Origin of the sequence: Bacillus haimaensis, from assembly GCF_048270625.1 — a bacterium.
In the GTDB taxonomy this organism is placed as follows: domain Bacteria; phylum Bacillota; class Bacilli; order Bacillales; family Bacillaceae_I; genus Sutcliffiella_A; species Sutcliffiella_A haimaensis.
Window position 1 is genome coordinate 1,784,331 of record NZ_CP158164.1, and the last position, 57,671, is coordinate 1,842,001.

58 protein-coding genes (2 of these 58 cut by a window edge) are annotated in these 57,671 nt (G+C 39.9%); 40 read left to right on the forward strand and 18 right to left on the reverse strand.

From position 1 onward, the window contains the following. Window positions 1-1,179, reverse strand: partial view of an amidase gene (locus ABN702_RS09070; RefSeq protein ID WP_417900372.1) — the 5' portion only. 234 nt of this gene lie to the left of the window's left edge; 1,179 of the gene's 1,413 nt are visible here — the first part of the coding sequence; the start codon lies at window positions 1,177-1,179; its stop codon lies beyond the left edge, outside the window. A 160-nt stretch (window positions 1,180-1,339) separates the two neighbouring features. On the opposite strand from ABN702_RS09070, the gene ABN702_RS09075 reads away from it, so the two are divergent. Then, window positions 1,340-1,609, forward strand: a complete 270-nt coding sequence (locus tag ABN702_RS09075; RefSeq protein ID WP_417900373.1) for a DUF1292 domain-containing protein — start codon at window positions 1,340-1,342, stop codon at window positions 1,607-1,609. A gap of 145 nt (window positions 1,610-1,754) precedes the next feature. Next, on the forward strand, window positions 1,755-3,149 hold the full coding sequence (locus ABN702_RS09080; protein WP_417900374.1) for an L-cystine transporter: 1,395 nt from the start codon (window positions 1,755-1,757) through the stop codon (window positions 3,147-3,149). Between the two features lie 256 nt (window positions 3,150-3,405). Here ABN702_RS09080 and ABN702_RS09085 read toward each other — a convergent pair whose 3' ends face one another. Then, on the reverse strand, window positions 3,406-4,755 hold the full coding sequence (locus tag ABN702_RS09085) for a glucoamylase family protein (RefSeq protein ID WP_417900375.1): 1,350 nt from the start codon (window positions 4,753-4,755) through the stop codon (window positions 3,406-3,408). A 266-nt stretch (window positions 4,756-5,021) separates the two neighbouring features. Between ABN702_RS09085 and ABN702_RS09090 the strand changes: the two genes are divergently transcribed. The 7 genes from ABN702_RS09090 to ABN702_RS09120 all read left to right on the forward strand — a co-directional run bounded on the left by ABN702_RS09090 (window position 5,022) and on the right by ABN702_RS09120 (window position 12,536). Beyond that, window positions 5,022-6,068 carry a hypothetical protein gene (locus ABN702_RS09090; protein WP_417900376.1) on the forward strand — a complete coding sequence of 349 codons (1,047 nt, stop codon included), beginning with the start codon at window positions 5,022-5,024 and terminating at the stop codon, window positions 6,066-6,068. 152 nt (window positions 6,069-6,220) lie between these two features. Further along, window positions 6,221-6,904 (forward strand): response regulator transcription factor, encoded by a 684-nt coding sequence (locus tag ABN702_RS09095; protein ID WP_417900377.1) that lies wholly within the window; start codon window positions 6,221-6,223, stop codon window positions 6,902-6,904. Beyond that, window positions 6,891-8,315, forward strand: coding sequence for an ATP-binding protein (locus ABN702_RS09100; RefSeq protein WP_417900378.1), 1,425 nt, complete (start codon window positions 6,891-6,893; stop codon window positions 8,313-8,315). The genes ABN702_RS09095 and ABN702_RS09100 overlap by 14 nt, the downstream gene beginning before the upstream one ends. A gap of 138 nt (window positions 8,316-8,453) precedes the next feature. Further along, the gene (locus tag ABN702_RS09105) at window positions 8,454-9,899 is read left to right on the forward strand and encodes an ABC transporter permease (RefSeq protein ID WP_417900379.1); all 1,446 of its coding nucleotides are present in this window, start codon (window positions 8,454-8,456) and stop codon (window positions 9,897-9,899) included. A 12-nt stretch (window positions 9,900-9,911) separates the two neighbouring features. After that, on the forward strand, window positions 9,912-10,604 hold the full coding sequence (locus ABN702_RS09110; protein ID WP_417900380.1) for an ABC transporter ATP-binding protein: 693 nt from the start codon (window positions 9,912-9,914) through the stop codon (window positions 10,602-10,604). A 61-nt stretch (window positions 10,605-10,665) separates the two neighbouring features. Then, entirely contained in the window at window positions 10,666-11,412 is a 747-nt protein-coding gene (locus ABN702_RS09115) for an alpha/beta hydrolase (protein ID WP_417900381.1), read from the forward strand. Between the two features lie 161 nt (window positions 11,413-11,573). After that, window positions 11,574-12,536, forward strand: coding sequence for a rhodanese-related sulfurtransferase (locus ABN702_RS09120; RefSeq protein ID WP_417900382.1), 963 nt, complete (start codon window positions 11,574-11,576; stop codon window positions 12,534-12,536). A gap of 38 nt (window positions 12,537-12,574) precedes the next feature. Here the strand turns inward: ABN702_RS09120 and ABN702_RS09125 are convergent, their stop codons facing one another. Further along, a complete protein-coding gene (locus tag ABN702_RS09125; protein WP_417900383.1) occupies window positions 12,575-12,769 on the reverse strand; it encodes a hypothetical protein in 195 nt (64 codons plus the stop codon). A 184-nt stretch (window positions 12,770-12,953) separates the two neighbouring features. Here ABN702_RS09125 and fumC point away from each other — a divergent pair, with 184 nt between their 5' ends. Further along, window positions 12,954-14,354, forward strand: a complete 1,401-nt coding sequence (fumC, locus tag ABN702_RS09130; RefSeq protein WP_417900384.1) for a class II fumarate hydratase — start codon at window positions 12,954-12,956, stop codon at window positions 14,352-14,354. Window positions 14,355-14,417: 63 nt separating this feature from the next. Here fumC and ABN702_RS09135 read toward each other — a convergent pair whose 3' ends face one another. Continuing rightward, window positions 14,418-14,744: a hypothetical protein gene (locus tag ABN702_RS09135; RefSeq protein WP_417900385.1), complete on the reverse strand. Its 327-nt coding sequence runs from the start codon at window positions 14,742-14,744 to the stop codon at window positions 14,418-14,420. Window positions 14,745-14,921: 177 nt separating this feature from the next. Here ABN702_RS09135 and ABN702_RS09140 point away from each other — a divergent pair, with 177 nt between their 5' ends. The 7 genes from ABN702_RS09140 (at window position 14,922) to ABN702_RS09170 (ending at window position 20,966) form a co-directional block, all read left to right on the forward strand. Further along, a complete protein-coding gene (locus tag ABN702_RS09140; RefSeq protein WP_417900386.1) occupies window positions 14,922-15,584 on the forward strand; it encodes a sigma factor-like helix-turn-helix DNA-binding protein in 663 nt (220 codons plus the stop codon). A gap of 20 nt (window positions 15,585-15,604) precedes the next feature. Next, on the forward strand, window positions 15,605-16,183 hold the full coding sequence (gene clpP, locus ABN702_RS09145; RefSeq protein ID WP_417900387.1) for an ATP-dependent Clp endopeptidase proteolytic subunit ClpP: 579 nt from the start codon (window positions 15,605-15,607) through the stop codon (window positions 16,181-16,183). 117 nt (window positions 16,184-16,300) lie between these two features. Next, on the forward strand, window positions 16,301-16,777 hold the full coding sequence (locus ABN702_RS09150) for a GyrI-like domain-containing protein (RefSeq protein WP_417900388.1): 477 nt from the start codon (window positions 16,301-16,303) through the stop codon (window positions 16,775-16,777). Window positions 16,778-16,804: 27 nt separating this feature from the next. After that, entirely contained in the window at window positions 16,805-17,326 is a 522-nt protein-coding gene (locus tag ABN702_RS09155; RefSeq protein ID WP_417900389.1) for a cupin domain-containing protein, read from the forward strand. 155 nt (window positions 17,327-17,481) lie between these two features. Beyond that, window positions 17,482-18,816: a spore germination protein gene (locus tag ABN702_RS09160; RefSeq protein WP_417900390.1), complete on the forward strand. Its 1,335-nt coding sequence runs from the start codon at window positions 17,482-17,484 to the stop codon at window positions 18,814-18,816. Further along, on the forward strand, window positions 18,809-19,903 hold the full coding sequence (locus ABN702_RS09165; protein WP_417900391.1) for a GerAB/ArcD/ProY family transporter: 1,095 nt from the start codon (window positions 18,809-18,811) through the stop codon (window positions 19,901-19,903). The genes ABN702_RS09160 and ABN702_RS09165 overlap by 8 nt, the downstream gene beginning before the upstream one ends. After that, entirely contained in the window at window positions 19,896-20,966 is a 1,071-nt protein-coding gene (locus ABN702_RS09170; protein WP_417900392.1) for a Ger(x)C family spore germination protein, read from the forward strand. The genes ABN702_RS09165 and ABN702_RS09170 overlap by 8 nt, the downstream gene beginning before the upstream one ends. Before the next feature lie 8 nt (window positions 20,967-20,974). On the opposite strand, the gene ABN702_RS09175 is transcribed toward ABN702_RS09170, so the two are convergent. Further along, window positions 20,975-21,598 carry a cupin domain-containing protein gene (locus tag ABN702_RS09175; RefSeq protein ID WP_417900393.1) on the reverse strand — a complete coding sequence of 208 codons (624 nt, stop codon included), beginning with the start codon at window positions 21,596-21,598 and terminating at the stop codon, window positions 20,975-20,977. A 517-nt stretch (window positions 21,599-22,115) separates the two neighbouring features. On the opposite strand from ABN702_RS09175, the gene vanR reads away from it, so the two are divergent. The 3 genes from vanR (at window position 22,116) to vanY (ending at window position 24,898) form a co-directional block, all read left to right on the forward strand. Continuing rightward, a complete protein-coding gene (gene vanR, locus ABN702_RS09180; RefSeq protein ID WP_417900394.1) occupies window positions 22,116-22,811 on the forward strand; it encodes a vancomycin resistance response regulator transcription factor, VanR-F/VanR-M family in 696 nt (231 codons plus the stop codon). Then, window positions 22,804-23,916, forward strand: a complete 1,113-nt coding sequence (locus tag ABN702_RS09185; protein WP_417900395.1) for a sensor histidine kinase — start codon at window positions 22,804-22,806, stop codon at window positions 23,914-23,916. Before vanR ends, ABN702_RS09185 begins: the two co-directional genes overlap by 8 nt. Before the next feature lie 103 nt (window positions 23,917-24,019). Then, on the forward strand, window positions 24,020-24,898 hold the full coding sequence (gene vanY / locus ABN702_RS09190) for a VanY-A/VanY-F/VanY-M family D-Ala-D-Ala carboxypeptidase (RefSeq protein ID WP_417900396.1): 879 nt from the start codon (window positions 24,020-24,022) through the stop codon (window positions 24,896-24,898). A 306-nt stretch (window positions 24,899-25,204) separates the two neighbouring features. On the opposite strand, the gene ABN702_RS09195 is transcribed toward vanY, so the two are convergent. Next, window positions 25,205-25,699, reverse strand: coding sequence for an RrF2 family transcriptional regulator (locus ABN702_RS09195; protein ID WP_417900397.1), 495 nt, complete (start codon window positions 25,697-25,699; stop codon window positions 25,205-25,207). 227 nt (window positions 25,700-25,926) lie between these two features. On the opposite strand from ABN702_RS09195, the gene ABN702_RS09200 reads away from it, so the two are divergent. The 9 genes from ABN702_RS09200 to ABN702_RS09240 all read left to right on the forward strand — a co-directional run bounded on the left by ABN702_RS09200 (window position 25,927) and on the right by ABN702_RS09240 (window position 34,197). Next, window positions 25,927-26,370: a carboxymuconolactone decarboxylase family protein gene (locus ABN702_RS09200; RefSeq protein ID WP_417900398.1), complete on the forward strand. Its 444-nt coding sequence runs from the start codon at window positions 25,927-25,929 to the stop codon at window positions 26,368-26,370. 310 nt (window positions 26,371-26,680) lie between these two features. Then, the gene (locus ABN702_RS09205; RefSeq protein WP_417900399.1) at window positions 26,681-27,256 is read left to right on the forward strand and encodes a TetR/AcrR family transcriptional regulator; all 576 of its coding nucleotides are present in this window, start codon (window positions 26,681-26,683) and stop codon (window positions 27,254-27,256) included. Between the two features lie 284 nt (window positions 27,257-27,540). After that, window positions 27,541-27,969 carry an organic hydroperoxide resistance protein gene (locus tag ABN702_RS09210; protein WP_417900400.1) on the forward strand — a complete coding sequence of 143 codons (429 nt, stop codon included), beginning with the start codon at window positions 27,541-27,543 and terminating at the stop codon, window positions 27,967-27,969. Window positions 27,970-28,164: 195 nt separating this feature from the next. Beyond that, window positions 28,165-28,593: an organic hydroperoxide resistance protein gene (locus ABN702_RS09215; RefSeq protein WP_417900401.1), complete on the forward strand. Its 429-nt coding sequence runs from the start codon at window positions 28,165-28,167 to the stop codon at window positions 28,591-28,593. Between the two features lie 349 nt (window positions 28,594-28,942). Continuing rightward, the gene (locus ABN702_RS09220; protein WP_417900402.1) at window positions 28,943-29,647 is read left to right on the forward strand and encodes a response regulator; all 705 of its coding nucleotides are present in this window, start codon (window positions 28,943-28,945) and stop codon (window positions 29,645-29,647) included. Then, window positions 29,644-30,630, forward strand: coding sequence for a sensor histidine kinase (locus tag ABN702_RS09225; protein ID WP_417900403.1), 987 nt, complete (start codon window positions 29,644-29,646; stop codon window positions 30,628-30,630). Before ABN702_RS09220 ends, ABN702_RS09225 begins: the two co-directional genes overlap by 4 nt. 134 nt (window positions 30,631-30,764) lie before the next feature. Next, window positions 30,765-31,523 carry an ABC transporter ATP-binding protein gene (locus ABN702_RS09230; RefSeq protein WP_417900404.1) on the forward strand — a complete coding sequence of 253 codons (759 nt, stop codon included), beginning with the start codon at window positions 30,765-30,767 and terminating at the stop codon, window positions 31,521-31,523. Beyond that, on the forward strand, window positions 31,510-33,441 hold the full coding sequence (locus ABN702_RS09235; RefSeq protein ID WP_417900405.1) for an FtsX-like permease family protein: 1,932 nt from the start codon (window positions 31,510-31,512) through the stop codon (window positions 33,439-33,441). The genes ABN702_RS09230 and ABN702_RS09235 overlap by 14 nt, the downstream gene beginning before the upstream one ends. A 33-nt stretch (window positions 33,442-33,474) precedes the next feature. Further along, a complete protein-coding gene (locus tag ABN702_RS09240; RefSeq protein ID WP_417900406.1) occupies window positions 33,475-34,197 on the forward strand; it encodes a lipoprotein BA_5634 family protein in 723 nt (240 codons plus the stop codon). An 84-nt stretch (window positions 34,198-34,281) separates the two neighbouring features. Here ABN702_RS09240 and ABN702_RS09245 read toward each other — a convergent pair whose 3' ends face one another. Genes ABN702_RS09245 through ABN702_RS09255 form a run of 3 tightly spaced genes read right to left on the reverse strand, consistent with a single transcriptional unit; the run spans window position 34,282 to window position 37,959 of the window. Continuing rightward, window positions 34,282-35,376, reverse strand: a complete 1,095-nt coding sequence (locus ABN702_RS09245; protein WP_417900407.1) for a GerAB/ArcD/ProY family transporter — start codon at window positions 35,374-35,376, stop codon at window positions 34,282-34,284. Continuing rightward, on the reverse strand, window positions 35,376-36,455 hold the full coding sequence (locus ABN702_RS09250) for a Ger(x)C family spore germination protein (protein WP_417900408.1): 1,080 nt from the start codon (window positions 36,453-36,455) through the stop codon (window positions 35,376-35,378). The genes ABN702_RS09245 and ABN702_RS09250 overlap by 1 nt, the downstream gene beginning before the upstream one ends. Beyond that, window positions 36,445-37,959, reverse strand: a complete 1,515-nt coding sequence (locus tag ABN702_RS09255) for a spore germination protein (RefSeq protein WP_417900409.1) — start codon at window positions 37,957-37,959, stop codon at window positions 36,445-36,447. Before ABN702_RS09255 ends, ABN702_RS09250 begins: the two co-directional genes overlap by 11 nt. A 373-nt stretch (window positions 37,960-38,332) precedes the next feature. Here ABN702_RS09255 and ABN702_RS09260 point away from each other — a divergent pair, with 373 nt between their 5' ends. From ABN702_RS09260 to wrbA, 9 genes are all read left to right on the forward strand, one after another. Beyond that, on the forward strand, window positions 38,333-38,896 hold the full coding sequence (locus tag ABN702_RS09260) for a TetR/AcrR family transcriptional regulator (protein ID WP_417900410.1): 564 nt from the start codon (window positions 38,333-38,335) through the stop codon (window positions 38,894-38,896). A 199-nt stretch (window positions 38,897-39,095) separates the two neighbouring features. Beyond that, window positions 39,096-40,256 (forward strand): MFS transporter, encoded by a 1,161-nt coding sequence (locus ABN702_RS09265; RefSeq protein WP_417900869.1) that lies wholly within the window; start codon window positions 39,096-39,098, stop codon window positions 40,254-40,256. Between the two features lie 300 nt (window positions 40,257-40,556). Continuing rightward, window positions 40,557-41,021, forward strand: a complete 465-nt coding sequence (locus ABN702_RS09270) for a hypothetical protein (protein ID WP_417900411.1) — start codon at window positions 40,557-40,559, stop codon at window positions 41,019-41,021. 139 nt (window positions 41,022-41,160) lie between these two features. After that, window positions 41,161-41,523 carry a DUF3231 family protein gene (locus tag ABN702_RS09275; protein ID WP_417900412.1) on the forward strand — a complete coding sequence of 121 codons (363 nt, stop codon included), beginning with the start codon at window positions 41,161-41,163 and terminating at the stop codon, window positions 41,521-41,523. 116 nt (window positions 41,524-41,639) lie between these two features. Beyond that, entirely contained in the window at window positions 41,640-42,125 is a 486-nt protein-coding gene (locus ABN702_RS09280) for a DUF3231 family protein (RefSeq protein WP_417900413.1), read from the forward strand. A 584-nt stretch (window positions 42,126-42,709) separates the two neighbouring features. Beyond that, a complete protein-coding gene (locus ABN702_RS09285; RefSeq protein ID WP_417900414.1) occupies window positions 42,710-43,108 on the forward strand; it encodes a DoxX family protein in 399 nt (132 codons plus the stop codon). A gap of 125 nt (window positions 43,109-43,233) precedes the next feature. Further along, window positions 43,234-44,172 carry a ring-cleaving dioxygenase gene (locus ABN702_RS09290; RefSeq protein ID WP_417900415.1) on the forward strand — a complete coding sequence of 313 codons (939 nt, stop codon included), beginning with the start codon at window positions 43,234-43,236 and terminating at the stop codon, window positions 44,170-44,172. Window positions 44,173-44,194: 22 nt separating this feature from the next. Then, the gene (locus tag ABN702_RS09295; protein ID WP_417900416.1) at window positions 44,195-44,803 is read left to right on the forward strand and encodes a flavin reductase family protein; all 609 of its coding nucleotides are present in this window, start codon (window positions 44,195-44,197) and stop codon (window positions 44,801-44,803) included. A gap of 274 nt (window positions 44,804-45,077) precedes the next feature. Continuing rightward, window positions 45,078-45,743 carry an NAD(P)H:quinone oxidoreductase gene (wrbA, locus tag ABN702_RS09300; RefSeq protein ID WP_417900417.1) on the forward strand — a complete coding sequence of 222 codons (666 nt, stop codon included), beginning with the start codon at window positions 45,078-45,080 and terminating at the stop codon, window positions 45,741-45,743. Window positions 45,744-45,897: 154 nt separating this feature from the next. On the opposite strand, the gene ABN702_RS09305 is transcribed toward wrbA, so the two are convergent. After that, window positions 45,898-46,368: a nucleoside deaminase gene (locus ABN702_RS09305; RefSeq protein ID WP_417900418.1), complete on the reverse strand. Its 471-nt coding sequence runs from the start codon at window positions 46,366-46,368 to the stop codon at window positions 45,898-45,900. 1,441 nt (window positions 46,369-47,809) lie between these two features. Between ABN702_RS09305 and ABN702_RS09310 the strand changes: the two genes are divergently transcribed. Then, complete coding sequence (locus tag ABN702_RS09310; protein WP_417900419.1) at window positions 47,810-48,010, forward strand: hypothetical protein; 201 nt, start codon at window positions 47,810-47,812, stop codon at window positions 48,008-48,010. Between the two features lie 66 nt (window positions 48,011-48,076). Here the strand turns inward: ABN702_RS09310 and parC are convergent, their stop codons facing one another. The 3 genes from parC to ABN702_RS09325 all read right to left on the reverse strand — a co-directional run bounded on the left by parC (window position 48,077) and on the right by ABN702_RS09325 (window position 53,138). Beyond that, the gene (parC, locus tag ABN702_RS09315) at window positions 48,077-50,509 is read right to left on the reverse strand and encodes a DNA topoisomerase IV subunit A (protein ID WP_417900420.1); all 2,433 of its coding nucleotides are present in this window, start codon (window positions 50,507-50,509) and stop codon (window positions 48,077-48,079) included. A gap of 3 nt (window positions 50,510-50,512) precedes the next feature. Further along, window positions 50,513-52,477, reverse strand: a complete 1,965-nt coding sequence (gene parE / locus ABN702_RS09320) for a DNA topoisomerase IV subunit B (RefSeq protein WP_417900421.1) — start codon at window positions 52,475-52,477, stop codon at window positions 50,513-50,515. Between the two features lie 247 nt (window positions 52,478-52,724). Beyond that, complete coding sequence (locus ABN702_RS09325; protein WP_417900422.1) at window positions 52,725-53,138, reverse strand: CoA-binding protein; 414 nt, start codon at window positions 53,136-53,138, stop codon at window positions 52,725-52,727. Window positions 53,139-53,321: 183 nt separating this feature from the next. Here ABN702_RS09325 and plsY point away from each other — a divergent pair, with 183 nt between their 5' ends. Then, window positions 53,322-53,930 (forward strand): glycerol-3-phosphate 1-O-acyltransferase PlsY, encoded by a 609-nt coding sequence (plsY, locus tag ABN702_RS09330; RefSeq protein WP_417900423.1) that lies wholly within the window; start codon window positions 53,322-53,324, stop codon window positions 53,928-53,930. A 42-nt stretch (window positions 53,931-53,972) separates the two neighbouring features. On the opposite strand, the gene ABN702_RS09335 is transcribed toward plsY, so the two are convergent. The 5 genes from ABN702_RS09335 to ABN702_RS09355 all read right to left on the reverse strand — a co-directional run. Continuing rightward, window positions 53,973-54,449 (reverse strand): NUDIX domain-containing protein, encoded by a 477-nt coding sequence (locus ABN702_RS09335; RefSeq protein ID WP_417900424.1) that lies wholly within the window; start codon window positions 54,447-54,449, stop codon window positions 53,973-53,975. A gap of 24 nt (window positions 54,450-54,473) precedes the next feature. Next, a complete protein-coding gene (locus ABN702_RS09340; protein WP_417900425.1) occupies window positions 54,474-54,884 on the reverse strand; it encodes a VOC family protein in 411 nt (136 codons plus the stop codon). A 3-nt stretch (window positions 54,885-54,887) separates the two neighbouring features. Further along, window positions 54,888-55,460 carry a nucleotidyltransferase family protein gene (locus ABN702_RS09345; protein WP_417900426.1) on the reverse strand — a complete coding sequence of 191 codons (573 nt, stop codon included), beginning with the start codon at window positions 55,458-55,460 and terminating at the stop codon, window positions 54,888-54,890. 122 nt (window positions 55,461-55,582) lie between these two features. Further along, window positions 55,583-56,176 carry a histidine phosphatase family protein gene (locus ABN702_RS09350; protein WP_417900427.1) on the reverse strand — a complete coding sequence of 198 codons (594 nt, stop codon included), beginning with the start codon at window positions 56,174-56,176 and terminating at the stop codon, window positions 55,583-55,585. A 93-nt stretch (window positions 56,177-56,269) separates the two neighbouring features. Beyond that, on the reverse strand, window positions 56,270-57,671 hold the 3' portion of the coding sequence (locus ABN702_RS09355; protein WP_417900428.1) for a prolyl oligopeptidase family serine peptidase. It continues 380 nt past the right edge of the window; the window shows 1,402 of its 1,782 coding nt (coding positions 381-1,782); the start codon falls outside the window, past its right edge; the stop codon is at window positions 56,270-56,272.

Here is a 57,671-nt window from a genome sequence, read left to right on the forward strand (position 1 = left end):
ATCCCCCTTGTATACCAATTCCCCTATTTTTACAGGTGGTTTTGATAGGGTCGGTGTTAAAAGCAAGTCATAGTCGGTGAAGAATCGTGCCATTGTACCTGCCAATTGCTGCATATAGGACATGGCAGTCAGGGTTTCCACCCCGGTATACTTTGCTCCAGCCTGACCTATTTCCCAAGTCAGGCGTTCAAAATGCTCAACGCTTGCCTCTTTTCCGACAAGTGCTGGGAGAGAAGCGATTCCGAGCGTTACCATCTGATACCATAAAACGGTAAAGGCTTTCGTAAATGCCTCCACATTCACTGCCGGACTTGCTTCTTCCACATGGTGACCAAGATCTGTACACAATTTAGCTGCATCCACTACCGCATCCCTGCAATCGGGATCAATTGGCTTGCCATCGAAAGTGGTTGTTAGAAAACCTATGCGAAGCCTACCAGGATTGGTGGTAACTTCTTTGATAAAAGACTGACTAGGTGAGGGTGCTATATATGGATCTCCAAGTCCTGTCCCATGTGTAGCATCTAGTAATGCCGCACTATCACGGACACTCTTCGAGACACAATGACTGACACCCAATCCGAAAGTATCGGGGTTTCTTGGGTTTCGTCCTCTACTGATTTTCATTCCGAAAATTCCACAGCAGGAAGCAGGTATTCGGATAGAACCACCGCCATCAGAGGCATGGGCCATGGGAACAATTCCGGCTGCCACCGCAGCAGCAGATCCACCGCTCGAACCTCCAGCTGTAAGGCTAAGATTCCAGGGATTTCGAGTTGGACCATAAAGCTCCGGTTCGGTAATTGGTTGAATGCCAAGCTCACATGTGTTCGTTTTTCCAATTATAATCAATCCGGACCTGCGTAGCCGTGAAGACAATACGGAATCTGTCGGACATAAGAAATCCTTTAAAAGTCTCGAACCACCTGTATATGGTGCTCCGGCAAAAAACTCCAAGTCTTTCATTAGGAAAGGAACACCTGCAAAGGGTGAAGACAGATCATACGATTCAGCCAAGCTCCTTGCTTCATCAAACATCTCGATTATTACGGCATTGATGAGGGGATTGACCTGCTTACTCCTGTCAATAGCCGATTCCACCAGTTCAATAGGCTTTACTTCTTTCTTTTTTACTAGTTCACTAAGGCCGATTGCATCCATCTCCATATAATCTTTCATATGTACACCTCATTTCTGTAGTATGACTATTAATAGATTAGCACATTATGGTAAGATGGGAAGGTCCATTTTCTACTGTACGAAGGTATATTAATTTTCGTAAAAGGGAAGATAGGATAATAGTGAATATCATTGATAGCAATGGAAGGGAGATATAAGGATGGATAAAGTGGAAGTAGGAGATATTTTCATCGTTCAGGATGAAAATGACCAGGACCAGGAACTTGAAGTATTAGGAACAATGGATGTGGAGGGCACCACATATGTAGCTGTAGCGTTTGTTGAAGAAATCGAGAAACAGACGACTGGTGACGTAGATATCTTTTTCTTGAAAGTAGAAGAGGATGGGGAACTCTCCGAAATAGAGTCAGACGAAGAATTTGATAAAGTTTCCTCTGCATTCGAGGGAGTAGTAGAAGAGCAAGAATAAAAAGCAGGAAAGTAGAACAAGTACCTTACAAGGTGCCTGTCCTACTTTCTTTTTTTATTGTCTAAGGCATGTTCATCAAATAAGACCATATGATGTAGAGAAGCCTCAACGCTTCAGTAATGAAGATAAAGGGAGGAAAGACAGCATGGATAATTTTTTACTCGTCCTTAATATTTTTCTTTTACTCTTACTGTGTTTTGGGCTGTACAAGATGCAAAAGAAGGGAGTCTCCTTTGCCAAACGTGTATTTGCAGCTCTAGGCATCGGGATTGTTTTCGGTCTGGGATTGCAATACGCATATGGAACAGATTCGGAGGTGCTTTCCGGATCCATCGACTGGTTCAATATCGTCGGATCAGGCTACGTGAAGTTTCTTCAGATGATTGTCATGCCGCTTGTCTTTATCAGCATTATCGCCGCTTTTACGCGACTGACGCTAAAAAGCAATATAGGAAAAGTGAGTGCTCTTATCATCGGTATATTGCTCGGCACGACAGCGATTGCCGCTGCAGTCGGTATCGGTACAACTGTCCTGTTTGATCTAGAAGCAATTGAAATAGAGAAGGGTGATGCAGAAACAGCCAGGGGGGAACAATTGGAATCACGTGCTGGTGACCTTGCTTCCAAAACATTCCCACAACAGATGCTGGATTTATTGCCTGCGAATGTATTCCTTGATTTTACTGGAGCTCGCTCCACTTCGACCATCGCTGTCGTCATATTTGCAGCATTTATCGGTATCGCATATCTTGGGGTTCGCAGGAAGAATGCCGAACAGGCTGAATCTTTTGCCAAACTGGTGGATACCTTCTATACGATTATTATGCGTGTGGTAACGTTGATTCTTCGATTGACACCATATGGAATTTTGGCCATCATGACGCGTGTGACCGCCACCAGTGATTACGGCGCCATCGCTAAGCTTGGGGAGTTTGTAGCAGCTTCCTACGTCGCGCTTCTTATTGTCTTTGGCATTCACCTGCTGCTCTTGATGTTTGCCGGATTGAATCCTTTAACCTATGTAAAGAAGGCATTTCCGGTTCTATCCTTCGCTTTTACATCCAGAACAAGCGCCGGGACGTTACCGTTAAATATTAAAGCGCAAACGAAGGAGCTGGGAGTATCAGACGGTGTAGCAAACTTTGCCGGTTCATTCGGGTTATCCATTGGTCAGAATGGTTGTGCCGGCGTTTATCCTGCGATGCTGGCAGTGATGATTGCACCAACTGTCGGAATCAATCCACTTGATCCATCGTTCTTGTTCATGCTGATATTAGTCGTTGCCATCAGTTCCTTCGGTGTTGCGGGAGTAGGAGGAGGGGCAACATTCGCTGCCATTCTTGTACTATCTGCGATGGATCTGCCGATAGCATTGGCAGGCTTGCTGATTTCCGTTGAACCGCTGATTGATATGGGACGTACTGCACTGAATGTAAGTGGAAGTATGACAGCAGGAGTGCTGACCGGAAAAGCAACCGGAAACCTGGATACCACTGTTTACAATCGTCCACCATCCACTGATTTTGAAGCGGATGCTTGATAAAGATTGAAGGGAAGCGGCAGAGAGATCTGCCGCTTTTTTTCTTTAGCAATCTTCACGCTCGAACTTTTGTTCAAAACAAATGAACAGAAGTGCGGTAATAAATGAAAATACGTTCGTGTACAATGAAATTATTTTCTTTACTCCGCCATTATCTTTGCGATTAATTTTTCATTGACGCTGAACAAATTTTCAAAGCAATAAGAAAAAGCCTCGGAAAGGACCAAGGCTCTTAATAATGCTATTTAATATCACATCATTTAATATTAAAGTTTTCTTTCTCCAACAAGTGCTCCGGTTTCTCCCCGATCGGATCCTGATGGAAGTTTTCACGAATGACTCCATCACGTAAATAGTTGGCGATGGAGACTAAAATCATCCCCTGATCCAAGGAAAGATAAGAGTGTGCCACTTCTCCGGTTGTAAGGTTGACTGTATCATAGAATCCATAATCCTCACCGTAAGCATCAAGTTCTCTTAACGCTTGGATATTGGCAAGAGCTTCGTCCGGTGCGTGCTCAAGTGCCAGGAAGGTGGCGTGTGGAGTAACAGTCGCCTTATCATCATAACCTTCCGTACCGAGTACGGGAACACCAAACTCCCCATAATTATTCCGGATGCCCGCAGGTGAGAAGCCCCATGCTCTGTACTCGTTCTTTTCCGCAAAACGAATCTGTCCTTCAACATGATGCTTGTTGTTTAATCCCAGGGCATTCGTACCCAGCTCATTTTCTTTTAACACCAAACTAGGCATAAGCGCTTCAAACATGCTCCCTCCCCAACTTGGAACATATTTCAATCCATCATATTCATAGTAGCCCTGGTATAGTTCGATTCCATCATACGTTTCCATCTGTCCGGTAGGCCGTTGCTTCTGCCAGTCAAATTCCGGAGGGAATGCACGGTACAGCTTCCACCAGTGCTCTTGGGGAACATCACCTTTTCCGATTGCCAAATAACTTGCAACACGCGGTTCCGTATAAAGCAGTCCATAATGGTGGGAGGTCACGCTTTTCTTTTCTACGTCATAGCCTCCATATAGATGTCCCACTTGCGGGTCGTAGAGGTGGGAATAGTCCATAGCTGCAACTAGCGGATCTGTCATCCCTTTCAAGTCTTCAAAATATTGGCCGGTAACGATCAGTCCAGCAGTCAGCCACCCATTATCGACACTTGAGATAAACTGTCCCCAATCCTTTTTCAGCGAGCCATCCTTCGTGTAGTACCAGTTATAATAGAGCCCATTCCACCTTTCCATTTTCTCCAAAGTATGAAGGGTGGTTTCAATTTTCTCCTCGGCATCCTTTTTTGAAATCAAGTCAAGCTCAACTGCTGACACCATTCCCATCAAATACATTGAAATATTGGTTGGTGAGGTATGCTCCGCTTTAACCTCCTTCGTTTCAAAATCAACCCGGTCCATCGTTAGTCCCGTGGATGAATCAGTATAATCCTCAAAAAATTGAAACGTTTTTTCGGCAGTGACCAGTAATTCCTGATCAAGTTCCCCATCCGCTTTTATTCCTGTATCCATGTATTTTAATACAAGGAAAACAATAGCAACAAGGATAGCTACAGTTATTGCCGAAATTACATATTTTTTCATACAACTATCTCCTTTTCTTATAAAACGGTATAAAACACCCTCAAAAGTGAAACGTTTCGATTTTACGGCATGAAAGGGCATTCATTTCTGTAAATATAACCTTTTTAGGAATTCCTAGCAATACTTTAGAACCAATTATTCAGAATTTATCATACAACACTGTACATATTCCTTTAGCGTAATATTTTTTTCTTTCAAAAGTAATTAATTAGTTGCTTTACAACGGAAAATATATTACTGTTAAAAGTAAGAAAGGGGTGTAAAATTTGGATAATATTAGATTAAATGTTTCCTTGCTAAGAAGGCGTGTCCCAAATTTAACGAGTGCTGCCAAATCCGTCGGTTTACGCCCGGCGACAGTATCAAATCTTTGCACAGGCAAAATTCCGGTAGGAAGGGCGGAGGTCCGCACCTTGGTTGCTCTTGCTGATTTGGCAGGCTGCAGTTTGGATGATTTGATTATCAGAGGGGAGAAGGTAGAAATGATCGAAACGAAAATTAAAGTGGTAGATTTATTTGCGCCATTAACAAAAGGCGGCACTAATGGATTGGTGGCTCGTCCCGGGATGGGGCAACTTGTATTGCTTGCTGAATTATTCTATCGTTTAAAGATGGATGGTTTCACAACCATGCTCCTGAATCCGGAAGGAAATCATCCAGAAGTAAACGACATCAGCAACGAGATAGATATTATTACAAACTCCATTGAAGAAAGCTATGAAAAAGCACTGGCACTAGGAAATTCAAAAGAAATTGCTTTTGCAGCAGACAGAAGCCACGTCCTTTCCGGCAAGATTCAGGAACTACAGGAGAAGCTTGACAATGTAGGCATCCATTCTGTTACAACCTTTTTGGTTGACTTAAGTGGAGAAGTGGTGGATGAGGATCTTCCATTCGGTCCACTTGAAACACTCTGGCAGTTTGATGCGGACCTGGCAGCAAGACACAAATTCCCGGCAATAAATCCCGTCTACTCCACATCCTCTGTCCTCGAAGGAGCACATTTAGATCTGCAGCATCTAAGCATCCAACAGCGTGCACAAAAGTTATTACGCCGCTACAGGGAATTACGGTCTTTGGTAAATGTCAGGGGCACAGATCGACTACCAGAATCCGAGCTACTAACTTTCCAAAGGGGAGAAAGACTGGAAGCTTATCTGACGCAGCCCTTTTATGTAGCGGAGCAGTTCTCCGGGAAAAAAGGGGAATCCGTCAGTCTGCAGGATACCCTTAGTGATGTCAGAAAAATTCTGGACGGCTCTTTAGATACAGTGCAGGTTGATTCTCTAATTTATATTGGTTCATTAAGATAATATATAATGCTATGGACTTCGGTATTGGCACCGGGTCTTTTTTTTATTTTGACTTCTTCCCGACATATTCTTGGGCTACTATGGCAGGATGGTACTTGTGATTTTCATGCTTATTCATGTTTAGGTATAATAGGTTCAAAGGAGTGGAACGGATGGAGAAGGTTTTAGTGGTGGAGGATGAGGTGGCAATCAATCAAGTGCTTAAGGTATATTTGCAAAAAGAAGGTTATCAAGTGGTGCAAGCCTTTGATGGAAATGAAGCAATCCGTCTTTTTCAACAGGAACTCCCGGCTTTGGTGCTACTGGATGTCATGCTTCCGGAAACGAATGGATGGAAGATCCTTGAGACGATTCGAATGAAAGGCAACTGTCCTGTTATCATGCTAACTGCACTCGATGAGATCACATACCGCCTAAACGGTTTAAAAGGTGGAGCAGATGATTATATTACGAAACCTTTTATTGCAGATGAAGTGGTTGCCAGGGTACAGGCTGTTCTGAGAAGGTCCGGCATTAAAACCAAACCTGATGGTGTAAAACAATTCGGACAACTGACAGTAAACTGGAAGTCTCATTCTGTTTCTCTTTACGGAGTAACCATTCCCTTATCTCCAAGGGACTTGGCCTTATTTCTGTTCATCGCACAGCATCCAAATCAAACCTTTACCAGAGAACAACTACTTGATCGGGTATGGGGAATGGATTATGAAGGCAGTGACAGAGCTGTAGATCTTGCTGTAAAAAGAATACGTAAAGCTCTCGGGGAATGGTCCATCCATGAAGGGGAAATAAAGACATTGCGGGGACTGGGGTATCAATTCTGTGTTAAAGATTAAAGATAAAAGACCATCACTTTTACGATATTGGACAACAAGATATTTTATCACTCTGATGATAGGGTTGATTGTCATCGCTTTCCTTTCAGTGTGGTGGATTAAACATTCCGCTTTGGAAAACCGATTGAATATTACCATTTTTATGGCAGAGGAAATATCGAGCCGAGTTTCTAATTATGAACAAGGGAGATTTATTCCAAGGGATAATAATCCCATCTTTAAAGATCCGGAGCATAGAATGAATGGAGTCATTTATATCGTTGATAAAAATGGAGCTATTCTTTCAGCAAATCGTTCCATGAGACAATCTTTTAAAGGAACTTTGCCGCAGGATATTTTGAATAATGAGGAGCAGGTTCAAAAACTTAATGCCGGCAATGGGGAGACTCAGGAATATCTAGTAAAGTCACCCATAGAAATTAACGGGGAGATTGTAGGGTGGGTCGTAATCATCCAACCAGAAAACGAACTGATAGAAGTCAAACAGGAATATAACCTATTATTCATTATGCTAAGCAGTTTGGCCATACTGGGATGGGCAGCAATCTACTTTTTATCAAAAAAGCTTTCCTCACCGATCAAAGAGGTTGCTATTGCAGCAAAACAGGTACAGGAGGGAAACTATTCGTTTCAATTACCTGAAAACCTGCACGATGAAGAAACATATGAACTCGTGCAATCCTTTAGAGAGTTGGCAGATCGCTTACAGCAACTCGAAGCCCTGCGCACAGAGCTTTTGGCTGGTGTGACACATGAGTTGAAGACACCTGTTACATCTATAAGCGGTCTTTTGCAGGCAGTTAGGGATGACGTTGTGACTGGTAAAGATGCAAAGGAATTTGTAGCAATCTCTTTGAAGGAAACGTTCAGAATGCAAAAAATGATTGCGGATCTGCTTGATTTCAATTCGTTCTCCGTTAACCAGCTGTCCATCATTAACGAGCACCATTTTATTAACAGGGTTGTGGAGGAAACTGCTTATCAATGGAAACATTCACAACAGGATAACCGTATTAAGCTGGAAATTCGTCTTCTTGAAGAGGATGAGCAGATAGAAACGGATGCCATGCGCTTAAAACAGGTGCTGTTCAACCTTCTGAACAACGCCAAACAAGCGATTGAGAAGGAAGGAAAGGTTACACTTAGCATGAACAAAGAAGACGATCTCCTCTGGATCACTATCCAAGATACAGGCTGTGGTATTCCAATTGAAGAACAGAGTCTTATTTTCGAGAGATTTTACCGGGGAGATAACAAGAAGTTTAAAGTAAGAGGGTTGGGAATTGGACTCCCCTTCAGTAAAATGATTGCACATGCCCTTGGCGGAGATCTTATATTAGTAGAATCCTCAACCAAAGGATCGACATTTAAGGTTTCTCTTCCATTAAACGGAACTAATGAAAACCCTTAATGAAATGATGTTATTCACATTGTTTCATTAAGGGTTTTTATTTCTATTGCTCACCGACATTCACCTGACACATTCACCCGTTATTCTTGTTCTTGAGCTGAGACAAGCTACAATAATTTTATATTGGGGGAAAGCACAATGAATTTTATGAAACGCGCTTTTTTAAGCGTCAAAACAAGGGCAGGAAAAAGCCTCCTTCTCCTTTTCACTTTAACCGTTATTTGCGTATTTGTGTTATCCGGACTATCCATACAAACCGCCGCTGGCAAATCAGCAGAGCTTGCACGTCAAAATATCGGTGGGAACGTAACACTGCAGGTGGATCGTGAGAAAATGATGGAGCAGCAGGAAGCGGAGGGCGGAAGACCACGCTTCGAGATGACGCCAATTTCTTTGAGTGATGCCGAGGAACTGATAGGTTATCCGGAGGTAAAAGGATATAACTTTACTTCATCTACTTTCGGCAACGCGCTTGACTTTGAAGCAATAGAGAGCGGATCTGCAACTGAAAATGATTCCACTGAGTCCAATCAAGGTGGACCAGGACGAATGGGAGGGATGATGCTTGCGGACCTTTCCATTGAGGGTGTTCTTTTTTCTGATTCTGTACAAGCATTCCTCGACGGGGATTCCACCATTCTGGAAGGCCGTCATCTTACCGAAGAAGATGCAGACGAGCCTTTTACAATGATTGAAAAGACTTTAGCAGAGGAAAATGATTTATCTATTGGCGACAAAATCAATATACAGTCAGCTAATGAAGCGGCCTCTTTGGAGTTGGAGATTATAGGGATATACGAAACAGCTGTTGCAGGAGATAGCACCGGCATGAATTTCACTTCCTTGAATCCGTACAACAAGCTTTACGTTCCATATAGTGCGGCTACCACATTAAAGGGAGAAGGATATGAAGGAACGGTTGACAGTGCTGTCTACTATATGAACGATCCCAGTAATATTGAGGACTTTATAAGTATGGCAGAAGAAGAAAGCTCCATCGATTTTGCAACCTTCAAGCTCGATGCCAATGACCTGGTCTACCAACAAATGGTCGGACCGATAGAGAATGTCGCCTCGTTCTCGAAAAATGTGGTCTACCTAGTCGCCATTGCAGGAGCTGTCATATTGGGCTTGATTGTCATGCTGACTATTCGCGAAAGAAAATATGAAATGGGTGTGCTATTGGCTATCGGGGAAAAGAGATGGAAGCTGATGGGACAATTTATTGTCGAAATCCTGATAGTAGCAATCATTTCTCTAAGTTTTGCCTCTATGGCAGGTAACCTTGTTGCCAACCAGGTTGGAGAGCAATTACTGAACCAACAGCTTGAACAAAGTGCAGAATCCACATCCAATCCGGAATCTTTTAGAAGACCTGGCATGGCTATGATGGGAGGCGGTATGGGACCTGGCTTTGTACAAGAGCAGGTTGATCCAATCGATGATCTCGAAATTGCCATCACTTCCAAGGATTTTGGATTGCTGGCAATTATCGGATTAATTGTATCCATTGTTGCGACTATAATTCCATCCCTTACTATATTACGTTTGCAACCAAAAATGATTTTAACCAAACAGGATTAGGAGAGTGTTAGAATGAATGCATTAATGGAGTTTTCTAATGTAAGCTATTGGTATAAACAAGGAGGTAGAAAACAGACAATCCTTCAAGATGTTCATGCTTCCTTTGATAAAGGCCATTTCTATTCTGTAATAGGTCCATCAGGGTCAGGCAAAACAACCTTTCTGTCATTGGCCAGCGGATTGGACTTCCCAAAGGAAGGGAAGATTCTTTATAACGGGACGGATATCCAGGATATTGGATTATCGAATTTCCGCAACAAGTTTGTCTCTATCGTCTTTCAATCCTATAATCTCTTGCCTTATATGACAGCAATGCAGAATATCATAACTGCAATGGAAATCACCGGTTCCAAGGTGAAAAAGAAAAAGGAATTTGTTCTGGAGATGTTAAATAAGGTGGGGATCGATGAAAAGCAGTCCAATCAGAGAGTGCTGACTTTGAGCGGCGGACAGCAGCAGAGAATTTCCATTGCACGTGCTCTATGCTGCCAATCAGATTTTATCGTGGCAGATGAACCGACAGGAAACCTGGATGAAGACACTGCACAGGAAATTGTCCTTTTATTCAAGGAGCTTGCCCATAAAGAAAACAAATGCATTATTGTGGTAACGCATAATAATGAAATAGCTGCTACATCGGATGTTATAGTGAAGATAATCAGAGGGAAATTTGAAGTACGTAACGATATCACTGTCATGGCCTAGTCACCAATCCGCACTTAGGTTACAATATGGTTATTATTCAGGAACATAAGGGTGACTAATTTTGCAGAAATCAATTGAAATCGAACATAAGGGACAAATTTTAAGAGGGATGCAGCATATTCCTGCGGGAAACAACCTTCCTGCCGTCATCCTCTTTCATGGTTTTACTGGTACAAAGCTTGAGCCACATAGATTTTTCTTGAAAATATCCCGCGCACTTGAAAAGATGGGAATCGCGTCTTTCCGTTTTGATTTTTTGGGAAGCGGCGAAAGTGACGGGAATTTTGAAGAGATGACTGTGCTCAGTGAGGTCAGAGAGGCCAGAACGATTTTGGAATATGTCCGATCCCAACCTTCCATCGATAAGGAAAACACTATTGTTCTAGGGTTCAGCATGGGCGGATTGGTTGCAAGCCTTTTGGCAGGGGAGCAGCCCGCAGATATAAAGAAACTTATTTTGCTCGCCCCGGCAGGAACATTGCCACAAATCATCGAAAAACAGATGGGCTTTGCAACTTTTATAGAAGAGCTCAACGGCTATGACCTTGGAGGCAACCTATTAGGTAAGGACTTCGTAACGGAATTGAAAAACCTGGAGGTATGGGAGCGGGCAGCCAGATACACAAATGATGTATTGTTGATTCATGGAACGAACGATCAGGCGGTACATGTAGAGGTTTCCTCACTTTATAGGAAAAATTGTTATCCTCATGCAACACTTCTTCACATTGAAGGAGCAGATCATACGTTCAACTCCTACAAGTGGGAGCAGGAAGTTATTGAAGCGATATGTAACTTCAGCAGCTGAATAAACTAAGAAAAGACTCCAGCACACAATGGAGTCTTTTTTTAAGTTTGGAATAGAAAGGTTGCATCTATGGAACTATTTTTGCTATAGTAATATGTTGTATGTTCCTTACAAAAACATACAATGGATAAATATACTCATAAAAGGTATTGGTGATAAAAATGAATCAAGATTATAGAGTGCTATTATATTACAAATATGTAGATATCGAGAACGCAGAGGAATTTACCGAGGAGCATCTGGCATACTGTAAGGAGCTTGGCTTGAAAGGACGTATATTGATCGCAACCGAAGGGATCAATGGCACTGTTTCCGGTACTGTCGAACAAACGGATGCCTATATTGCCCATATGAATGCCAATCCGCTTTTCGCTGACATGATATACAAGATCGACGAGGCAGAAGGACATGCATTCAAAAAAATGAAAGTCCGCTATCGCCCAGAGCTTGTCACACTGCGCCTTGAAAACGATGTGGACCCGAATAAGACGACAGGTAAGCATCTAAAGCCTAAAGAATTCTTTGAAGCGATGCAGCAAGAAGATACAGTAGTCATTGATGCACGTAACGATTATGAATATGACCTAGGCCACTTCAGAGGTTCTGTACGACCGGATATCAACACATTCAAGGAACTGCCTCAATGGATCAAGGAAAACAAAAAGAATTTTGAAGGCAAAAAGATTTTAACCTATTGTACAGGTGGAGTACGTTGTGAGAAATTCTCTGGCTGGCTGTTGGATGAGGGTTTTGAGGATGTTTCGCAGCTTGATGGAGGAATTGTAACGTACGGTAAAGACCCGGAGGTACAAGGGGAATTATGGGACGGACAATGCTATGTGTTCGACGACCGCATCAGTGTTCCGATCAACCGTAAAGAGCATGTGGTGGTCGGAAAGGATCATTTCTCCGGAGAGCCATGTGAGCGTTATGTGAACTGCGCTAACCCAGAGTGCAATAAAAAGATCCTAAGCTCTGAAGAAAACGAACACCGCTATCTGCGCAGCTGTTCAAGCGAATGTAGAGAGCATCCACGAAACCGTTATATAGCTGAACATGGGCTTTCAGAGGAAGAAGTCGCTGAAAGACTAGAAGCTATTCGTGAAGAAGCACAAGTAAACTAATAGCAAAACACCCCGTTACTAAGATGTAACGGGGTGTTTCAATTTGCAGATGAAGATGTCTGATTCGTTCTTCTCCAAATAACTGCGACAACCAATAAAAGTACGCCAACGGTTACCCCTATCAGCTGATCCAATAATAGCTCGCCATTTTTAATATAACGGAATAGAAAAACTCCCCCAAAAATCCCGATTATCATGAGCGAGAGACGTATTACATAGCTGTTCAACTCCATTGCCAAGCCTCCTGACCCCAATATTTAGGTAATTTCATTATATCACAAATATTATAAATTATTCTTAATTTTCCTTTAATTGCATGTCTCCCTAAGATTTAAGTTTTGGATAGATACATATTAGGAATAGAATAATAAGTAGTAAATAATTTAGAATGATGAACCGATGGAAAGGATGTTGAATATGGACTATCGAATAGAAAAGGATACCATGGGTGAAATAAAGGTACCTAAAGACAAGCTATGGAGTGCCCAAACACAGAGAAGCTTGGAGAATTTCAAAATTGGAACGGAGCGGATGCCGATTGAAGTCATACAAGCTTTTTCTCTATTAAAAAAAGGTGCCGCTGTTTCCAACTATAAGCTCGGAAAATTACCACTCGAAAAAACGGAAGCCATTACGATCGCCTGTGAAGAGATCTACAACGGAAAGTGGAATGACCAATTCCCGCTGGTTGTATGGCAAACCGGGAGCGGCACCCAATCAAACATGAATGTGAACGAGGTCATTGCAACAAGGGGAAATCAAATACTTAAAGAGAGAGGAATTGATTTCACACTTCATCCGAATGATGATGTAAATATGTCGCAAAGTTCTAATGATACTTTCCCTACTGCGTTGCACATTGCAGGGGTCCTAGCAATGGAAGATCAGCTCCTGCCGGCTTTATCAATATTGAAGGCCACGTTGAATCAAAAATCAGAGGAATTTCAGGGCATCATTAAAATTGGCCGAACCCATCTTCAGGATGCTACTCCCGTGACGCTAGGCCAAGAGATAAGCGGTTGGCATCATATGCTGGAAAAATGTGAAAACATGCTGAAGGAAAGCCTTGAATATATGAAGGAGCTTGCAATAGGTGGAACAGCCGTAGGAACGGGATTGAATGCCCATCCTGAGTTCGGGGAAATGACAGCAAAGGAAATAAGCCTTTATTCCGGAAAGGACTTTACATCCGCAACAAATAAATTCCATGCCCTGACAAGTCATGATCAGATGGTCCATGTTCATGGAGCGTTAAAAGCGCTCGCTGCAGATTTGATGAAAATTGCCAATGATGTAAGATGGCTCGCAAGTGGGCCAAGAAGCGGAATCGCAGAAATATTTATCCCTGAAAATGAGCCTGGAAGTTCCATCATGCCAGGAAAGGTAAATCCCACTCAAAGCGAGGCACTTACAATGGTTGCTGCTCAGGTGATGGGCAATGATGTGACAATAGGAATCTCAGCCAGTCAAGGAAACTTTGAGCTGAATGTCTTTAAGCCGGTGATCATTTACAATTTTCTTCAATCCGTTCGTCTTTTAGCGGATTCCATGATAAGTTTTCATGATAAATGTGTGGTCGGAATAGAACCTAACTATGGGAAAATCAAAGAAAACCTTGAAAATTCCCTCATGCTTGTTACGGCGTTGAATCCACATATCGGATATGAAAATGCAGCAAAAATTGCAAAGCTTGCATATCATGAAGGTATCACACTGAAGGAAGCAGCAGTTAAGACTGGACTGTTGACGGAAAGGGAGTTTGATCAGAAGGTCGATCCTGCCAACATGATTGGCAACTCAAAGGGAAAAGAGAGCTAACAATATAGGAAGTGGGGAGGTACATAAAAGGAAGTCCCTGACTATTAGGGACTACCTTTTCCATCATTTTGCTACAAGCTCATCTTCACTTACTTTTTCAATCTTTTCAACAAACATCTGGAACACTTTTCTTTTCTCATCTAGTTCCCTCATATATTGCTTCAGTTCGTTGAATTTCTCCTCATAGGGTCTATGATAAGTGTTTTTAATATTGTTGATGATTTCATCATTGATGGTAGATTGAATGACCTGTTTGGTGATACTGAATTTGATGGAATAGAGCTGGAGATCGCACTTTACCTTTTCATATTCATCATCAATTTCTTTTTTTTGCAAAAGTATTTCTTCTTTCCATTCCCGTAAGGATTCCTTCACATATGATGCCTGCATTTAAAGTACCTCCTTTAGCTTCAATCGTAATATGTAATGTAAAATGTATGTATCAATAGAATATTAACAACTAGAGTCAATTTTCTGGGGGTCAATCCAATTATTTTTACCCCCCCATATCTTTTGTGGCCTCCAAAACGTTTAATAGATGAGTGGTGTAAAAGGAGTGAGTAATAGATGGAGAATGTGGAAACAAAGCTTATAGAACAATACCATTCCCTGCAAAGGTACTGTCACTATTTAACGCGAAACCGGTGGGATGGCGACGATCTGGCACAGGAAACGTTCGCAAAGGTGTTATCCTCCTATAAAGAATATCCGACAATCAGTATGAGGCTGATACAGAAAATAGCTTTTAACCGATGGATGGATATCATGAGGAAAAGAAAGAGGGAGGACTTGTCGGAAGCAATGCCTGAATTATCAGATGCAAAAGTTTCAACTTTCGATGGCCCTTTCATCATTCATGAATTTCTGCTGAAACAGCTGACTCCAAAGCAGGCCGTAACCTTCTTTTTGAAAGAAGCGTTCGATTATCAGAACCAAGAAATCGCGGAGCTTCTTCATCTGACGGAAGGAGCGGTAAAAGCGATCGTCCACCGCTATAGAAACCGGTTAAATAAGGAGAAAACCGAAGTAGATACACCTTTGATTGACTGCATTTGGTTAGATGGTGAGGCAAACAAAATGGCTCAACTTATGGATGAAAGTATCCACCGTGCCGATCCATCCATTTTAATAAGGCAACTGCCTTCCTTTAGAACTTTGAAGACGGCTATTACTACTTCCCGCTCTAGTTTTACACACACTCCTTCTTGCAGCTTACAAAGTGCAGCATAGTATACAAGGAGGGATCTGCAATGAATATGATTCCATATGTCATTGAACACTCGAATAACGGGGAAAGGTCTTACGATATTTATTCAAGGCTATTGAAGGACAGAATCATCATGATAGGAGATGAAATAACCGACCAATTAGCAAACAGCGTCGTGGCACAATTGCTATTTCTGGCAGCAGACGACCCCGAAAAGGATATTTCCATCTATATCAATAGCCCCGGTGGTTCCACAACTGCGGGTTTTGCCATCCTGGACACCATGAACTATATCAAACCCGATGTCAGAACGATCTGTATTGGAATGGCTGCATCATTTGGGGCACTTTTACTGATGGCCGGAAAGAAAGGGAAGCGGCTCGCACTGCCAAATAGTGAAATCATGATTCATCAACCTTTGGGCGGAGCAAGGGGGCAGGCTACGGAAATCGAGATCTCAGCCAGAAGAATCCTTAAGCTAAGAGAGGATATCAATCAGATGATTTCAGATCTGACAGGGCAGCCTGTAGAGAAAGTGACAAAGGATACAGACCGTGACAATTTTATGACAGCAGCTGAAGCGAAATCGTATGGAATAGTAGATGAAGTAATACAAAAATAAAACTGCAATCCGGGAGTATGAAAAACTTCCCGGATTTTCTATTGGAAAAAAGCAGGAAATTGGAGTTTTTTGGCGAATATTGAATATATTCATGCTTAGAAAAGAGGGGGAGATATTGTGACCGAAAACGTCTATAATGAAAATGGTATCAAGGATTTGGGCGAGATGAAACTGGTAGGCTTCCGTGTCCTGTGTGCAGGTGACAAGTACATATATGAAATACCCCGTGCGACAAAAAGGCTTTCTGATAGATTGAAAGAAATTAAACATGTACTCTATCCACATCTATTGAATGGCGCATTTGTAGTGGAACCTTCTTCAGACGAAGAGGATGGCTACTGGATTGGCGTGGAAGTGGAGGAGTTTGAAGATATTCCCGCAGATATGGTGACACTGACCATCCCTTCCCAAAGCTATGCAAGCACCACGTACAGAGGACCGAACTATGACATAAGAAAAGCTTATCGGGAATTACATACATGGATTGAGCAGCAAGGCCTGGAGCGTAACGTTAACGGTTGGCACTTGGAGGTCTTTCATGAGTGGGAGGATGCAGATAATATCGGAGTTGAATTGTTGGACACCCTTCATTGATAACAACATAACGAAAGGAGTATTGATATGCATATCGAAACACTTGATTATTGGGTAACAAAACTTGAACTGGAGCCGCATCCTGAGGGGGGCTTTTATAAACAAACCTTCACATCACATGAAAATATTACAAATAGGGAGCTGAGCACTGATTTCCATGGACAGCGAACCCTATTTTCCAGCATATACTTCTTGCTGACGGATAAAAATGTATCCCATTTTCATCGTCTTAAATCTGACGAGCTGTGGTATTTCCATGGCGGAAGCTCACTTTCTGTCCATGTAATCCATGAATCAGGAGAATACAGGGAATACAAGCTTGGATTGGACTTGGAAAAAGGGGAGACTCCACAGGTTTTAGTACCAAAAAACGCAATTTTCGGTTCGTCTGTTGCTGCAGAGAATTCGTGTTCATTGGTTGGATGCATGGTATCTCCTGGGTTTGTCTTTGAAGACTTCGAATTGTTCACTCAGGCAGAATTACTGGAGAAATACCCGCAGCATGAAGAGATTATCAGAAAAATGGCTTATGAGGTATTGCCTGAATAATAATGTGAGAAAAGGACTTTGGTAATCTATTACTGAAGTCCTTTTTTGTTGGAGAAAATCACATATTGATTTAGGAAGACAAGAGTTATACATATTTCTTCATTCATGGGGAAAAATGGAATAAACTGATGGGAAATGTGGAGGTACGCCTTACGATGGAAGGGACTTTGCAGGAGATTACGTCTGGTTTAAAAAATAATGATGACTTTTTTGAAATATATCAGGATTTTGGTAAAGAAAAATTAATTTTTTTAGGACTAAATAGTTTAATGGACGTACCGAAAACACTTTTCAGCCTAAAAGAAAGGTTAAACTATGAAACGAGGATGGATAATCAGTTCACTTCCATTTTATTTGGGTTGGGAGAAAATATTATCCAAGATAAAAAAGCTATCATTTCCTCCATACTAGAAGGCAAACTGGTAATTCTACTGCATAATTATCATGACCGGGCCATTGTGGTAAATCCCTTTTCAAAAATGCTATCACGCAGTATTGAAGCTCCAACGAATGAAAATACACTTCAAGGTGGCTTAAGTTCTTTTAACGAGGATCTTGATACAAACCTAGGGATCATCCGAAAACAGATTGTGTCAGAAAATCTGCTTATAAAAGCATTCACTCTAGGTAATGAACAATCAAGAAAAGTTTCCTTAATCTACTTTGAAGGATCCAATAAACCTTATCTTAAAACATTGGAAAAACGTCTGAAAGAAAATATCGGCATAGACCCAAAAAACCTTCAAAATTTGAACAGATTGATGGGAATCCCACGTTGGAGCCTAGTCAGCCATTTCACCACCACTGAACTGCCACAAGAGGCGAACAATGCATTGGAAAGAGGCCGAGCGGTATTGTTTATCGATCGATTGCCTTATGCATTTATCACTCCCGGTCGATTGGAGGATATGTTCTTCATTGAAAATGATGAAAATTTCCCATATCCTATCATGATAGCAATTAGATTTCTAAGGATAGCTGCAACTTTGTTAACTTTGATCATTCCTGGGTTATATGTAGCCCTAGTATCCGTAAATCCCGAGGTTCTCAGAATTGAATTGGCGTTATCCCTCGCTGAAAGCAGAGACGGAGTTCCATATCCTGCACTCGTAGAAACGCTTCTCATGTTGATTACACTAGAATTGATTATAGAGGCAAGTGTCCGATTGCCAAAAAGCATCGGGCCTACCATTACAATGGTGGGAGGAATTATTCTTGGACAGGCAGCAGTTGAAGCGAAATTAGTCAGCAACCTGTTAATAATCATTCTTGCGGCTACAACCATCGCAAACTCTACCATCATCGGTGTTCAACATTCAACTTCTATCCGATTGTTTAAGTATTTGATATTGGTCCTTGCTTCCTTCATTGGTGTGCTTGGAATTCTCGTTGGGGTATTCTTTGTCTGCAGCTACTATGCAAGTATTACAACTCTCGGGGTTCCATTTATCAACTTCAATTTTTCGAAAGGTGACATAAAAGGTGGATAAGTCGTTTAGCGTTGTCTGTACATATATCCTGACACATCTTAGTCTTATTTTTTTCATGTATTCCGATGATATCATTTCCAGCGCGGACCAAGGTCATTGGCTTCCGATCATATTAGGGGTGAGTGTCCATATTTTCATCATTTCAATATACATGAGCGGACTCAAAGAATTTCAAAATCAGGATATTGTCGAAATTTATTCAAAAGGTGGAAAATGGATGGTTATATTGTTTTTAGTCCCCGTTAGCCTCTATTTTCTTGCTGCCATCATTTTATCGGTAAGAGCATATTCCGAAATCATTAATATCGTATTCCTTTCGAATACCCCTTTATGGACGGTCATGGCAGTCCTGCTTTTCATATCAAGCTATCTTGCATCAAGGGGATTGGAAGCCATTTTCCGTACCGGTTTATTGTTGACCTTTCTATTCATTCCATTGATATTCTTTATTTTCCTGGTATCTTTCCAGAATGTGGACTGGCATTATCTATTCCCTATATGGCCTACATCATTCAAATTTCTGACAACCACTTCGTATTTGAAAAGCTTTTTTGCGATAGGTGGAGGGTTTTTATTTCTAGGGTTTGTTCAACCCTACTTCTCCTATAAAAGTAAAATAGTTTTGATTGCAGCTTTATTATTGGTGCCTTGTTTTTTAATTTCTGTCTATATTCCAATCCTGACATTTGGCGATGCAACCGCTTCAACTTTTTTATTCCCTTTCGTAACTTCTATTGACTCCATAAACCTAAATTGGCTAATGTTTGACAGGATTACCATGTTCTTTCTGATGAGCCTTATAACGTTTATCATGCTTTTCATCTCTCTTGTTCTATGGAAACTGCTGCGTATTCTCCATCGGGGAATACCTTCTGCCAAACACACATATCTCACTATAATTGTTTCCATCTTCATTTATATTGTCTGTTTATTGATACCAAATTGGAATGACGTAAGCAGACTCTTTCTTTGGAATACTTTTCTCAGGTTCTATGTAATGTTCTCTGTCCCGATTTCGATCTATCTACTAGGTTTAAAGGCTAGAAAAGCAGGCGCAGGAAAGAAAGGGGAGGTAAAACATGCATAAAAAGTTCATGTGGGTTTTTCTTCTATTCCTGTCATTTATTTCTCTGAGTGGCTGTTGGGATAATAAGGATATCAATCATAGAGTGATGCCTGTTGTGCTAGGGATTGGGTCAACTGAAGATGGCTATAAAGTATTCATGGAAATACCGGTACCAAAGGAAGATTCCATGGAAATTAGAATAGTTTCAGGTGTAGGGGAAACTATCAACCAAGTGATGGATGATTTAAGTAAGAACATTGAAAGCAGCGTAGATTTACTCCATGTCAAAGTGATAGTTATCAGCAGTGATTTAGCAGAAGCTGGGGTGAAGGACCTGTTTGCTGGCTTTATGCGTTCAAGGGATGTTTCCCCAAAAGCGTTGGTTGCCATAAGTGAAGATAGTTTGGATGATTTATTTTCCGTATTGGAACAGAGTAAAGCGTCAAATAGTACCATTTTATTGGATTGTTTTGAAAAGAATGCAGGATGGGGACCACAGATAGCCTTGACCAGGATATGGCAGGTATATAGAAGTATCCATTCCTATACACTGGATGTTGCAATCCCGTTAATAAAAATGGGAGGCACTACCTTAATTGAACAATCAGGTTCAGCCGTGATAAAAAATGGGAGAATGGTAGGGAAAATCTCTTCCGACGAAACACTCTTATACAACGCTTTTCAAGGTGAAAGCACCCATGGAAAAATCGAAGTGCTGAAAGAAGCAAGTGTCATTATTGTAGCCAACTCCATGCACCATGAAAGTTACATGAATCATGATGTGCCTCATTTAAAGTCGAACATCCATATGAAGGTGATGTTACTGGAAACGAGGGGGGATCCATCACTATCTAAAATCAAAAAGGATTTGGAAGCGCTCCTAACCGAAAGGTTCGAACGAATGTTCTCAACCGTGCAATCCACACAAGCTGATATTCTTGGCATTGGGCAGCTATTCAGAATGGAGATACCAAGAAAAAATCTTAAAGACTGGCGCTCCCGCTACTACCCGAATATGAAAATGGATATGAATGTCCATGTTGAAATCCAGAATAATGGAAATTTGAAAACGCCAGCCAACTAAACATTCATTTACCGTCGTACTGGATAACAATAATAATTAGGATAAGGATAGTGATATTGCGACAAGTATCCAGGATTAATTTGTCTATTATTTCTATTTCTAACACAGTCTAGTGGCGGCCCAATAAAAGTGTTTGGTTTAATAGGGGAGACGACTTTTTTCCATTGGTTCTCATCCAGACAATACGAATGTGCCATAATATTTGCTGGTGTTAAGGCTAAAATATCAGATCCCAGAATTACTTCCGGAGTCGGTGCATTGAATATCGCCAGTAAATGAGTATCGTCAACTGTCGCAATTTCATAGTGCCACCAGCCTTGAGGGATATTGACCACCTGGCCAGGGGTAACCCTGTAGTTATGGATGACTTTTGTAAAAGGATTCAACAACGATATTACGGCTGAACCCGATATGCAATACACGAGCTCCGCAGCATTTTGATGGTAGTGAGGCTCAATAATATTATCTTTGCTGAGAAAAATATCAAGCAGTGAAATATTATCCAGGGTATTTAACTGTCCCACGCCCAGAACATTTATATAATTTTCACTGTTTTTCTTGAAAGAATTGCTCTTGGTCACATCGTAAAAAAATTGGACAGAAGGAGAGGTATAATCCATAGTTGTTCCCATAATTGTTCATTCCTTTTAAGTAAAATTTGGGTCAACTTTAAATTATGCAATACCTCTTTACTTGTGAATCACAGGATCTCATATTTTTAGGCACAATTTAATATTATTTTAAGAAAAAGTTAAGATTTCTCCCATTAAATATTTTAGAAATTTCTTTTAAACTATCACACTTGAAGGTGAAAGTTATTACAATTGAAGGTTTTCTCATAACTTGTAGTGGATGAAGAGTAGGAAATAAGGGTTCTCATTGTCGTTATATCACTTTGGAATAATTTTTCCAAAGAGTATTGTTATAGAAAAAATAACATAATGATTTCTACCGACGCATTCCACACTATTCATTGATAAATGAATAATAATAAAAGTACTTTAAAGCCCTAATTATTCAAAAAGCTGCCACGAATATTCATATCATGATGATGAAGCATCCCTACCAACAACGAATTTTTGGTGGGGTCCAGCTTCATAAGGCTTGATGGATATTTAGTGAATATCACTTTACATAGGAGGGAAATCAATGAAACGCTTATCAATTTTAATAGCTGATGATGATGGGGAAATTGCTGATCTGATTGCCATCCATTTAGAAAAAGAAGGCTACCATGTGATTAAAGCATCAGATGGACAAGAGGCTGTTCGTGTTGTAGAGACTCAGGTCATTGATTTGCTGATTTTGGATATTATGATGCCGAAAATGGATGGATATGAAGCAACCCGCCACATTCGCCAACAGCATAATATGCCCATCATCTTTTTGAGTGCTAAAACATCTGATTTCGATAAAGTACAAGGCTTGGTCATTGGAGCAGATGATTATATGATTAAACCATTCACCCCGATAGAATTGGTTGCCCGTGTAAATGCTCAGCTCCGGCGTTTTATGAAGCTAAATCAGCCGAAAACAGATAATAAAGCCTTTATAGAATATGGCGGGTTAGTGATTACTCCTGATCAGCGAACAGTAACCCTATATGGTGAAAGTATCGAGCTTACACCGAAAGAGTTTGATATTTTGTATTTACTTGCGAGTCATCCAAAGAAGGTTTTTAGTGTGGAAAATATTTTTCAGCAGGTGTGGGATGAAGCATATTTTGAAGGTGGCAATACTGTTATGGTTCACATTCGTACGCTTCGGAAAAAACTTGAAGAAGATAAACGGAAAGAAAAATGGATTAAGACAGTATGGGGAGTAGGGTATACATTCAATGGGTAAAGTGATGCGCAGCTTTCGTTCAAAGATGGTACTATTATTTGGTTTAAGTATGATTTTAGCCGGAATTATAACGTTTATAGTCTTTAAATCACTCCAATTCTATTATCACGCGAATGTCCAGTATGGTGACCGACTGGAATATTATCGGAAAATGATGAAGCAATTTGGTGACATTAACGTCTTTTTACTACTATTTATCCCGCTATCGTTCATGTTCTTTTACTTACTAACGAAGAGATATTCTAGCTATTTTAACGAGATTTCAATCGGTATCCATTATCTCTCTCGGGGAGACTTTTCCCATCAAATTCAAATCAAAACAAATGATGAATTTCGAGAAATTGCCCATGATATTAATTTGGCAAGTGAAAAATTGAAACAAGCTGTAGAAAGAGGAGATTTTTCGGAAAGCAGCAAGGATCAATTGGTCGTAAATCTAGCTCATGATTTGCGGACTCCGCTTACCTCTGTGTTAGGATATTTGGATTTGATCCTTAAGGATGAGGGCTTGACTAAAGAGCAAGTCAGACATTTTTTAACCATTGCCTTTACTAAATCTCAACGTTTAGAAAGGCTCATTGATGAATTATTCGAAATAACTAGAATGAACTATGGTATGCTTCCGGTTGAAAAAAAGAAAATTAATTTAACTGACCTGCTTAATCAATTAAAGGAAGAATTGTACCCGTCATTCAAAAAGAATTCTTTAATTGCTCGCATGGATAGTACACCTCATTTACCCATTTTTGGAGATGGAGAATTGATAGCACGTGTGTTTGAAAATCTTTTAACCAATGCTATTCGTTATGGATATGAAGGTCAGTATGTCGATATAAACGGCACAATTGATGCAGATGAAGTGGTCGTTCAAGTTGTGAATTATGGAGATAGCATTCCTCCGGATGAACTCCCACATATCTTTGAAATGTTCTATACCGGTGACAAAGCCCGAACGCATCAAGAAGATAGCACGGGTCTTGGCTTGTTCATTGCGAAGAATATTGTGGAGCAGCATAATGGAACCATCACTGTTGAAAGCAATGTCATCAAGACAGTTTTTGAAGTTCGTTTACCAAAGGAAAGTGAACAAATTAATGAATACTAGCTGTAAGTACAGGATTTAAGGAAAATTTAATAATTACCCTACTCTTTTTTTAAATAGTTTTTCCTATTCTTAGAGCAAGGAAGAGTAAGGAGGAAACTGAAGAATGAAGAAGTGGGGCTTTTTATTATTAATTTGCTTGGGGTTAACTTTCGTTTATATTGAACCTTTTTTTGAACCAAAAGTAGAAATACATCATTTTGATCAATTTGAAAATGATAAAGAGGATAGAGGGACTACTGAAGAAATTCAAAAAGAGATTGCAGCAGAACAAATCTATCAGGGAAATCTGCTATTGGTCAACAGTGAATATCCGGTTCACCAAGAGAGTATTAGATCTGACGTTGTCAATCTATCTGCAAACTATGAATTGGCACAAGGATACGTGTTGTTAGGTAGTGACATTTATTTGTCAGAGTATATTGCACATAAGTTCTCAGAGATGGTTGCTGCTGCAGAAAAGGATGGTCTTCAACATTTCGCCATTACAAGTGGCTTTCGAGACTTCGAGGAGCAAAGTGTACTTTATCAGGATTTGGGTTCTGCCTGGGCCTTGCCACCAGGCCATAGCGAACACAATCTGGGCTTAGCGCTTGATGTAGGGTCTACACAAATGAAGATGGGTGATGCACCAGAAGGAAAGTGGATAGAAGAAAACGCTTGGAAATACGGGTTCATTTTACGCTATCCAGAGGATAAAACGGACATAACAGGAATTCAAAATGAACCGTGGCACATCCGCTATGTTGGTTTCCCTCATAGCGCGATTATGAAAGAAATGAATTTCGTTTTGGAAGAATATATGGAATACCTTAAAGAAGAAAAAACCATTTCTGCTAGGATAAATGGGGGAAAATATAAGATTTCATATTATCCTATTACTAATAATACGACCATTAATGTACCTGCCAATCTTCGTTATGAGATTTCAGGTAACAATATCGATGGTGTGATTGTAACAGTGTATGAAACTCAAGAAAGGTGATTATCTATCCTTGAAATTTTGAATATTGAACGTATATTTACAACCAACTTACCCAAAGGATGCTTTAAGTGATCGTCTGTTTGCTCGGGACAAGGTTTTCATGAACATGTCTCTTCTGACGAGTGACACAAAAGTACTAAATACCTGCAAAACAAAATGGACATGGATTATTCATAAGACATCGTATCTAACATGAATGAGTTGAGGATGGATTTTATTAATAGAAAAAACAGAAGTTGCGTTTTTTTAAAAAAGAACAAACCTCCCAAAATTCCAATTAATTAAGGAATTTCTTGAGAGGTTTTTTTATAGGTTGCTCTTCGAAAAATATTTCCGAGTTTCTTCACGTATTTGTTTAGGTAAGACATGCTCCAACTCAACCTTTAACCATGACAGCGATTTGCCACGCAAGTATTCACGCATAGTTTCTTCCGCAGAGAGCATAACTAAATTGATAGTGCAAGATGAGTTGCCTATAGAGCAGATTTTCTCTCTATACAGATAACCATTATCTTTAATATTTTTACATTGAAAAATAGGCTTAGGACCTTCAACTGCTTCAATTACATCCCAAAAGGAAATTGCTTCTGGAGATTTAGCAAGTTTATAACCACCCTTAACTCCAGGCACTGAACTTACAATACCATCCTTAGATAATTTACTAAAAATCTTTGATAGGTATGTTTCAGAAATCCCTTGAAAATGGGAAAGTTCCTTTATGCCAATGGGCGAATCCTCTGGATTATCAATTAAATAGACAAGGCAGTGAAGTGCATACTCAACTCCAATACTATACTGCATTAAGAACACCTTCTTCATAAATGAGACTATTTAATTTATCTTAGAAATTTTTTATTACCTTGTCAAACATATACGTTTGGTATTAATTAACATTAAAAGTGGTTTGACATAATTAACGATGCGCCTTATTATGGATAGTATCAGTCGGCGATTGATGCTATCCGCAATTGACGTTCTACCTAATGTTAAATTAAATATTGATTAAGTATTTTAAGGAGGGAATAATATTGGAACAAAGAATTGATTATTACAAACTGGCACCAGAAGCAATGAAAATAATGATGGAAATGGAAAAGTATACGAAAACTACAGGTATAGACCGTAAACTTCGTGAACTTATAAAAATTAGGGCTTCTCAAATAAATGGTTGTGCATTTTGCATTAACATGCATACAGCAGATGCTAGAAAAATGGGAGAAACGGAACAACGGTTATATTGTATTAGTGCTTGGAGAGAGTGCACGTTTTACACTGATTCAGAAAAAGTAGCTCTTGAATTAACAGAGTGCGTGACTTTGATCCCTACAAAACGTGTGCCGGATGATCTATATCAGCGTGTACGGGAACATTTTGACGAGCGACAATATATTGACCTTGTTCTAATTATCAATCAAATCAATAGCTGGAATAGAATTTCAATTGCAATGGGGAATATAGCAACTGAAAAATGATTACCCCTGACCGTTTGTTTCCTATACAGGTAGTACCATCAAAAATTTTTGAGGGAAACTCACCTTCTAGTTAGTAAGTTTTTGGTTAGGTATATCTCCCAAATTCATAAAGGGTGAAGAGAATAGGAGAGATTAGAGTTATGAAATAAGTATGGTTTATTACAGGATTTTTGTCTCCAATAGCAACTGGATTCTCCATCATTTCATGTGAATTACATGACAATTCCATTTTAGATCGTTCGGTCAAAAAATTCTTGACCGTACGTTCTAAATATGCTAAATTTACATTGAAAGGAGGGAAGCACATACATTGGCTAGGAGAAAGGAATTTGATGAAGATGCCGTTTTACTAAAAGCTATGCTTTTATTCTGGGAACAAGGCTATGAGAAGACATCCATCCAGGAGCTGGTCTCCCATTTGGGGATTCATAAAGGGAGCCTGTATGATACCTATACAGATAAACATACCTTGTATGTCACAGCATTAAAGCGCTATATAGAAATGTTTGAACAAAAGGTTACCCATCCGGTTAAGCGTCAAATGGTAAATACCCGTTCTGCCAAGAAAGCAATACGAATGATGCTTGAAATGGCGACCCACCAGGAACATGGTTGCTTTGCCGTAAATACCGCGGTTGAGTTGGCAAAACATGATTCTGAGTCAAGAGATTATGTTCTTCTGGGTTGGGCCAAAGCGGAACAGTTAATACACAACCTTATTTTAGAAGGTCAGCAATCGGGAGAACTTTCCGAGACCCTCAACGCTGAGTGGTTGTCTCATTATTTTAATAATGCAATAATTGGACTCCGCGTTATGGCTAAGACTATATCGGACAGTGAAAAATTAGACCATATTATTGACATGAATATGTTGGTATTGGAATGATGGGTAAGGATTCCACTTAAACGTATGGTCGGCCGATCAGAGGAAATTACCAATGTTGTTCCTCACTTCTGACGATTTTCATATGTACAGGGGATAGAAATCGTCGTTGGCGGAGGAGCAACTCCACTACGAGCGTCAATTTAACGACTAGGGTTATTTTGATTGTTTTTTTTAATTATTTTTGAACGTTCGTTCAAAAATTTTTAGCTTAACTTGCACGTAAAGATACGGTCACCAGTATGAACAAAATAAAAAAATTCAGTAATAAAAGGAGCGTTTCAAAAATGATGAAAATTGAAAAGGAATTGTATAAGGCTACAGTAAATGTTCAAGGTGGAAGAGATGGCAAAGCAGTTTCCAGCGATGGGAATCTTAATGTTGACTTGAGATATCCAAAGGAATTAGGGGGTAGCGGAGCTGGGACCAATCCGGAACAATTATTCGCTGCAGGATTTGCAGCATGCTTCCAAGGTGCGATGGGTACTGTTCTTAGAAACAAGAATATCAAAGCAGACGGTATAAACATTGATTCACATGTTACGCTCGGCAAGGATGCGAACGACGGCTATGCACTGGCCATTACTATGGACATCACTGTTAAAGGCGTAGAAACCAGCGTGGCGGAGGAAATCGTTGCGGAAGCTCATAAGGTTTGCCCTTATGCCAAAGCAACTAGTGGAAATATCGAAGTAATCTCAAACGTTGTCGGTTAATCAACTCACAACGAGTATATACTAATCCTTAGTGAGAAATCAAAATCACACGATATGGGAACATGGCCAATTACACAAGTTAAGCTGTTGTTCGGATGGAAAAAGTGGTGTCGAAACCCGCGCAGATCGGACTTTCAGTTTCCGAGGGCCTCCCAAGCGGTAAAAATAAATCAGTAATAAAAGGAGAGTTTCAAAATGATGAAAATCGAAAAGGAATTGTACAAGGCTACAGTAAATGTTCAAGGCGGAAGAGATGGCAAAGCTGTTTCCAGCGATGGGAATCTTAATGTGGACTTGAGATATCCCAAGGAATTAGGGGGCAACGGAGCTGGCACCAATCCGGAGCAACTGTTCGCTGCAGGATTTGCCGCATGCTTCCAAGGTGCGATGGGCACTATTCTTAGAAAAAAGAATATTAAAGCAGAAGGTATAACAATTGATTCTCATGTTACGCTTGGCAAGGATGCGAACGACGGCTATGTACTAGCCATTACTATGGACATTGCAATTAAAGGCGTAGAAACTAGCGTGGCTGTGGAAATCGTTGCAGAAGCTCATAATGTTTGTCCTTATGCCAAAGCAACTCAAGGGAATATCGAAGTAATATCGAACGTTGTTGGTTAATCAGCGCTAAGGGTTTCTTTGGTCATACCCCATGGGTGCATATCTTTAACAAGATATGCGCTCTTTTTATGTAAAACAATATCCTAACAAAAATTAGTAATACTGACCATCAATGGAGAAATTGCTCGCTTCTGGGATACACCATAAGGTATATAAAGTGGGCAGGTGGTTCGTCAAGGAGAGATTAATGAAAGACCTGTTTTAATCGATTTTTTTATCATTATAGTTATTTACAATCCTCCATGGCTTGCTCTTTTAGGCGAAGTAGGGCAGCCTTTTTTGACCACGGAGGTGAAGCGGGGTACAATAAACAGTGAAGAAAAACGCCTTTAAAAGGAGGCTTGTTTATTTGCATAAAATCATGATCGTGGAAGACGATCCCAAAATAGCTGAGCTCCTTGGATCTCATATTGATAAGTATGGTGATGAGAGCATTATGGTGAAAGATTTCGAGAATGTTTTGGATCTGTTCAAGCAAATTGATCCCAGTCTTGTTCTCATTGACATTAATCTCCCTAGTTATGACGGCTATTACTGGTGCAGGCAGATCCGTTCCGTCTCCACTTGCCCCATCATCTGCATTTCCGCGAGAAGCGGTACCATGGATCAGATAATGGCCCTCGAACACGGGGCAGATGATTATATCACCAAACCATTTTCTTACGAAGTGGTCATTGCCAAGATTCGCAGCCAACTGCGGCGGGTCTATGGAGACTATGCGAACAAGACGGAGGAGCGGCAGGTGAAGCTGGAGGGTCTTGTACTGTTTCCGGAGAGGTTGGAGCTGAGACTGGACACCCTGAGTGTGCTGCTGACCAAAAAAGAGGCCGTTTTACTCGAATTGCTGCTTGTCCGCAGTCCGCGCCTGGTGAGTAGAGAAATTATTTTGGAGAAGCTGTGGGATGAACAGTCCTATGTGGAAGAAAATACGCTCAGTGTCAATATTACTCGCACACGCAAGAAGCTACAAGAGCTAGGCATCGTCAATGCGCTGGAGTCGGTTCGGGGCGCAGGCTACCGACTGTCGCCGATATGGAAGAAGGAGTCTAGATGAAGTTGTTTCTGAGGTCGCACCTAATGCTAATAGGATTCCTACTTGTACAATTGGCCGTGGTCTTAATGGTGTTCTGGTTTGACGGCTATGATCATCTAGGCATCGCCTTGTATGCCGCCTTTCTGAGCATTTTGATTATGTCTGTCTATCTGACCGTTCAGTATTTCACGCTTCGCGGATTCTATAGACGATTGTCAGAGCCGGGCGTGGATATCTTTGAAACGCCCGGACAGGCAGGTTCCGCAGTCTTATCCCGTGCACTGGATGAACTGTTGGATCACCAATACCGAAAGTCCCGGCAACAGATGAGGAATTGGGAACGTGAGCAGGCGGAACGGCTTGAATTTATGAATCAATGGGTTCACCAGATGAAGACTCCTCTATCTGTGATTGAGCTGCTGACCCAGGAGTCTGACAACGAGGAAATGGACAGTATATCTGAAGAGGCCGAACGGATAAGGAAAGGTCTGGAGATGGTCCTGTATATGTCACGGCTGGAGACGTTCGAGCAAGATTTCCACGTGGAACAAGTGGAGCTACACAAGACGGTAGACGAAGTGGTGACGGATTATAAACGTCTGTTTATCCGCAGTCAGGTTTATCCGGAGAACCTTGTGGATGCCGGCTTAACCGTGGAAACAGACGCCAAATGGCTCCGATTCATCCTGCAGCAGCTGTTGTCCAATGCGATTAAGTTTTCTGCGGGCAGCCACCAAACAGTGAGGATTTCTGCCTTCCAGTCTGACCGATCCATCGTTCTCGAGGTAAAAGACAGGGGAGTGGGAATTCCGAAACAAGATATTGACCGGGTATTTCGGCCATTTTTCACCGGAGAGAACGGCAGAAGCTTTAAGGAATCAACCGGAATGGGTCTCTATCTGGTCCAAAAGGTTGTGCAAAAGCTGAATCACCAAATTCATATAGAATCGGGAGTGGGAACTGGCACCACAGTGCATCTTACCTTCCCGTATGCTTCGGGCTAGCGGATGAATACGATAAACGTATTCATCTTTTTTGTTATCTTACAAAAATGTAAGACTAGTGAAAGGCTTAACGATACTTTGCAAGAGCATACTGATATTATACTTAAGACACAACGAGAAAGGAGAATGCTTTTATGGAAGTGCTTCATGTGAAGGAACTCAGTAAGATTTATAAAGGGAAAGTAAGCCACGAGGCTCTTACGGATATTAATCTGACGATAAATAAAGGAGAAATTGTAGGGGTGATGGGGCCTTCAGGCAGTGGAAAGACAACACTCTTAAACGTCATCTCGACCATTGATTCCCCAACTACGGGAAGCTTATGGATTGAAGGAGAGCAGCCGCATCTGCTTGATGCGGAGAGACTAGCGCTGTTCCGCCGCCGCAAGCTCGGTTTTGTCTTTCAGTTCTTTAACCTCCTGAATACCTTGACTGTCGCGGAGAACATGGCGTTGCCTCTTGCTCTCGACGGAGTTGATCCAGATGAGATTAGAGAGCGGGTTGAACAGATGGCGGAGAAGCTGGGAATTCAGGCCATCTTAAACAACCGAACCTACGAAATTTCAGGCGGACAAGCACAGCGGACGGCGGTCGGCCGCGCTCTGATTCACAGTCCGGCGCTCATTCTGGCCGACGAACCAACAGGAAACCTGGATTCCAAGGCCGCCCGTGATGTTATGGATTTACTGACCGAACTGAACAAAAAACAAGGCGCGACCATGATGCTCGTCACCCATGACGCCATGGCGGCAAGCTATTGCGATAGGGTAATTTTCATTAAAGACGGCAAGCTCTATAACGAAATTCATGCGGGGGAGAACCGGGCTGTATTTTATCAGAATATTATCAATGTGCTGTCATTGTTGGGAGGACACCGGTATGACCTTTCGTAAGCTCGCCTTCCATAATGTTTATCGCAACAAACGTTTGTATCTCGGCCATTTTTTGAGTAGCGCATTTTCGGTCATGATTTTCTTTACCTATGCCATGCTCTTGTTTCATCCTCAGCTTCAAGGTGAACTGGCTTCAACCAGTGAAACGATCGCCGCCTTGAGCAAGATGGGTATGACGATCTCTCAGATACTCATTTTTGTATTCTCGTTTCTGTTTCTGCTCTATTCGGTCGGCTCGTTTCTGAAGATGCGCAAGAAGGAATTCGGCATTTTGATGATCCATGGGCTTTCTCCGAAACAGCAAATCCGGATGGTCTTTATGGAAAATATGGTGATCGGGATTATCTCAATCGCCGCGGGTATTGCGGTCGGCCTTGTGTTCACCAAGCTGATCCTGTTGATCAGCGCTACCATGCTGGCCATTGAGAAGGACTTAGATTTCTATTTCCCGCTGAAAGCGATTGGTCTGACCGCCCTTGTATATGTGTTGCTGTTTCTACTCATTTCCTGGTTCACTTCCCGATTGGTCAAAACCAAAGAGTTGGTGGAGCTGCTGAAGGGGGAGGATAAGCCGAAGCCGGAACCGAGAGCTTCAAAAGGGTTGTCATGGCTGGCAGCCTTGTTAATAACATCCGGTTACGGGCTTGCCTTTTACTTTGTTATCGAGCGCAACTTTTCATTTCTTTTGCTGTTTCTAATTGTCGCTCTTTCTGTGACGGGCACTTATTTTCTGTTCACCCAGTTCAGCGTGTATTGGATTAGGGACTTGAAGGGGAAGCGCCGACTCTTCTTTAAAAAGACGAATATCATTACATTTTCCGAGCTATCGTACCGAATGAAAGACAATGCGACAATGTTTTTTATGGTGGCGGTCATTACGGCAGTCGCGTTTACAGGAATGGGGACCACTATAGCTCTTGGCAATCCGGGACTGACGGAGATGACCAACCCGTTTGCATTTCGCTATCATTCCGATCCTGGCAACGAAAAGAAGGAAGATCACCTTAACCTCATTGAGGCGGAGCTGAACCAAGCGGGCTTCACTTACCGGACCGGAAGCTTTTCCATTAAATATACCGAGAATGGCCTGACCGTGATGCGCTTGAGCGATTACAACAGTCTACTCAAGGCGTTCGGTTATCCCGTTAATACCTTGGACAGCGATAAGCAGGCGATCGCCATCCCTACAACATATGCGCAGAAAAGAGATTTTGAAGAAAAAAGAGGGCTCACTTCCGAAATCGATGTGGTGGCTGGGGATGTAGATAAAAAACTGCAAATTGTAAAAAACGTGCCGCATTTGGTGGTATCTGATATAGGAAAAGCCACTATCGTGACGACAGACGCCTTGTATGACCGTCTTCCCCTTCAGGACTGGGAGGCAGGAGAGGGACGGGAAATCGTCTTTTTGATAGACAATTGGCCTGAGACAAGGGAGGTCGCGAACAGGCTGAAAGATGCGATTCCGTGGCAGAATGGCAATCCATTCTATTTTGCGGAGCCGCTCGTTCTGGAATGGCTCAAATCCAAGCAGCAGAACGGACTCATTCTGATCATAAGCGTGCTGGTGGGAATCGTGTTTTTCACCTTTGCCGCAAGCTTTCTTTATCTGCGCCTCTATACGGATCTGGAGCGGGATCGGGTTCAGTACCAGATGATTTCAAAGGTTGGCCTTAGCCGAAAGGAGCTGAGCAGGATCGTCACCCTCCAACTGTCATTTATGTTTTTCGTACCGCTGATAATGGCCCTTATTCATAGTACGGTGGCATTTACCGCGCTGCAGCAACTGGTGGACTATTCCGTCTTCAAGGGAGGGGCTGCCATCTTAATATCGTTCACACTAGTGCAGATCGTGTATTTTCTGGTGGCCCGCTGGCGTTATATGATTCATATGGAGAATGGGAAGACGGAGCAATAGTTGCCATCTATAAGAAAAGGGGAGGAAATAATTATGAAAAAAGGGATTATCCTATTGTTGATTATCCTATTGTTAGTGTTAATAAGCATTGTGCTGCTCGGGGTTTTTCCCAAGTCAGACAAAATGGCTGCTCCGAGAAACGGTTTGCTGCTGGTGGGGGAGAAACAGGAGCTTGAAGCTGTGGTCCAGGAGCATGGGAACGAGATCAAGAAGGTGTATACGTACACCGTTAAAGAGGCAAAAATTAAGCAAGACGAATCTGAAGTGGGGACACTAATTCTGAATCAGACAACTGCAGAAGAAATGGTGAGCCTGGGACTGTTCAGAGAAGCGCGCAATACGGACGACATTGCCATTTCCGATCCGCTGCCTGCGATGCCGAAAATGAAGGAAGGAAAGGGAACGCTCTCCACTATCAGCAAATTTAAGGACTTAACCAGTGTCGACATCGGAGGACGGACGTTGCCTGTACACTACGAAACCAACAGCTGGCTTGGTTATACCCGTTATACAGAGCACCACAGATTTATTATAATCGTTGATAATGAGACTTTCGAGCAGCTTACGACAGCCCGGGATAATACTATGACAATCGTAAGGTTTAAGAAGGATTACGGTCAACTTACGGATATTGAGGGTAACGGCACCGGAGCTGTCAAGAGCAATACAGATTTGCTCAGACTAACTAAAAAGATGGAGGAACATGTGCAATATTTGTGGCCGGTATCCTTCAAAGAAAGTAAAGAAGGAAAGTAGGCATACATTTATCTTTGGGAAATTTTCAGAAGCGAGGTTTCTCCTTTCACAAACAATGATCGGATCGTGAACCTCGCTGTACGATTAAGCTTTAATAAAATTGTTCTTAATCAATTTTATAATAAGAAGGAGCGGCAGATACACATATACAAAACCAATTCCTACATTAGCCGTAAAATTGAAAAGATGATCAATACTTTTAAATTCTTTAAAGCAAATGCAAGCGATCATCTCTGCAATAAGTAAGAGTATTAACGTTGCTTTTGGAGGAATTGAAAAAGCTCTTTTTACGATTCTTGTACATGCCCACAAAGAAATACATATAGGGGATATAACCACTAATAGCCATATAAAAATGAATATATATTCGAATCTTTCCAAGAATGAAAATTTAACGATTTTAACCATCATTAGAGTGGGCCAAGGTAAATGCTTTAATACTTCTTGATTAAAGTATAAGAATGAAATTAAAGTTATGATTAGGTACACAATGAAAGTATATATATTCCCAAGATACGCCCATTTAGAAATATCTTTATTGTTTGAACTCCTAATGAAGGGATAATACATCAGTATCCACTCGAAACCAAGAAAAAGCAGGGTATAAGCTTTAGAAGATACAAATAGCTCACTAAGGGAATGACTGAAGGCTGGAAGCAGATAAATATAATTCGTATGCTTCATTGGGAAATAGATTAATAAGAACAGAAAAGAAGGCAAAATAACTCCCCAGAAACTAAAGCCAGTTAAAGTACGGAAGCCACTTGATATTACATAATAAAATGTAAGTCCGAGCACTAAACAAAGTTGCCAGGTTTTTATGGTAGGATAAACCCATATTTGTATTACCTCAATATAGGCGCGAAGAACCGTCAAGGAAGCCAACCAAAAATAAACCAATGCCAAGATAGATAATATGTTTCCCATCGTTTTTCCAAAGCAATACTGATGAACAGCTACTAAATCATTGGTTCCCCCACCTAATAGCTTAAAAATGATATAGAGTATTATTTGGGTTGTTACACCAGTTATTATTAAAGAAATCCAAGCATCCTGTTCAGCACCTTTAATCACTTGACTTTGAAAATTCAGAATACCGATTCCGGTTTGTGAAGAGTGAATGAGAAAAAACGTAAAAAAAGCCGAAACTTGAAATTGTTTTTCTACTTTTACATTCACTATTTTCCCACCCCAGTTTGTCTAACTACAATTTTGGTAATTACATCATATGTCATATTAGGATATATCCTATCGTAAAAACTCGGCTCAGAAAAATTTTTGTGATTGACTTTATACATTCTACCTAAACCTAAAGGATCTACACCGTTTGTTTGAAAATCCTTTAGAAGCGATTCAGCTTCATTTGAAATAGATTTCTGTAATTCGCTTTTAAATAATTTAAGATCCTTTTCCTTCTCCAAATTGATCCACTCAGGCAATGCATCAAGTTCTACATCTAAATTTAGCATCACTTTTACTTGTTCCGTGAGATTTTCTTTGATGATTTTTACCTTATGTTTTCCATAAATAGTTCTGACCCCAATATTAGCTTGGTGTCCATTCATGTTGAGGTTAAAGCTGTATACCCCCCTTTTGTTTCTATCAGTCATTAATTTTAGTAAGTATGTTTCTTTATCTGAAATCCTAAGTGCTAATTTATCACCTTTAAATATCCCCATTCCATCTACTTTAACAGTCCCATTAGTATCAACGATAAGATTCGGAAAGGACATATCAATTCCACTTCCATAATACTGGTCATACATTACATGGAGGTCAGATTCAGGAATACCATCATTTTCAATACTTTTATCAATCAAATTCATCAAGAATAGCGGACTCTCATTCAGGGTTTTTCTTAGTATTTGATCTGGAGTTCCATCTGTAATGACAATTCTTATTATACCGATTTTTGGATCCTTGCAGATTGTGTCCAATACGTCTGCTAAACCAACTCTACTTAGTTCATCCCCAAAAATCATCATCCTTACTTGACCTATTTCAAAGGGAAATGGAGACTTATGGCTAAGTTCTTCCTGAAGACTGGATGGATTTTTTGCAGCTGCTGTGATCAAAGCAGGTTTTTCACTCTCGTCATAATTTGGATATACAACACTTGCTTTTAACATATCTTCTTTTTTATCATATCCTACATTATGCATCAAAGAGATTTCATTTATAATATTGTGAGGTACACATCCTGCCAGCGTTAGAGATAGAACAACAAACCCAATTTTAACAAATGTGTTATTCGTCATTTATATCATCCTTCTTTTTGTTGCTCTCTTTTAGGGTATATTTAATTTTATCTTTAGGTCTCAAATAATCTGGCCTTTTGTTTAATTTATTATAAGGCGGCCTTATGATACTATCCGCAAGACTATTGCGGCGAAACGGATGCAAAGGAACCATGTAAGGAATATCAAACGATTTTAGTTTAAACAAATGGCATAGTAACACTACAAAACCTATTATAATACCTAACCCGCCTAGTAATGATGACAAAATGACAAAGGGAAATCTTAATATTCTAATGGTATTGGACATAACGTTAGTTGGTGTAGTGAATGAAGCTAAGGCTGATAAAGCGACGATAATTAATAAGATATTGCTTGTCAGTGCTGCCATAACTGCTGCCTGTCCAATGACAATACCTCCAACAATTCCCAATGTTTGACCTACCTTAGTAGGCAATCGAGCTCCTGCCTCTCTTAATAATTCAATTGTCATTTCTAGAAAAAGAACTTCCAATAACGGCGGAAATGGAACGTTTGCTCTGGACTCTATTAACGGACCTAGTAAATTCGGCGGTACCACCTCATAATGAAACGTCACAACTGCTACATAAATTGAGGAAGAAAAGATTGAAAAGATAATCGCAAGTATTCGTGTAAAACGAAAGAAAGACCCAATAATCCAGTTATAATAATAATCTTCAGATGAGAGAAAAAAATCAAATATGGTAGTGGGTCCAGATACTGCGTATGGTGAACCATCACTAAAGATAACTACTTGGCCCGAAGTAAGTGTATAAGAAACTCTATCCAGCCTCTCTGAAGAAAAGTAAAGTGGAAAAGGAGTATAAGAATTTTCTTTAATTAGCTGGATTAATGCAGATGTATCCCAAATAATATCAAAATCTATATCAGAAAGCCTTTTTTTTACGGTTTCTATATGTACTTCATTTGTAATACCATCTAGATAAACAATGGCCACCCTTGTTTTTGACAGTGTGCCCAGCACGAACTCTTCAGTGGTTAGTAAAGGAGATTTTATCTTAGTTCGAAGTAAAAGAATATTAGTATCAAGACTCTCAACAAAACCTAATTTTGGGCCGATAACATTAAATTCATTTTCTGTTTCATTAGATTCTCTAATTCCTTTAGATAGATTATTTACATTTACCAAAAGACAATCATCTAAGCCATTTTCAAATTTAATTAGGATATATCCTTGATGAATTTTCTCTTCGATTTCTATTGCTTCTCTTGATCTAATAACGTCTTCAAGTGGAAGGCTGTTTTTAAATTGATTAATATCAAAAGCTTGGCCAGTCTTTTTTTCGCATTCATTAATATATGGAAGAAATACATGTTCCATCGTCTTGTGATCAATAAGTGTAGTGAAGTAAAAAATAAAAATCCGGACTCCTGAAACATTCTTTTCAAGTATTTTAAAATCAGATGATTTTTTAGCTCTTTTCAATATTTCTGTAGGTGTTTGACTTTCTGTAGGATTCTGATTATTTTTTCTCATTATCATAAACAAATGTACTCCCTAATATGGTCTTAAAGCTTATTATTATTTCTATCAAAAATAGTATTCACTATATTGTATTTATTATTGCTGTTAACAAAGGATTTATTGTCAGCAACTTGCCAATATGAGAAGTAACTGCTAAACGGTTTAAAAAGTGGGGAGGTGGTGAATGTATATGATTATCAAGTTCAGCATTGCTGCTTCAGCGGCCTCACCCAACATGGTTGTGGTTATCATTTGATGCAAAAAATCTTTATCAGTGGCTGACTTATAGTTAAACAGAAGTGCGAAAATCCTGAAAAGGGATATATTATATATTTTTCCACTAAGAATCTTTCATCTTGACTCTTACCTATTAGTAAGTTACTATGAGGGCATGGAAAATCGAAAAAAACAAATTGTAGACTTAGCAATAAAATTGATTCAACAAAAAGGTTATGTAGCGTTTAGCTATGATGACATATCTAAACAACTTGGGGTGACCAAGGCAAGTATTCACTATCACTTTGAGAAAAAGGAGGATTTAGGAGTTGCAATTACCGAACGCATTTTAATAAGACTACAGAACTCTTTGTCGTTAATTAAAAATCCGTCGGTTTCTGCTGAAGAAAAACTAAAGCATTTCATTCAGCAGCAAGCGGAAAGATTCAATTGTACTGAAATTTGTCCGATCTCTTCGTTGCAGACGGATTATGAATCTTTGCCAAATATCGTCAAAGAAAAGATTGAGGAAGTCAGCAGACTGGAACTCAAGGTAATGAAAGAATTAGTTGCTGAGGCACAAACTGAAAAAATCATAAATGATACTGAAGACGTTCATCAGTTAGCTGTAATGATATTATCAAGTGTGAAGGGAGCATTATTATACAGACGTGTTCTAGGTGACGATGTATTAGTCGAAGTACTAAACCAGTTAAACCGGTTCTTAAGAAATCAGTAAGAACCGGTTTTTTAAAAAAAATACTTACCTTCTAGTAAGTAAATACTTTTTGTTAGATTAACTCTATTTTTAATGTTAAATGGAAGAAGCTCTGTTTAATCCATATCTTTAAAAATTTCTATGTAGAATCACTATTCTTTTATTTAAAATTTTTTTGGAGAAATAATTATAGAAAGTGGGTGTTGTCGTAGTGAAAAGAATGCTTTTGGTTTCTCTTTTGATGTCGAGTGGGGCTACCTTTATTACGCCATTATTTCCTTTGTATAGTGAGACTTATCAACTGAACAGTTTGCAAATCACGATCTTGTTTGCCATTTATGCTGCTTTCCTAATGCCAACTTTATTTGTTACTGGAGACAAAGGTAGCACTTGGGGTTTAAAAATGGTTGTTCGCATCAGCATATGGATATCCATCACATCTACCTTGTTTTTCCTGGGTAGCCAAAGTGCCTGGATGCTCTATGTCGCAAGGTTATTGGAAGGAATCGCTTACGGAGCCTTTACAGGAACAGCTGTTGCTTTTTTAATGAAGCAAACTCCTCCAAATAAAGTAAGCGTAGCTCTCAAGTTATCAGGAATCACGATTCTCGTTGGATTTGGTCTGGGACCAGCTATCGCTGGTTTAATCCTGCAATATTTACATCTGCAACCACTCCGATTGCCATTTTGGGTTTTGTTGGTCCTGCTTATCGTCTCACTAATCGTACTGGAAACAATTCCTAAAGATGTTGTTTCTCTTGGGAAAAATCGCGTAAAAACTAAGATATCATTTGGTGTACCAAGCAATATTCGTTCTCATTTTTGGTCAATGGTTGGACTGCCTATCTTCACTGTTTTCACAATTCAAGGAATAGCGTTTGCACTTATTCCTAATTTCGTCAAGAATGTCATTCAAACGTCTAATCTCTCCGTTTCTGGATTAATCATTTTCGTGCTTCTCAGTGGAGCAGCTTTGGCTCAGTTCATACCTTGGCCAAGACATCCAGTTACACGTATCAGATTAGGCATCCTGCTTCTTGCGATTGGATCATGGGTTATTGTTTTTTCGGGTATAACATCAAGTTTGTCATTACTCTGGTCAGGCATTGTCATCCAGTCTATCGGCGGTGGATGGACTTTTCAAATTGCATTACGATTTGCCGGACAGTTACCGGAACCTAAAGCACGCCCACGAGTCATTTCTGCTTTTTATTTGTGTGCATATTCTGGATTTATCGTTCCGGTTATTGGAGTCGGAGCGCTTACACAATATTTCAATTTGAACATTTCGCTGACCGTTCTAAACTTGTTTGCTGCGCTAATTGTTATTTATGTGTTGATGTATTCCGTTAGATTTAATCGCACTTTTTCGGGAAGTTAGTGATTTTTCGTTCCTAAAAAGAGAGGATTGTTTAGTATTTAATGAAATTTGTAAAGCAAAAGCATCAAATGATGAGGCAGAAGGAGATAAAGAAATTCAAGTAAGTTAGACGTTAGAAAATAGTTTATGGATTATGAAATAGAAATTTTTTAACATATAAAAAACCTTATGGGGTTAAAATAGTTTTGAATTTAAGGCTGATTATATTAGAAATATAATCGCAATTATTTTGATGTCATTTAACTTTGAAAAGGGGATTAACCCAACCATATTATAGACTTGGTAAGGGGCTAGAATATAGTGGAGAACTCAACAGAAAGGTTATTATGGAGTATTGCTCTTCCTGGTTTTGGACAATTTTTAAACGGTAAACTAATAAAGGGTATAGTTATTATAATTTTAGAATTCCTAATAAATGTACAAGCGAATTTTAACGAGGTAATTATTTCAAGCTTTCAAGGAGATATTGAAAAGGCAATTGCACAGACCGATTATTTATGGCTAATGTTTTATCCTTGTTTGTATTTCTTTGCTATGTGGGATGCTTATAAAGATGCGGATGGGGGAAAAAAAAGTTATTCGTTTCTACCATTTGTGTTTGCAGCCTACTTTGTTACTGTTGGGTGTATATATTCCTCTACCTTTAAGCTTTTCGGGGTATTATTAGGTCCTGTTTGGCTTCCAATATTGTGTGTAATCCCAGGTGTCAGTGTGGGATTTTTATTAAGAAAAATATTTAAGAAAAAGCACATTGAACACCTTTAAACAAAGCAGCCTAAATTGTTGATCCTTGTAATGAGATACCATGTAAGATATTAGTATGAAATACAAAATAATGATAAATTACAAATTTTGATTACAAACTAAGAATAAAATATATTGTGGAGTTGGAGGGATCTTTTATATGAATTTAAACGAATTAGGCTTTCTTTGGTACTTACAATCAAGTTCAAATATGGTTAATATTTTTTTGGAGCATCTTATAGAAACTGCTGAAGATAACGATTTAAAGGGTGTTTTAAATGAAATTAAAACACTTTCAACATTTCAAGAACAAGAGGCATTGCAAATTTTGTCTGCAAATGGATTTAATGTTACACCGTTTTTTAATGAAAATGATTTACAATCCCCCTCAGAAAAGTTATTTTCTGATCAATTAATTATAGAGATTCTTAAGCATATTACTAGTAATGGACTACGTGTGCTTTCTTATCAATATTCTGACCTAACAGAGCCAAATGTCAAGAATTTTTTAAAGAAATACTAAATAAGTTAATACAAATTGATAATTCGCTTTTAAAATTATTAGAAAACAAAGGTTTATTACAGAATAGGTCATTTTCATACAAAAATGCCGAAGACAGAGAAAGTAAGATTTTTAAAGTGGCATCAACACAGCACAGGCCGCTTAATGCAGTTGAATTAGCAAGTATGTTTGGTTCATTTCAATGTAATAATGTTGGTCTAGCCATATGTACTGCATTTTATGATGTTGCAAAGGATGAAGATTCAAAGAGGTTTTTGCAAGATGGGACCAAATTGGCTTATCAGCAAGCTGCTATTTTTTCCAATATATATAGAGAAAACGGAGTTCCAACAACAACCGGATTAGAGGCCCACGTCTATAAAGTAAGGAATTCTCCATTTTCAGATAAACTAATGACTAACTTAATAATGTTCTTAAATCCCATAGGAATCGGTAATTTACAAACTGCTGTAGTTTCTAGTTATAAAAAAAGCCACGTGAAAGTACTAAAGGAACTAATTGAACAGATAGAAAGCTATTCAGAGAAAGGGTTTAAGTTATTAGTGAGGAAAAACTGGTTTAATGAGCCACCTTTAACAAATAGGTCAATTGATAATTATTAAAAATATTTAGATGTGGAAATTTATTAGTACCTATATATTAAAATCATTGGTTCAATAATAGGTTTTTTATCCATTGATTGCTTATTTAAATGAAAGTTATCGTATAAGAAATAAACAAACGCTATTGTTTTGGGAGTTTGTTTATTTTTTTATGATAGTTGTATGGTTATGGCTTCATTCCAGCTGCGGCAATGTAAAAAAACATTCCACTAAATGAATCTCAGATTCATAATTAGTTTTTTGCTCTTTTTTAATGTAATAGGGTCATTTAATTGAAAAATAGAACCGGGGATATGTTGAATTTCATGTTTTTGTGAAAAATTGTTCTTGATCTAAATAATCGGAACAGGTTAGTTTCAGAAGAACAAACAATATTTATTTCAACCTAAAGTTATTATGGTTATTGACAAAAAAATTCATAAGCATTATAATCATCTCAGATTCGAGATATATTAATTCGAGATTTAAAAGTACTTGCTCGTTAATAAAATGTTCATTCATGAAAAAAGTAAGGAATAAAGCTCCATTTGTATTTTTTTAAAACAATATCTCGAATTCAAGATAAATTGCAGGAGGATATAATAATGATAAATATTGGTTTATTAATCATTCGATTGATAGTAGGTTTACTTTTTGTGGGGCACGGTGCTCAAAAATTGTTTGGTTGGTTTGGTGGTTATGGGTTAAAAGGTACAGGAGGTTGGTTTGAATCCATTGGTATGAAACCAGGCGTTACCATGGCTCTTTTTGCCGGATTAGCAGAACTTATTGGGGGAATATTGCTCTCATTAGGACTTTTAACCCCACTTGCATCAGTTTTAATCGCAGGAACTATGATTATGGCTATCATTAAAGTGCATGCACCAAACGGATTATGGGCAACAGCTAATGGATATGAATATCACCTAACGTTGATTGCGGTTGTTATTGGTATTGCCTTAATCGGTCCTGGTAAATTTGCTTTAGATGCAATATTACTCTAAATTATCCCAATTTCAGCTTATTTAATTGGAATTCAATTTTACGAGACTTGAACTATTTATGTAGGAGCAATATAAGTAATAAGGTTTTCTTTATTAATATATTTCATTAAAAAAGGAGTTAAAAAATGAGTAAAAAAACGATGGGTATACACCATATCACAGCAATTGTCGGTCATCCTCAAGAAAACGTGGATTTTTATGCAGGAGTATTAGGATTGCGATTAGTAAAGCAAACGGTCAATTTTGATGATCCAGGTACTTATCACCTTTATTTCGGGAATAGTGGTGGGAAGCCTGGAACCATCATGACATTCTTTCCATGGGCAGGAGCTCGAAAAGGAGTTATTGGTGACGGTCAAGTAGGTGTAACATCTTTTGTAGTTTCGAAAGGTGCTATGGAATTTTGGGAAAAGAGACTTGAAAAGTTTAATGTTCCTTTTACAAAAATGGAGCGTTTTGGGGAGCAGTATTTGGAATTTGATGATCCTCATGGACTTCACCTTGAAATTGTTGAAAGAGTAGAAGGGGAAATCAATACTTGGACTTTTGGTGAAGTAACACCGGATGTCTCTATAAAAGGTTTTGGCGGAGCAACTCTATTATCAACCCGACCAAACAAAACGGCTGAATTGTTAGAGAATGTAATGGGACTTGAATTAGTCGGTAAAGAAGGAGATTTAGCTCGTTATCGCTCAACTGCTGATATTGGAAATATAATCGATCTTAAATTAACCCCTATTGGACGCGGACAAATTGGCGTTGGAACTGTACACCATATTGCATGGCGTGCGATTGATGACCAAGATCAATTGGATTGGCAAAAATATGTTGACTCCAAAGGGTATGATGTCACTCCAGTACAGGATAGAAACTATTTTAATGCTATTTACTTCAGAGAACATGGAGAAATATTGTTTGAAATTGCAACAGATCCTCCAGGATTCGCACATGATGAATCTCATGAAACGATGGGAGAAAAATTAATGCTGCCTGAACGGTATAAACAAAATAAAGAGCAAATTGAACGAGGCTTACTACCATTCGAAGTCAGAGAAATAGATTAAAACGAAGGAAGGAATGATTTCGTTGCTTTCTATAGACCCAACACAAAATACAGAAAGAGAAAATTATAAATTCCTAATAGGAAGTATCATCCCAAGACCTATTGCATTTGTCACAACGATTTCAAAAGACGGCGTTTTAAATGGGGCACCTTTTAGCTATTTTAATATCGTATCATCCAATCCCCCGATGATTTCATTATCCATTCAACGGACATCTGGGAGACAAAAGGATACAGCAAGGAATATCAGCGATTCAAAGCAATTTGTCGTTCATATTGTTGACGAACAGTATGTTGAAAAGATTAATCAAACTGCTGCAAACCTTCCTCCAGATGAAAGTGAGATTGAGTTAGCGAACCTAACTCCAGTAGACAGTGTAAAGATTTCTGTACCGGGCGTACATGAAGCGAAAATTCGAATGGAATGTACATTGGAGCATTCGTTGGAATTGGGAGGCTCGGAGACACCGGGATGTGATTTTATAATAGGAAAAGTTGTTCAATTTCATATTGAAAATGACATTTACGAAAATGGAAGAATTAATCCAATTGGCTTGGCTGCAGTTAGTCGATTGGCAGGTAACAGCTATGCAAAGATTGGCGAGATTTTTGAAATAGAGAGACCTGAATAGTTCCTAATTTTAACTCCCTTGATTAAATGGATAGGTTAATATGCAAAATAACACTAAAAGTAAACCTATCCACTTGTCTATCAGGGAATGGGGAAATGGCAGGATATGAATTAGATACAGCATTTCTTGCGGTAGCAATTTATCTTGTAATCAATGGTATCAAACTATTAACAGTAACTCATTTAATCTTTTACAAGGATACAATTGTGTAAAAAGAATTGCTTAATAGATGAATTTAGACTTCTAAAGTAAGAAATAATAGGGGGTGTAGCAAATGGGTATCATATCCAGATTATTTGGAAAACCAACACAAAAGGAGTCAGTGAAAATGACAAATGTAAAACTAGCAGTGATTTATTACAGCATGGGTGGTACAAACTATCAACTCGCCAGATGGGCAGAAAAAGGTGCGGAAGAAGCTGGTGCAGAAGTAAAAGTATTAAAAGTACCTGAACTAGCTCCACAATCTGCAATCGAAGCAAATCCAATTTGGAAAGCGACAGTCGAAAAGACAAAAGATGTACCAGAAGTTAAATTGGAAGATTTAGAATGGGCAGATGCCATTATTTTCAGTGTACCAACCCGCTTTGGCAATATGCCATCCCAAATGAAACAATTCTTAGATACAACTGGAGGACTTTGGTTTAATGGAAAGCTAGTGAATAAGGTTGTAAGTGCTATGACTTCCGCCCAAAACCCTCACGGAGGTCAAGAGGCAACTATATTATCACTATATACAACAATGTACCATTGGGGGGCAATCGTTGCTGCTCCTGGTTATACAGATCCAGTTACTTTTGGAGCTGGTGGCAATCCTTATGGAACAAGTGTAACCGTCGGTCAGGATGGGGAAATGATTGAAGATGTTCAAGCAGCTGTTAAACACCAAGCAAAGCGTACTGTTACAGTTGCAGAGTGGGTAAAGAAATCAAATAATTAAAATTTGTGATAAAAGAAAAGCTAATCGGAAATTATCGATTAGCTTTTTTGTGTAAAGATGTAATTCTTGAAAGTAAATTTTGTGAAGTTTTGGAGGCCCATGGGAAACCTTTCAAAAAAAATTGGAAGGATGGAAAAGTAAAAGCCATCATGGATTAGTATTCAATTTTCATGATGGCATTTTTCCACAAGGTGAAAGGATTTTCCACGGTTTCCAGTTGCACATGATGGAAAGGAATCTTTTTAACCGATCCGTCTGTTAGAAGTTCCTTATAAATGAAGGCATCATCAAATCCAGCAGCTTTTGCATCATGTTTCGAACTTGCAAAATAGACTTCCCGGATCCTGGCCCAATAAATCGCACCAAAGCACATCGGACATGGCTCGCAGCTTGTATAGAGAATGCAATCTTTCAATTGGAAATCTTTTAGATTCTGGCAGGCATCTCTTATAGCCTCCACCTCAGCATGTGCGGTGGGATCCAACTGTCCTGTCACTCGGTTCACACCCCGTCCAACTACTTTTCCATCCTTGACAAGGATCGCACCAAAAGGGCCACCAGAACCAGTTTTCACGTTCTCATTTGCTAAATTGATAGCTTCCAACACGAAGGATTGATGGTTCATTTCAACACCTCCAATATAATAGGAGTATATTATTGGGGTTGCTGAAATAGAAGGTGTGGCGGTTATAGATATAATTAAACATTTCATATGATATCACTATTGAAGAAGGACTTTGGCTTTGTTGAAGAACTTATAAATTGGATAGCTAAGTATTTTGTACAACTTGAATAGCCAAAAGTGCTATTATTCGCACTCAAGAACATTTGTTCGTATAATAGTGATAAAGTACTAAATACACAAAAAGGATAGTGGATTATGAATTCCAAAAGTAGCAAACGTTCCAACCTCAATTTAGAAGTAGAAGAAATCATCCAATTATATAAGGATGATCAAAGTACAACGGAAATAGCAGAGAAGGCCAATGTTACGAGTAGATATATAAGAAAATTACTAAATGATAACAGAGTTGAGATGAGGCCTCGTGATTCTTGGAAGAGGAAGTACCATTTAAACGAAGATTACTTTAAAACCTGGTAGGATAATATGGCATAATAATTCACTGACAGTGGAATTTCCGAAAGTTCCTGAAAAGTATTTGCATCACTTTGTAATAGGTTATTTCGATGGAGAAGGGAGTATTTATAAAAAAGGATATATGATTAACTTTGTTGAATGAATATACTCTATATAAATGCGTGGAAACCGCATGCAAGCATGTTGGTGTTAATAAAGAAATTTTTGAGAATTGGATACAAAATGACTTAGCTATTAATAGGGCTTTCCATGATAATGAGTTAAAAATAATGGAACGATAAATGATGAGCAGGGTGTAATACTTGCCCTGTTCATCATTTATGTTTTTATTAAGTTTACATAACATTTATTATAGGCAGTTATTAATTTAAAACGAATTTCGTATCAATAACTAAGTATACTCTTGATAGTGAGACAAATTAACTTGAATTATAGTTTTGCTAAATTTTTTACAATTCCGTGATTTTTCATCTAAAATCATTTAAATTAAATCTAAATCTTTACTTAAGCTCAAAATTCATATTTGATACAAAAAATCGCAGGTTCTATTCAACAATTTGTCTCGGCAAATTTATTATTTTAAACTTGTAGCTTTTTACTGCAATTTTTGAATCTATTTCAATCCTACCTCTTTTCAAAAAATGCATCTTTAAGTTTACATAATACAGTTATGTATAACAAACTTCCTTCTCAAAATAAAAACATCTTTCTGATTAACTCATCTTTTGGCATATAGCTCACACATTCCAATCAATAAAATTACTCTTGGCCCCCTCTTTGATGATTTTTCTCGTATATTAACGTGTTTTATACATTATTTTGTTTTAAGCGCATCATCCTTCATTTCAAAGTGCATTCATGTTCTCTGCATTTTAATAACCCTTTCAACGATTCCAACATAATTTTCCGATAAACGTTTATACTACAAAAATAAAGATAAAGAACTTCCAATGAAAGAGGTTTTTGGATGAAGACGAAACATATCTTGTTGATTGTAATCCCTGTTCTGTTAGGGAATGTGATTAGCAATTGGTTTTTTGTCACCCATAAAAAAGAGGCAGATTTTAAAAGCGCACTTTTCAGCGGAGTAGTGTTAACTATATTAGGTGTTCTGTATTCCACCTTCCAGACATTATTTATTGTAAGAAGTAGAACGAATAGTAATTGAAAAGAAAAAGCAGTGAACAGAAATTTCTGTTCACTGCTTTTTTTGTCTAAAGGGCGGATTTTCAATCTACTTTGCTTCTTCAGGCTCCACAATCCACATTTCCCTAACATCTCCAGCATCCTGCTGATCGATGATAAAAGATCCGTTGGAATACCGATCATTGTTACGGTAGCTGGCAGATTCCAATACTTCCAATGTACCTTTTTCCGTCTGAATATAAACAAGACTGTTCGATTGGACGATGTCCACTGCTGCAATTAAATGAGGGTTGTTTTTCACCTCTCGCAGCATCACCAGACCACGTTTGGCACGTGAGCCTTTATCAAACTCGGTAATCTTCAGCTTTTTCACCGCACCACGATGAGTTGCAATGAAGAGCAATACTTTAGTTTCTTTTTCAAAAACCAATCCGTTAATGACATAGTCGTCATCCTTCAGATTAATACCTTTAACCCCTGCTGCACGGGCACCGACAACATTGATTTCCTCTTCGGTAAACCATAGTCCATAGCCATTTCTTGTTGCAAGGAATAGATCTTGATTACCATCTGTAATATGAACATTGATGAGCTGGTCATCTCCCTTAAGATTGACAGCCATCAGCGGTTTGGAATATCTTTGCGCCTTGTATTGTGAAAGCTCCGTCTTTTTGACCATCCCGTTCTTCGTGACAAACAATAGGAATTTCGGTTCTTCAAAACTGCTTACAGGAATTGCCTTTAAAATGAATTCATCCTTGTCAATACTAATGATATTGGCCACGTGCTGCCCCATGTCCTTCCAGCGGATATCCGGAAGCTCATGAACAGGCAGGTACAGGTAGTTCCCTTTATTGGTAAACAACAGCAATGTATCTGTTGTATTAATGTCAAGTTTAGCAATGACCCTGTCGGATTCCTTCATGCCGAAATCCTGGCCATTGGATGCCGAATAGGATCGAAGACTGGTCCGTTTTACATAACCGTCCTTAGTTACTGTTACTATAACGTCTTCGGATGGAATCATGACCTCGAGATTGATCTTGATTTCTTCGATTTCCTGTTCAATTTTGGACTTTCTATCATTTGTATAAAGTTTTTTCACGCGCTTCAAATCAGTTTTGATGACAGAAAACAGCTTCTTTTCACTGGATAGAATAGCTTCTAGCCCCGCTACCTTCTTTGCCAGCTCATCCGCTTCCTGTTGAAGTGCTGTGATGTCCGTGTTTGTTAAACGGTATAACTGCAAAGAAACAATCGCTTCCGCTTGCGGTTCTGTAAATGTGAATTTGGCAATCAAGTTGTCTTTTGCATCCCGCTTATCCTTGGAAGCACGAATGGTTGCAATAACCTCGTCCAGGATGGATAGGGCTTTCATGAGACCTTCAACTACATGCTGGCGCTCTTTCGCCTTTTCTAGCTCAAAGCGTGAACGATTTGAGATAACCTCTTTCTGGTGCGCAATATAAGCATCCAGGAAGTGAGGCAATCCCATCAAGGTCGGTCTTTTATTATAGATTGCAACCATATTGAAGTTGAACGTTATTTGCAGGTCTGTATTCTTGTAGAGGTAATTAAGAATACCGTTTGCATCCGCTTCTTTTTTCAGTTCAATTACGACTCGGAGTCCTGTACGGTCCGTTTCATCGCGAACTTCGGAGATGCCGTCCACTTTTTTGTCATAGCGGAGCTCATCGATCTTTTTCACCAGATTTGCCTTATTCACTTCATAAGGAACTTCTGTGATAACGATTTGCTGCTTTCCGCCACGAACATCTTCCACTTCCGCTTTTCCACGGATGATGATCTTCCCTTTACCTGTTTCATAGGCTTTTTTAATGCCTTCTACACCTTGAATGATGCCTCCTGTCGGGAAATCAGGGCCTTTGACAGCAGTCATCAGTTCCTCCACGGTAGTGTTCGGATTATCGATGCGCATGATCGTTGCATCTATAACTTCTCCTAGATGATGAGGTGGGATATCGGTTGCATAACCGGCTGAGATACCTGTCGATCCATTCACCAAAAGGTTCGGGTACATTGCAGGCAATACAGTCGGTTCTTTGCTTGTATCATCAAAGTTCGGGATAAATTCAACCGTCTGCTTATCCAAGTCTCTTAAAAGCTCAGAAGCTATCGGTGATAACCGCGCCTCGGTGTAACGCATTGCAGCTGGAGGGTCTCCATCAATACTACCGTTGTTACCGTGCATTTCGATCAGCATGTTCCGAACCTTCCAGTCCTGGCTCATTCGCACCATCGCATCATAAACGGATGAATCCCCGTGTGGATGGTAGTTACCGATAACATTACCGACTGTTTTTGCAGATTTACGAAAAGGCTTATCTGCCACATTTCCTTCGTGATACATCGCATAAAGAATACGGCGTTGTACCGGCTTTAGTCCATCACGTGCATCAGGTAAAGCACGCTCTTGGATAATGTATTTACTATAACGTCCAAATCGGTCGCCTAATACTTCCTCTAGGGGTAAGTCATGAAATTTCTCTGTCTGTGTCATCTGTTATACCTCCTCAGCGACCAATAAATTATCATTTTCCAGGATATTCGGGTCTTCCTCAAGCCCAAATGCCACATTGTTTTCAATCCATTTACGACGTGGCTCTACTTTATCTCCCATCAAGGTGGTCACACGGCGCTCCGCTCTTGCTGCATCATCAATGCGCACTCGAATAAGCGTACGCGTCTCAGGATTCATCGTTGTTTCCCATAACTGGTCTGCATTCATTTCCCCAAGACCTTTGTATCGCTGAATCACATACCCACGCCCAATTTTCTGGATGGCACCTTGCAATTCTTCGTCTGACCATGCATATTCCAGCACTTCTTTTTTTCCGGTACCTTTACTAACCTTATACAGCGGTGGCAAGGCGATGAACACTTTACCCGCTTCAATTAGAGGTTTCATGTACCTGTAGAAGAACGTCAACAAAAGCACCTGGATATGTGCACCGTCCGTGTCGGCATCTGTCATGATGACGACTTTATCGTAGTTGATATCCGCAACCGAAAAGTCAGGTCCGACTCCACCGCCGATAGCATGAATAATCGTATTGATTTCTTCGTTTTTGAAAATATCTGCAAGCTTTGCCTTTTCGGTATTGATTACCTTTCCTCGCAATGGCAGAACCGCCTGGAAACGGCGATCACGGCCCTGTTTTGCAGATCCGCCTGCAGAGTCACCCTCTACCAAGTAGATTTCATTCTTTTGCGGATTGCGTGATTGAGCAGGTGTCAGCTTTCCGCTCAGCATTGCATCCGAGCGTTTTCGTTTCTTGCCGCTCCGTGCATCCTCACGCGCTTTTCTTGCCGCTTCACGTGCCTGGTAGGCTTTGATGGATTTCTTGACAAGCATCGAGCTTGTATCAGGATTCTCTTCTAGAAAGTAAGCCAAATGCTCAGAAACGATCGAGTCTACTGCAGAACGCGCTTCACTCGTTCCAAGTTTCCCTTTTGTCTGACCTTCGAACTGCAAAAGCTCTTCCGGTATACGGACTGAAATAATCGCAGATAATCCCTCACGGATATCAGATCCATCCAGGTTTTTATCCTTTTCCTTCAGAAGACTTACTTTTCTCGCATATTCGTTAAAAATTCGAGTCATTGCGGTTTTTGCACCGGATTCATGCGTTCCACCGTCTTTTGTTCGTACATTATTTACAAAGGAAAGAATCGTCTCGGAATAGCCGTCATTGAATTGGAATGCAAAATCTACTTCAATCCCGTTTTGAGCTCCTTCAAAGGAAACCACGTTATGAAGGGCATCTTTTTCTTCATTCAAATAAGTGACAAAGGCTTCGATTCCACTTTCATAGTGGAATACTTCCTTAACGTCATTACGCTCATCATTTATCTCAATCTTTAACCCCTTCAGTAGAAACGCCGACTCTCTCAGGCGTTCACATAAGGTTTCAAAGTTATACGTTGTTGTACTGAAGATGGTAGTATCAGGCTTGAAATGAATCGTTGTACCTGTCTGTTTCGTCGTACCGATCTTTTCCAAGGTCGTTACAGGCTTTCCGCCGTTCTCAAAACGCTGTTCATAGATGAAACCATCACGTTTGATCGTTACAGTCAGCCATTCGGATAGGGCGTTAACAACAGACGCACCAACTCCGTGCAGACCTCCACTTGTTTTGTACCCGCCTTGTCCAAATTTTCCACCTGCATGTAGTACCGTTAAAATGACTTCTGGGGTAGGTTTTCCCATCTTATGCATTCCGGTAGGCATACCACGTCCTTTATCCTTCACGCTAATACTGTTGTCTTTATGTATGTTCACAATGATATGATCCCCGAATCCGCCCAATGCTTCGTCGACTGAGTTATCCAGGATCTCATATACAAGATGATGAAGGCCTCGGGTGTCCGTACTTCCGATATACATCCCTGGACGCTTACGGACTGCCTCCAGACCTTCTAATACCTGTATCGCATCATCGTTGTATTCAATCGTATTCTTTGCCACCAAAAACATACCCCTTTCACTGCTACTGCCACTATCTCTATATGTATAGGTGTTGCGTATATATTAATATTTATCCAATTTGCCGTTTCCCAACAAACAATATTCGTTTATATATTAACATACATTTTAAAGTTGTCTACGTTCTATTGTATAGAGTTCATCGACTTTCGCCAATAACTTTTGGCGAATTTTGTCATAAAAAGAATAAAAATCCTTGTTTCATGGAAGAAAACAAGGATGAAAAGCACTATTTTGTTAAAGCATGCTCCACTTTGATACAACGATCCATGATCACGGTATAGCCCTTGTCCTTTAACAGATGGTAAGATTTCTCGTCTTCGAGTCCCAGCTGCGCCCAATAGATATCTGCATCGATCTCCAAAAACTCCTTCGCAACATCATAGAGATGTTCGCTGCGACGGAAGACATTTACGATATCCACATGACCTTCAATCTCTTTCAGTGAAGCAACAGCTTTAACACCCAGCACTTCCTCCACAATAGGATTGACGGGGATGATCTCATAGCCAGCATCCTGCATGGCTTTGGAAACCATATAGGACGTTCTTTGGGGGTTATCCGACAACCCTACAACCGCAATTCGTTTGCTTTTCTTTAATATTTTGCCGATTTCCTCGCGACTTGGATATGCTAGACTCATTATTTTTTAGCCCCTTTCAAAATGGTATCTGTGTTTGTTATACCCTTAAAATCTTAGTTTTAACAACTGGTTACAACCACTCCCACCTCTACTTAATTCTGCACAACTTGCAAGAAACCCTTTGCTTCTCTTAAAATTTGGCATATATTAAAGATAGGAATATTACATAAAGGAGTTTATAGCATGATTGAAATCATAATACTTATTCTTGCTTATCTATTAGGCTCCATCCCTTTTGCTCTTGTTGTCGGTAAAATAGGCTATGGTATTGATATAAGAGAGCATGGCAGCGGAAATCTGGGTGGAACCAACACCTTCCGTACTTTAGGGGTGAAGGCTGGCTTGATCGTTACGGTCTGTGACATCCTGAAAGGCACACTTGCCGCTTCCCTACCGATGGTATTGGCTGCAGACATTCATCCATTGATTGCAGGACTATGTGCCGTAGTCGGACATGTCTACCCTATTTTCGCAAAGTTCCGTGGCGGTAAAGCAGTTGCAACGTCGGGTGGAGTATTGCTTTTTGTCAGTCCCATCATGTTTGGCATTATGCTTTTTTGTTTCTTTTTATTTTTGTTTCTTACCAAATATGTATCGCTCTCATCTATGCTGACAGGTATCGTAACAACAGCATACAGCATAATATTTGGCGACCTTCCATTGATTATTGCCGTTTCACTTCTTACGGCATTTGTGATATTCAAACACCGGACAAATATCAGCCGGATAATCAATAAAACAGAGCCAAAGATCACTTGGTTAAGCTTGAAAAAGAAAAAACAGACAAACTGATATGATTCCAGTAAAAAGCTCAGAAAATATCTGGGCTTTTTTTTATAGCTGTTTAACGGTTTCCTTTAAGGTCACTTTTTCTTCCTCATCCCACACGGAGTAAATCTCAAAAGTACCCTCCTGGAAAAACAGCGGAAATCTCCTTTTGAACCAAGGCTGCATCGGTAACTCCTTTGCTTCATGAATGGAGACCCAGTGAAGTGTTCCTTCCGGAGGATTCGGTAAAAGATTCCCTTCAAAGTTGCTGGTAAGGTAGTTGAACACCATATACCTGTAGTTCTTTTTCACATCCACAAATTCATCAAGTCCTTTGTAGATCAGGTTACTGACACGAAGGCCTGTTTCCTCATATACTTCCCGTGCCGCGCCTTCTGTCAGGCTCTCTGGAAAATCCAATTTGCCTCCTGGGCCGATGAAACCTGGAAACCCTTTATTACTGGGTCTATCCAGCAGCAAAATCTTGTCTCCATCTTGAACAAGACACATCGTATAGATGTCCACTTTAATATTATCTGTCATAGGTAATCCCTTCTTTAAGTAAATTCAATTCTGCGGCGCAACCAATTCGACCTTTATACGGTCAGGATCCTCAAAAAATACAGCATAATAATCATTTCCACCTGCAAAAGGATGCTTATCCTGATAAAGGATCGCCACATTCCGTTCTGTTAAAGACCGAGTCAACTCGTCCACTTTAGCTCTTGAGGCAGCATGAAAAGCCAGATGATTCAACCCCACTCTGCTTCTATGGTAGGGAACATCCAAAAATCGTTCCTCTGCCTGAACAAAAACGAGATAGGTTTCCCCGAGCTTCCAGCTTTGCCCCTTTTCCCACTGTTGATAGACCTCATAGCCCAATTGTTCGAGTAGCCATCCCCAAAATTCTTTCGACTTCTGCAGATCAGAAACATAGATCTCCACGTGATGCAGCAATCCCTGCATACTTTTCACCATCCCTTACTCATTGACATAATCCACCTCAATTTTAGTCCAAATGAATTGCCAATTCTTTTTTTGAATTCGGTCTTTAAATATCTTTTTCCGCTCCTCCGTTTTAGAAAAAAACTCTGTTGGCCTTAGCTTCAGCCCCAAAACATCTTCTACTCCGCAGGGAGCGGCAAGCATGACAGAATCATCCTTATCCAACTTTACTCCCAGTGCCGTTGCTGTCTCCGGAAATTTAGAAATTGCGTCAACAGAGGATGAGTAAGGGGCCAGATTGTTAACCTGATGCATTCTCACTTGGTTTTTAACAGACCAGGGAATTCCGGGATGGATGGTCGCAAGTTTCGCTTCCAGTTCCTTTTCTGTATCTTCGTCTCGCATTTCAGGGTCGAAGTAGATTACATCAATATCGGGGAGCTCAGTTTTTCCTTTAAAATTATGAAGAGTATCCCAAATTTTTGAACGCACAAACCCAGCACAGACCCACCAATCAGGTAAATCAAGGGTACGTACCGTTTTTAGGATATCCATCATCCAAGGATCCTGCTCTATTATTCTTATTATATCCTTTTCATTTTTGAGCATATATGCCCTCCTTTACGGGTTACGAACATACATTCTCATTATAAATCTTAGGTTCCAAAAATGAAAGTATATTTTGGAAATATAAAAGGTGATGAGCATTTTCATCACCTTGCTACCTTCTTTTACCCGTTAATAACAGTCTGATCCAGATGCTTTACACAATTGTATTCCTCACAATTCCATATGTTATCTGAAATTGACAGCGTAGTAATGGACGTATTTTGAAGATGGTTTGTTAAATCTACATCAGGTGTCAATTCTTTTAATAGATGCCTGATGAAAGATCCGTGGCTTACAATCAGAATGTTGGATTCTGGATGCTTCTGCTGAATGTCATTCAAGCATGCCACCCCACGCTCGAGGACCGAATCAACCTTTTCAATTCCCAGGTCCATCGAGCGCCAATCCGCTCCCCATTTTTCCAATCTTTCAGCTTCAGTCGTCCCTTCTATCAACCCACCGCTTACCTCCCTTAACCTCGTATCAAGGATGAGGTCAGGAACACCGAGCTTTTCTGCCACAATTTCAGCTGTCTGTTTGGCCCTTAAAAGGTTGCTTGAGTATATATAATCCCAATTCTCTGAAGACAGGCGTGCAGCGAGCTTTATAGCATCATTGATCCCGTCCTGGTCGAGAGGGATGTCCGAACTACCTTGTGCCCTTCTCTCCTTGTTCCATGCTGTGCTTCCATGACGTATAAAACCGAATTTTGTCATTTTGTTTTCCTCCTATTTCAAATAGAGTAAAGAAACCGTCCACTCAATAAAAACCAAGCTGAACCAGGAGTCCAGCTTGGGATATTCATAATCTTATAAATGCGAATCAAGAAACGTCAATATTGCCTGGAACACCTTGATCTCATTTTCTTTTTTAGAGAACCCGTGTCCTTCATCATCTAGAACGAGGTATTCCACACTTCGTCCTTTCTCCTTCAAAGCTTCGACAATCTGATCGGATTCCTTTTGCACCACTCGTGGGTCATTGGCTCCCTGGATGATCAACATCGGTTTTACCATCGTGTCCAAGTAGGTTGTTGGGGAATCCACAGTCAGTCTTTCCTTATCCTCGACCGGATCACCCACCCATTGCTTCATCACAGGCTTCCAATGGTCTGGTACAGAATCGATGAAGGAGAATAGGTTACTCACACCAAAGATATCAATGACCGCCTTGAAGTATTCAGGGTGTCTGCCATGCAGCAGAAGGGCCATATAGCCGCCGTAGCTGCCTCCCATCAGGAAGATTTTATCACGGTCTGCATAGCCGTTTTCAATTAGCCATTCCAGGCCTGTAATATTATCAAGGCGAGGTCCATGTCCCCAGTCTCCTTCAACCATTTTCATATAACTTAGACCGTAGTTGGAGGATCCACGGAAGTTCGGTGCAAAGATGCTGTAGCCACGGCTAACAAGAAATTGGAAGTAAGAACGGAAGGATTTTCTTTCCGAGCTTTGTGGTCCGCCATGAGGCCAGAGAATGACATGACCGTTGGAGACTTCCTCTTTGGCACGGAAGAACAATGCCTCAATTTCAAGACCATCAAAGGACGGGTAGGTTAAAATCTCTGGCTCGGAAAGGTCCTCATCAGATACAGCAGGGACCCGGTTATTGGTAAGATGCTCCCATCTTCCATCATTTTTTCTGAAAATGTTGGCAGGCTTAGTAGCTGTTTTACCTAGAAGATAGACCGTCCCGCTCTTCCCGACGATGACTTTGTCTATGATATCTACAGGAGTTTCTTCCTGTTTCAGCTCCTTGGTTTCCAGGCAGAAGGAATAGAAAGTATCATCTACACCGTTTGACGAAACCAAATAGAGATGATTTCCCTTTTTATCATAGAACATACTATTCAGATCCAGGGACTGATCCTCTGTCACTCTTGTAAAAGTTTGAGTATCCATATCATAATGTGCCAGGTAGCTCTTATCATCTTCATAATCGGTTAATAGATAGATAGATGAAGATCCTGTAAAAATGGCGTTGGAAACCGTATGCTGTGTATCGGTTTGTGGAGTAAGCAGAATGGTCTCTCCATCCTTTACCAGATAAGCAAGTGAATATGTATTCGCAAAATGCTTCATGATAAGATAGTTCTTTTCATCCGCTGATACATCCATGAGATAGGTTGATGCACCTGAACCTTCAACAAGGAGTGTCTCTTCTTTTGTATCGAAGTCATATCGATAGGCATTCAAATAGGTTTTATTGTTT

Bases quoted from the DNA above. Each gene is read 5' to 3' on its own strand.
- ABN702_RS09075 (WP_417900373.1), top strand. From the start codon at position 1,340: ATGGATAAAGTGGAAGTAGGAGATATTTTCATCGTTCAGGATGAAAAT.
- ABN702_RS09080 (WP_417900374.1), top strand. From the start codon at position 1,755: ATGGATAATTTTTTACTCGTCCTTAATATTTTTCTTTTACTCTTACTG.
- ABN702_RS09085 (WP_417900375.1), bottom strand. From the start codon at position 4,755: ATGAAAAAATATGTAATTTCGGCAATAACTGTAGCTATCCTTGTTGCT.
- ABN702_RS09095 (WP_417900377.1), top strand. From the start codon at position 6,221: ATGGAGAAGGTTTTAGTGGTGGAGGATGAGGTGGCAATCAATCAAGTG.
- ABN702_RS09105 (WP_417900379.1), top strand. From the start codon at position 8,454: ATGAATTTTATGAAACGCGCTTTTTTAAGCGTCAAAACAAGGGCAGGA.
- ABN702_RS09110 (WP_417900380.1), top strand. From the start codon at position 9,912: ATGAATGCATTAATGGAGTTTTCTAATGTAAGCTATTGGTATAAACAA.
- ABN702_RS09120 (WP_417900382.1), top strand. From the start codon at position 11,574: ATGAATCAAGATTATAGAGTGCTATTATATTACAAATATGTAGATATC.
- ABN702_RS09125 (WP_417900383.1), bottom strand. From the start codon at position 12,769: ATGGAGTTGAACAGCTATGTAATACGTCTCTCGCTCATGATAATCGGG.
- fumC (WP_417900384.1), top strand. From the start codon at position 12,954: ATGGACTATCGAATAGAAAAGGATACCATGGGTGAAATAAAGGTACCT.
- ABN702_RS09135 (WP_417900385.1), bottom strand. From the start codon at position 14,744: ATGCAGGCATCATATGTGAAGGAATCCTTACGGGAATGGAAAGAAGAA.
- ABN702_RS09140 (WP_417900386.1), top strand. From the start codon at position 14,922: ATGGAGAATGTGGAAACAAAGCTTATAGAACAATACCATTCCCTGCAA.
- clpP (WP_417900387.1), top strand. From the start codon at position 15,605: ATGAATATGATTCCATATGTCATTGAACACTCGAATAACGGGGAAAGG.
- ABN702_RS09155 (WP_417900389.1), top strand. From the start codon at position 16,805: ATGCATATCGAAACACTTGATTATTGGGTAACAAAACTTGAACTGGAG.
- ABN702_RS09160 (WP_417900390.1), top strand. From the start codon at position 17,482: ATGGAAGGGACTTTGCAGGAGATTACGTCTGGTTTAAAAAATAATGAT.
- ABN702_RS09170 (WP_417900392.1), top strand. From the start codon at position 19,896: ATGCATAAAAAGTTCATGTGGGTTTTTCTTCTATTCCTGTCATTTATT.
- ABN702_RS09175 (WP_417900393.1), bottom strand. From the start codon at position 21,598: ATGGGAACAACTATGGATTATACCTCTCCTTCTGTCCAATTTTTTTAC.
- vanR (WP_417900394.1), top strand. From the start codon at position 22,116: ATGAAACGCTTATCAATTTTAATAGCTGATGATGATGGGGAAATTGCT.
- ABN702_RS09185 (WP_417900395.1), top strand. From the start codon at position 22,804: ATGGGTAAAGTGATGCGCAGCTTTCGTTCAAAGATGGTACTATTATTT.
- vanY (WP_417900396.1), top strand. From the start codon at position 24,020: ATGAAGAAGTGGGGCTTTTTATTATTAATTTGCTTGGGGTTAACTTTC.
- ABN702_RS09195 (WP_417900397.1), bottom strand. From the start codon at position 25,699: ATGCAGTATAGTATTGGAGTTGAGTATGCACTTCACTGCCTTGTCTAT.
- ABN702_RS09210 (WP_417900400.1), top strand. From the start codon at position 27,541: ATGATGAAAATTGAAAAGGAATTGTATAAGGCTACAGTAAATGTTCAA.
- ABN702_RS09215 (WP_417900401.1), top strand. From the start codon at position 28,165: ATGATGAAAATCGAAAAGGAATTGTACAAGGCTACAGTAAATGTTCAA.
- ABN702_RS09225 (WP_417900403.1), top strand. From the start codon at position 29,644: ATGAAGTTGTTTCTGAGGTCGCACCTAATGCTAATAGGATTCCTACTT.
- ABN702_RS09230 (WP_417900404.1), top strand. From the start codon at position 30,765: ATGGAAGTGCTTCATGTGAAGGAACTCAGTAAGATTTATAAAGGGAAA.
- ABN702_RS09235 (WP_417900405.1), top strand. From the start codon at position 31,510: ATGACCTTTCGTAAGCTCGCCTTCCATAATGTTTATCGCAACAAACGT.
- ABN702_RS09240 (WP_417900406.1), top strand. From the start codon at position 33,475: ATGAAAAAAGGGATTATCCTATTGTTGATTATCCTATTGTTAGTGTTA.
- ABN702_RS09250 (WP_417900408.1), bottom strand. From the start codon at position 36,455: ATGACGAATAACACATTTGTTAAAATTGGGTTTGTTGTTCTATCTCTA.
- ABN702_RS09255 (WP_417900409.1), bottom strand. From the start codon at position 37,959: ATGATAATGAGAAAAAATAATCAGAATCCTACAGAAAGTCAAACACCT.
- ABN702_RS09260 (WP_417900410.1), top strand. From the start codon at position 38,333: ATGGAAAATCGAAAAAAACAAATTGTAGACTTAGCAATAAAATTGATT.
- ABN702_RS09265 (WP_417900869.1), top strand. From the start codon at position 39,096: ATGCTTTTGGTTTCTCTTTTGATGTCGAGTGGGGCTACCTTTATTACG.
- ABN702_RS09275 (WP_417900412.1), top strand. From the start codon at position 41,161: ATGAATTTAAACGAATTAGGCTTTCTTTGGTACTTACAATCAAGTTCA.
- ABN702_RS09285 (WP_417900414.1), top strand. From the start codon at position 42,710: ATGATAAATATTGGTTTATTAATCATTCGATTGATAGTAGGTTTACTT.
- ABN702_RS09290 (WP_417900415.1), top strand. From the start codon at position 43,234: ATGAGTAAAAAAACGATGGGTATACACCATATCACAGCAATTGTCGGT.
- wrbA (WP_417900417.1), top strand. From the start codon at position 45,078: ATGGGTATCATATCCAGATTATTTGGAAAACCAACACAAAAGGAGTCA.
- ABN702_RS09305 (WP_417900418.1), bottom strand. From the start codon at position 46,368: ATGAACCATCAATCCTTCGTGTTGGAAGCTATCAATTTAGCAAATGAG.
- ABN702_RS09310 (WP_417900419.1), top strand. From the start codon at position 47,810: ATGAAGACGAAACATATCTTGTTGATTGTAATCCCTGTTCTGTTAGGG.
- parC (WP_417900420.1), bottom strand. From the start codon at position 50,509: ATGACACAGACAGAGAAATTTCATGACTTACCCCTAGAGGAAGTATTA.
- ABN702_RS09325 (WP_417900422.1), bottom strand. From the start codon at position 53,138: ATGAGTCTAGCATATCCAAGTCGCGAGGAAATCGGCAAAATATTAAAG.
- plsY (WP_417900423.1), top strand. From the start codon at position 53,322: ATGATTGAAATCATAATACTTATTCTTGCTTATCTATTAGGCTCCATC.
- ABN702_RS09335 (WP_417900424.1), bottom strand. From the start codon at position 54,449: ATGACAGATAATATTAAAGTGGACATCTATACGATGTGTCTTGTTCAA.
- ABN702_RS09340 (WP_417900425.1), bottom strand. From the start codon at position 54,884: ATGGTGAAAAGTATGCAGGGATTGCTGCATCACGTGGAGATCTATGTT.
- ABN702_RS09345 (WP_417900426.1), bottom strand. From the start codon at position 55,460: ATGCTCAAAAATGAAAAGGATATAATAAGAATAATAGAGCAGGATCCT.
- ABN702_RS09350 (WP_417900427.1), bottom strand. From the start codon at position 56,176: ATGACAAAATTCGGTTTTATACGTCATGGAAGCACAGCATGGAACAAG.